The 43,505-nt window shown below is 75.3% G+C and carries 43 protein-coding genes and 2 pseudogenes (1 of these 45 only partly in view); 22 read left to right on the forward strand and 23 right to left on the reverse strand.

The genetic code is table 11. The annotated features are described in order from the left end of the window. Window positions 1-54 carry the start of an ADP-ribosylglycohydrolase family protein gene (locus QSK52_RS32865; RefSeq protein ID WP_352230341.1) on the reverse strand. The gene continues 1,188 nt to the left of window position 1, outside the view, so only the first 54 of its 1,242 coding nucleotides appear in the window; the start codon lies at window positions 52-54; its stop codon lies beyond the left edge, outside the window. A 104-nt stretch (window positions 55-158) separates the two neighbouring features. Here QSK52_RS32865 and QSK52_RS32870 point away from each other — a divergent pair, with 104 nt between their 5' ends. Beyond that, the gene (locus QSK52_RS32870) at window positions 159-359 is read left to right on the forward strand and encodes a hypothetical protein (RefSeq protein WP_285739886.1); all 201 of its coding nucleotides are present in this window, start codon (window positions 159-161) and stop codon (window positions 357-359) included. A 7-nt stretch (window positions 360-366) separates the two neighbouring features. Here the strand turns inward: QSK52_RS32870 and QSK52_RS32875 are convergent, their stop codons facing one another. Both QSK52_RS32875 and QSK52_RS32880 read right to left on the reverse strand, forming a co-directional pair. Beyond that, window positions 367-1,110 (reverse strand): SOS response-associated peptidase, encoded by a 744-nt coding sequence (locus tag QSK52_RS32875; protein ID WP_285739887.1) that lies wholly within the window; start codon window positions 1,108-1,110, stop codon window positions 367-369. A gap of 60 nt (window positions 1,111-1,170) precedes the next feature. Further along, the gene (locus tag QSK52_RS32880; protein ID WP_285739888.1) at window positions 1,171-2,142 is read right to left on the reverse strand and encodes an aldo/keto reductase; all 972 of its coding nucleotides are present in this window, start codon (window positions 2,140-2,142) and stop codon (window positions 1,171-1,173) included. Between the two features lie 184 nt (window positions 2,143-2,326). Between QSK52_RS32880 and QSK52_RS32885 the strand changes: the two genes are divergently transcribed. Further along, on the forward strand, window positions 2,327-3,004 hold the full coding sequence (locus QSK52_RS32885) for a (2Fe-2S)-binding protein (RefSeq protein ID WP_285739889.1): 678 nt from the start codon (window positions 2,327-2,329) through the stop codon (window positions 3,002-3,004). Here QSK52_RS32885 and QSK52_RS39565 read toward each other — a convergent pair. The 3 genes and pseudogenes from QSK52_RS39565 to QSK52_RS32895 all read right to left on the reverse strand — a co-directional run. After that, a pseudogene (locus tag QSK52_RS39565) lies at window positions 3,005-3,097 on the reverse strand (hypothetical protein); the annotation flags it as partial. A gap of 23 nt (window positions 3,098-3,120) precedes the next feature. Then, window positions 3,121-3,945: a helical backbone metal receptor gene (locus QSK52_RS32890; protein WP_285739890.1), complete on the reverse strand. Its 825-nt coding sequence runs from the start codon at window positions 3,943-3,945 to the stop codon at window positions 3,121-3,123. A gap of 45 nt (window positions 3,946-3,990) precedes the next feature. Then, window positions 3,991-4,548 carry a CGNR zinc finger domain-containing protein gene (locus tag QSK52_RS32895; protein WP_285739891.1) on the reverse strand — a complete coding sequence of 186 codons (558 nt, stop codon included), beginning with the start codon at window positions 4,546-4,548 and terminating at the stop codon, window positions 3,991-3,993. A 124-nt stretch (window positions 4,549-4,672) separates the two neighbouring features. On the opposite strand from QSK52_RS32895, the gene QSK52_RS32900 reads away from it, so the two are divergent. Both QSK52_RS32900 and QSK52_RS32905 read left to right on the forward strand, forming a co-directional pair. Continuing rightward, window positions 4,673-5,536, forward strand: coding sequence for an NAD(P)-dependent oxidoreductase (locus tag QSK52_RS32900; protein ID WP_285739892.1), 864 nt, complete (start codon window positions 4,673-4,675; stop codon window positions 5,534-5,536). Then, window positions 5,533-7,062: a DMT family transporter gene (locus QSK52_RS32905; RefSeq protein ID WP_285739893.1), complete on the forward strand. Its 1,530-nt coding sequence runs from the start codon at window positions 5,533-5,535 to the stop codon at window positions 7,060-7,062. The genes QSK52_RS32900 and QSK52_RS32905 overlap by 4 nt, the downstream gene beginning before the upstream one ends. A gap of 49 nt (window positions 7,063-7,111) precedes the next feature. On the opposite strand, the gene QSK52_RS32910 is transcribed toward QSK52_RS32905, so the two are convergent. The 3 genes and pseudogenes from QSK52_RS32910 to QSK52_RS39570 form a co-directional block, all read right to left on the reverse strand. Further along, complete coding sequence (locus QSK52_RS32910) at window positions 7,112-10,522, reverse strand: carbohydrate binding domain-containing protein (protein WP_285739894.1); 3,411 nt, start codon at window positions 10,520-10,522, stop codon at window positions 7,112-7,114. A gap of 276 nt (window positions 10,523-10,798) precedes the next feature. Further along, window positions 10,799-11,344, reverse strand: a complete 546-nt coding sequence (locus QSK52_RS32915) for a hypothetical protein (protein WP_285739895.1) — start codon at window positions 11,342-11,344, stop codon at window positions 10,799-10,801. Between the two features lie 118 nt (window positions 11,345-11,462). Next, window positions 11,463-12,014 (reverse strand): annotated as a pseudogene (locus QSK52_RS39570) (MFS transporter); the annotation flags it as partial. Window positions 12,015-12,131: 117 nt separating this feature from the next. Here QSK52_RS39570 and QSK52_RS32925 point away from each other — a divergent pair. Beyond that, a complete protein-coding gene (locus QSK52_RS32925; RefSeq protein ID WP_285739897.1) occupies window positions 12,132-12,605 on the forward strand; it encodes a hemerythrin domain-containing protein in 474 nt (157 codons plus the stop codon). Window positions 12,606-12,766: 161 nt separating this feature from the next. Then, a complete protein-coding gene (locus QSK52_RS32930; protein ID WP_285739898.1) occupies window positions 12,767-13,237 on the forward strand; it encodes a hypothetical protein in 471 nt (156 codons plus the stop codon). 16 nt (window positions 13,238-13,253) lie between these two features. Here QSK52_RS32930 and QSK52_RS32935 read toward each other — a convergent pair whose 3' ends face one another. Further along, a complete protein-coding gene (locus QSK52_RS32935) occupies window positions 13,254-14,474 on the reverse strand; it encodes a PucR family transcriptional regulator (RefSeq protein WP_285739899.1) in 1,221 nt (406 codons plus the stop codon). A 316-nt stretch (window positions 14,475-14,790) separates the two neighbouring features. Here QSK52_RS32935 and QSK52_RS32940 point away from each other — a divergent pair, with 316 nt between their 5' ends. Beyond that, window positions 14,791-15,231, forward strand: coding sequence for an SsgA family sporulation/cell division regulator (locus QSK52_RS32940; protein WP_285739927.1), 441 nt, complete (start codon window positions 14,791-14,793; stop codon window positions 15,229-15,231). Between the two features lie 45 nt (window positions 15,232-15,276). Here QSK52_RS32940 and QSK52_RS32945 read toward each other — a convergent pair whose 3' ends face one another. From QSK52_RS32945 to QSK52_RS32965, 5 genes are all read right to left on the reverse strand, one after another. Further along, window positions 15,277-16,140, reverse strand: a complete 864-nt coding sequence (locus QSK52_RS32945) for an ABC transporter permease (RefSeq protein ID WP_285739900.1) — start codon at window positions 16,138-16,140, stop codon at window positions 15,277-15,279. Continuing rightward, a complete protein-coding gene (locus QSK52_RS32950; protein WP_285739901.1) occupies window positions 16,100-16,957 on the reverse strand; it encodes an ATP-binding cassette domain-containing protein in 858 nt (285 codons plus the stop codon). Before QSK52_RS32950 ends, QSK52_RS32945 begins: the two co-directional genes overlap by 41 nt. Continuing rightward, window positions 16,954-17,463: a MarR family winged helix-turn-helix transcriptional regulator gene (locus QSK52_RS32955; RefSeq protein WP_285739902.1), complete on the reverse strand. Its 510-nt coding sequence runs from the start codon at window positions 17,461-17,463 to the stop codon at window positions 16,954-16,956. Before QSK52_RS32955 ends, QSK52_RS32950 begins: the two co-directional genes overlap by 4 nt. A gap of 136 nt (window positions 17,464-17,599) precedes the next feature. Next, window positions 17,600-18,379, reverse strand: coding sequence for a hypothetical protein (locus QSK52_RS32960; RefSeq protein WP_285739903.1), 780 nt, complete (start codon window positions 18,377-18,379; stop codon window positions 17,600-17,602). 137 nt (window positions 18,380-18,516) lie between these two features. Further along, complete coding sequence (locus QSK52_RS32965; protein ID WP_285739904.1) at window positions 18,517-19,527, reverse strand: transglycosylase SLT domain-containing protein; 1,011 nt, start codon at window positions 19,525-19,527, stop codon at window positions 18,517-18,519. 261 nt (window positions 19,528-19,788) lie between these two features. On the opposite strand from QSK52_RS32965, the gene QSK52_RS32970 reads away from it, so the two are divergent. Beyond that, the gene (locus QSK52_RS32970; RefSeq protein WP_285739905.1) at window positions 19,789-20,058 is read left to right on the forward strand and encodes a GlsB/YeaQ/YmgE family stress response membrane protein; all 270 of its coding nucleotides are present in this window, start codon (window positions 19,789-19,791) and stop codon (window positions 20,056-20,058) included. Between the two features lie 72 nt (window positions 20,059-20,130). Here the strand turns inward: QSK52_RS32970 and QSK52_RS32975 are convergent, their stop codons facing one another. Further along, window positions 20,131-21,465: a hypothetical protein gene (locus QSK52_RS32975; RefSeq protein ID WP_285739906.1), complete on the reverse strand. Its 1,335-nt coding sequence runs from the start codon at window positions 21,463-21,465 to the stop codon at window positions 20,131-20,133. 407 nt (window positions 21,466-21,872) lie between these two features. On the opposite strand from QSK52_RS32975, the gene QSK52_RS32980 reads away from it, so the two are divergent. Continuing rightward, window positions 21,873-22,541: a hypothetical protein gene (locus QSK52_RS32980; RefSeq protein WP_285739907.1), complete on the forward strand. Its 669-nt coding sequence runs from the start codon at window positions 21,873-21,875 to the stop codon at window positions 22,539-22,541. Window positions 22,542-22,592: 51 nt separating this feature from the next. On the opposite strand, the gene QSK52_RS32985 is transcribed toward QSK52_RS32980, so the two are convergent. Continuing rightward, the gene (locus QSK52_RS32985; RefSeq protein ID WP_435053421.1) at window positions 22,593-23,690 is read right to left on the reverse strand and encodes a protein kinase family protein; all 1,098 of its coding nucleotides are present in this window, start codon (window positions 23,688-23,690) and stop codon (window positions 22,593-22,595) included. Between the two features lie 225 nt (window positions 23,691-23,915). Between QSK52_RS32985 and QSK52_RS32990 the strand changes: the two genes are divergently transcribed. Both QSK52_RS32990 and QSK52_RS32995 read left to right on the forward strand, forming a co-directional pair. Beyond that, a complete protein-coding gene (locus QSK52_RS32990) occupies window positions 23,916-24,263 on the forward strand; it encodes a PadR family transcriptional regulator (protein WP_285739908.1) in 348 nt (115 codons plus the stop codon). Further along, on the forward strand, window positions 24,260-25,234 hold the full coding sequence (locus QSK52_RS32995) for a hypothetical protein (RefSeq protein ID WP_285739909.1): 975 nt from the start codon (window positions 24,260-24,262) through the stop codon (window positions 25,232-25,234). Before QSK52_RS32990 ends, QSK52_RS32995 begins: the two co-directional genes overlap by 4 nt. A gap of 237 nt (window positions 25,235-25,471) precedes the next feature. Here the strand turns inward: QSK52_RS32995 and QSK52_RS33000 are convergent, their stop codons facing one another. After that, entirely contained in the window at window positions 25,472-26,005 is a 534-nt protein-coding gene (locus tag QSK52_RS33000; protein ID WP_285739910.1) for an NADPH-dependent FMN reductase, read from the reverse strand. 109 nt (window positions 26,006-26,114) lie between these two features. Here QSK52_RS33000 and thpR point away from each other — a divergent pair, with 109 nt between their 5' ends. From thpR to QSK52_RS33020, 4 genes are all read left to right on the forward strand, one after another. After that, window positions 26,115-26,735 (forward strand): RNA 2',3'-cyclic phosphodiesterase, encoded by a 621-nt coding sequence (gene thpR / locus QSK52_RS33005; protein WP_285739911.1) that lies wholly within the window; start codon window positions 26,115-26,117, stop codon window positions 26,733-26,735. Between the two features lie 33 nt (window positions 26,736-26,768). Beyond that, window positions 26,769-28,745, forward strand: coding sequence for a hypothetical protein (locus QSK52_RS33010; protein ID WP_285739912.1), 1,977 nt, complete (start codon window positions 26,769-26,771; stop codon window positions 28,743-28,745). A gap of 100 nt (window positions 28,746-28,845) precedes the next feature. Then, window positions 28,846-30,036, forward strand: a complete 1,191-nt coding sequence (locus QSK52_RS33015) for an NAD(P)/FAD-dependent oxidoreductase (protein ID WP_285739913.1) — start codon at window positions 28,846-28,848, stop codon at window positions 30,034-30,036. Beyond that, window positions 30,033-30,950, forward strand: a complete 918-nt coding sequence (locus QSK52_RS33020; RefSeq protein WP_285739914.1) for an RNA polymerase sigma-70 factor — start codon at window positions 30,033-30,035, stop codon at window positions 30,948-30,950. Before QSK52_RS33015 ends, QSK52_RS33020 begins: the two co-directional genes overlap by 4 nt. A gap of 54 nt (window positions 30,951-31,004) precedes the next feature. Here QSK52_RS33020 and QSK52_RS33025 read toward each other — a convergent pair whose 3' ends face one another. Beyond that, window positions 31,005-31,421, reverse strand: coding sequence for an arsenate reductase ArsC (locus QSK52_RS33025; RefSeq protein WP_285739915.1), 417 nt, complete (start codon window positions 31,419-31,421; stop codon window positions 31,005-31,007). Window positions 31,422-31,498: 77 nt separating this feature from the next. Here QSK52_RS33025 and QSK52_RS33030 point away from each other — a divergent pair, with 77 nt between their 5' ends. Continuing rightward, on the forward strand, window positions 31,499-31,804 hold the full coding sequence (locus QSK52_RS33030; RefSeq protein WP_285739916.1) for an ArsR/SmtB family transcription factor: 306 nt from the start codon (window positions 31,499-31,501) through the stop codon (window positions 31,802-31,804). Then, complete coding sequence (gene arsB / locus QSK52_RS33035; protein ID WP_285739917.1) at window positions 31,804-32,904, forward strand: ACR3 family arsenite efflux transporter; 1,101 nt, start codon at window positions 31,804-31,806, stop codon at window positions 32,902-32,904. The genes QSK52_RS33030 and arsB overlap by 1 nt, the downstream gene beginning before the upstream one ends. Before the next feature lie 68 nt (window positions 32,905-32,972). Here arsB and QSK52_RS33040 read toward each other — a convergent pair whose 3' ends face one another. Further along, entirely contained in the window at window positions 32,973-33,332 is a 360-nt protein-coding gene (locus QSK52_RS33040; RefSeq protein WP_285739918.1) for an ArsR/SmtB family transcription factor, read from the reverse strand. A 125-nt stretch (window positions 33,333-33,457) separates the two neighbouring features. Between QSK52_RS33040 and QSK52_RS33045 the strand changes: the two genes are divergently transcribed. Continuing rightward, on the forward strand, window positions 33,458-34,834 hold the full coding sequence (locus QSK52_RS33045) for an NAD(P)-binding domain-containing protein (RefSeq protein WP_285739919.1): 1,377 nt from the start codon (window positions 33,458-33,460) through the stop codon (window positions 34,832-34,834). Window positions 34,835-35,190: 356 nt separating this feature from the next. Beyond that, the gene (locus tag QSK52_RS33050; RefSeq protein WP_285739920.1) at window positions 35,191-37,308 is read left to right on the forward strand and encodes a cellulose binding domain-containing protein; all 2,118 of its coding nucleotides are present in this window, start codon (window positions 35,191-35,193) and stop codon (window positions 37,306-37,308) included. A gap of 76 nt (window positions 37,309-37,384) precedes the next feature. Here the strand turns inward: QSK52_RS33050 and QSK52_RS33055 are convergent, their stop codons facing one another. Then, a complete protein-coding gene (locus QSK52_RS33055) occupies window positions 37,385-37,744 on the reverse strand; it encodes an ArsR/SmtB family transcription factor (RefSeq protein WP_285739921.1) in 360 nt (119 codons plus the stop codon). A gap of 132 nt (window positions 37,745-37,876) precedes the next feature. Here QSK52_RS33055 and QSK52_RS33060 point away from each other — a divergent pair, with 132 nt between their 5' ends. After that, entirely contained in the window at window positions 37,877-39,226 is a 1,350-nt protein-coding gene (locus tag QSK52_RS33060; protein WP_285739922.1) for an MFS transporter, read from the forward strand. Between the two features lie 35 nt (window positions 39,227-39,261). On the opposite strand, the gene QSK52_RS33065 is transcribed toward QSK52_RS33060, so the two are convergent. Further along, window positions 39,262-40,908 carry an acyl-CoA dehydrogenase family protein gene (locus tag QSK52_RS33065; RefSeq protein ID WP_285739923.1) on the reverse strand — a complete coding sequence of 549 codons (1,647 nt, stop codon included), beginning with the start codon at window positions 40,906-40,908 and terminating at the stop codon, window positions 39,262-39,264. Window positions 40,909-40,939: 31 nt separating this feature from the next. Further along, a complete protein-coding gene (locus QSK52_RS33070) occupies window positions 40,940-41,548 on the reverse strand; it encodes a TetR/AcrR family transcriptional regulator (protein ID WP_285739924.1) in 609 nt (202 codons plus the stop codon). Between the two features lie 268 nt (window positions 41,549-41,816). On the opposite strand from QSK52_RS33070, the gene QSK52_RS33075 reads away from it, so the two are divergent. Together QSK52_RS33075 and QSK52_RS33080 are read left to right on the forward strand one after the other, a co-directional pair. Further along, on the forward strand, window positions 41,817-42,167 hold the full coding sequence (locus QSK52_RS33075) for a hypothetical protein (RefSeq protein ID WP_285739925.1): 351 nt from the start codon (window positions 41,817-41,819) through the stop codon (window positions 42,165-42,167). A gap of 75 nt (window positions 42,168-42,242) precedes the next feature. Continuing rightward, the gene (locus QSK52_RS33080; protein ID WP_285739926.1) at window positions 42,243-43,382 is read left to right on the forward strand and encodes a PP2C family protein-serine/threonine phosphatase; all 1,140 of its coding nucleotides are present in this window, start codon (window positions 42,243-42,245) and stop codon (window positions 43,380-43,382) included. Window positions 43,383-43,505 lie beyond the last annotated feature (123 nt).

The raw sequence follows: 43,505 nt of genomic DNA on the forward strand, positions 1-43,505 counted from the left end.
CAGGCCCTGGAGGGCGTCGAACGCGGGGCCGCGGTGCGGGGAGGAGTCAGTCATACGCGCCCCACCGAACCGTGCGGGCGGGGCGGGTGTCAAGGCCGTCCGGGCGACCGGGGTCTGGGAGGATCGGGGACGCGTCCCTGAACGGAAGGCGGTGTCCGGTGGTCGGTGCGGTGCTGGTGGTCGTCCTGGTGCTGGTGCTGGGCGGCTGCGTCTGCGTGGTGTGGGCCGAGCGCGGCGGCCCCGGCTGGGTGCGCCTGGCCGCCCGGGCCACGCTCGGTGCGGGCGAGCTGGTGCGCCGGGCGGAGCGCAGGCGTCGGCGGCGCGGCATCTCCGACGGACCCGACGGCGGCGGGGATTGACGGTAGGTCAGTCGGACAGGCCCAGCGGGTCGGGGGCGTCGGTGAGCAGTTCGGGACCGTTGGCGGAGACCCGGTTGACGGCCGTCGGCACGGCCCGGACCCGCAGGTCGCCGTCGGCGGGGCGCTGCAGCAGGTCGTGCAGGTCCTCGCGGCCGCGGTTGGCGGGGTCGAGCCAGTCGTCGAGCTCCGCGCGGGGGACCAGCATCGGCATCCGGTCGTGCACCCGCCCGGCCCGGTCGGTGGCGTCGGTAGTCAGGATCGTCGTGGTGGCCAGCCAGGCCGCCGGGTCGTCCTCCGGCACGCTCGCGTCCCGCCAGAACTCGTACAGCCCGGCCATCAGCATGAGCCCGCCGGTGGAGAGGAAGTACGGCTGCTTGTAGGCCTTGCGGCCGTCGGCGGCGGGCACCTGGCGCCACTCGTAGTAGCCGTCGGCGGGGATGACGCAGCGGCGGGCCGCGAACGCCCGGCGGAAGGAGGGCTTCTGGTCGACGGTCTCCGAGCGGGCGTTGATCAGCCGGGCCGCGCCCGAGCGGTCCTTCGCCCAGGACGGCACCAATCCCCAGCGCAGCACCCGCAGTTGGCGCTGCACCTCGCCGGTGTCGGCGTCCACCCGCTCCAGCACCGCGGAGACCGGGTCGGTCGGGGCCACGTTCCAACTCGGGGCCAGGGCCTCGGACGGCTCCCAGCTCGTCACGTCGAGCAGGGAGGCCAGGTCGGCGGAGGGGGTGGTGGAGACGAAGCGGCCGCACATGCGTCCCAGCCTGCCACCGACCCCCGACAACCGCACGCGCCGACACCCGCGGACCGGGGTTCAGGAGTAGAAGTTGCGCTCCCAGCGGTGCCCGGCGAGGACCTTCAGCTGCTCCTCGGTCAGCGGCACCCCGTCGCCCACCGCCGCGTTGCGCTCGACGTTGCGCACCGAGCGCATGCCCGGGATGACGGTGGACACGGCGGGCGAGCTGAGCACGAACCGCAGGGCGGTCTCGGCGAGTTGCTCGTCGCCGATGCCCAGGTCCGCGGTGAGCGCGGCCACCCGGCGGGCGACCTGGGCGGGCCGGTCGCCGCGGAAGTAGCGGCGCCGGAAGTCGCCCTCGGGGAAGGTGGTGTCGGCGGTGATCCGGCCGGTCAGGCCGCCCTCGTCCAGGGCGACCCGGACGATCACCCCGACGCCGTGCTCCCGGCAGGCCGGGAACAGTTCGTCCAGCGGCGACTGGTCGAAGACGTTGAAGATCACCTGCACCGCGTCCACCGCACCGCTGCGCACCAACTCGACGGCGCTGTGCGGCTCGTGGTCGTTGACCGAGACGCCGAACAGGCCGATCAGGCCCTCCTGCTTCAGCTCCTGCACGGTCTCCAGCCAGTCGCCGCGGCCCAGCCACTCGTCGCTCCACACGTGGAACTGCACCAGGTCGAAGCGCTCCAGGCCGCTGGCGGCCAGCGAGGTGTGCAGGCTCTCCCGGATGTGCGCCCCGGGGAAGGTCTCGGCCGGGTCGACGCCGCGCCGGGCGGGCCACTGGCCGTTCAGCGGCGGCACCTTGGTCGCCACCAGCACCCGCTCGCCGTTCGCGGCCCGCTCCCGCACCACCCGGCCGACCAGCCGCTCGCTCTCCCCGTAGCCGCGGGCGGTGTCGACGAAGTTCACCCCCAGGTCGACCGCCCGGTGCAGCGCCGCCAGCGACTCCTCCTCCCGCGCGCCCACCCAGCTGGACGCCCCGATCCCCCACGCTCCGAAACCGACCTCCGACACCTCGACGCCGCTGCGCCCGAGTGCGCGGTACCGCATCCGTGGTCCTCCTGACCCGAGTCGACCGTTCCGGGAGGCGACCCTAGGCGGCGGGGCGGGGCGGGCGCCAGGGGGTTGCGGGTGCTGGGGCAGCCTGGCGGCTCGACCGGGACGGACGCGGGGGCCGCCGCACTACACTCCGCGCTGTGCTCCTCACCCGTGCTCCGCAAGCCCTCGCCCGCTCGTGACGGCCGCCGACCTGTCGGCCGCCCTCGGCCCGTACTTCGCCGTCCGCACCGACCCGGCCCCGCCGCCGGGGTTCCGGCCGTTGGCCGAACTGTACGGGGCGGGCGGCCCGTTGGCGGCGCGGGTCGCCGAGGTGGGGCGGCTGCTGGGGACGGTGGAGCCGCGGGTGGCGGCGTCGACGGCGCACCTGGGGCTGGCGGCGCGGCTGTGGTCGGTGGCCCTGGGGACGGCGGTGGTGACGGGGCGGGTGGCGGAGCTGGGCGGGGCCTGGTTCGCGCTGCCGCCGCAGGGGCCGTTCGACCTGTGGTTGCCCTCCTCGGAGGGGCCGGAGGCCGGCGTCGAGGCGCTGGAGGTCGCGGTGTGGGAGCGGCAGTTGGCGCCGTTGGCGGACGCGGTGCGGGTGGTGGCGCCGGTGGCGCCGGGGCTGTTGGCGGGCAATGCGGCGTCCGCGCTGGTGGGCGCGGCGCGGCAGGTGGGGTCGGTGCCGGCGCTGCGGGCTCCGGCGGCGGCGTTGGCGCGCGGGCTGCTGGCGCGTCCGGCGCTGGCGGGCACGGGTGCGGCGACGGCGCCCGGCGGGCCGTTGGGGTTCCGCCGGACGTCGTGCTGCCTGTACTACCGGACGCCGTCCGGCGGGTTGTGCGGTGACTGCGTGTTCACCCGGCCGCCGGGGCGGTGATCAGCTGCGGGCGGCCAGGTCGAGCGCGATGTCGATGATCATGTCCTCCTGGCCGCCGACCAGGCGGCGCCGCCCGCACTCCGTCGGGATGTCGCGGACGTCGACGGCGGGCCCGACTACTCGACGCCGGGCGGCGGGGCGGCCTCGGACAGCCCCGGGCCCTCCCGCCGGTGCCCGGCCAGGCGGACTCCGAGGACGGTCGGGGCCTCGGCCAGGGAGGGGCCGTACCAGGTGAGGTGGCGGCCGGGGAGGAGGGCATACGGGAGGGCGGGGAAGGCTTCGGGGCCGTCGGTGGCGGTGAAGCGGTAGGGCTCGTCCGGGAGGAGCACCAACTCCGCGCCCAGGGCGTGGAGTTCGGGGAGGGTGAGGCGCGGGTAGCGGTCGGGGTGGGTGGCGGGGAGCAGGTCGACGCCGAGGCGGCGGAGCAGGTCGGCGGCGAAGGTGTCTCGGCCGAGGACCATCCAGGGGCGGCGCCAGATCGGGGCGACGGCACGGAGGGGGCGGGGCGGAGGCGGGAAGTCCCATGCCTGACGGGCCGTCACCAGCCAGTCGGGGCAAGGGAGTCGGAGGGCGTCGACGAGCAGGCGGCGCAGTGAGTCGAGGGCCTGGTCGAGGTCGCGGATCCGGGTGGTCCAGACCGGGAGGCCCGCGGCGCGCAGGGCGGCCAGGTCGGGGGCGCGGTTCTCCTCCTCGTTGGTGACGACCAGGTCGGGGCGGAGTGCGCAGATCGCTTGCAGCGCAGGGTTCTTGGTGCCGCCGATCCGGGCCGCGTCGAGCCCGGCGGGGTGGGTGCACCAGTCGGTGGCGCCGACCAGCAGGCCGGGGGCGGTGGTGGCGACGGCCTCGGTGAGCGAGGGGACGAGCGAGACCACGCGGCGGACGGCGGACGCCAGGCGGACGGGGTTGCCCTCGTCGTCGGTCAGGTGTCGCGCGGCGTCCATGCGGGACACGCTAGCCGTTGCGGGGCACGCGGGGGCGCGGGCGGGCTACCGGTCGGCGAGCCGGGCCTTCTTGACCCGGTTGCCGCAGGTGTTCATGGAGCACCAACGGCGGTTCGTGCCACGGCTGGTGTCGAGGAAGAGGCCCGCGCAGCCGGGGCCCTCGCACGCCTTGACCCGGCTGCGGTCGGGGCCGCCGAGCCGGTGGACGGCGTCGGCGGCGAGCACGGCGAGCGCGTCCGCCACCGGGTTCTCCGGGTCGAGGCGCCAGACCGCGAGTCCGTCGCGGAGGGCGGGGCGGGGGCGCCCGGCGGCGGTGGCCGCGTTCAGGACCGCCGCGTCCGCGGGGTCGGGGTGCCGGGCGGCGGCGACGGCCAGCCCGGCGCGGTAGACCGCCTCCCGCAGGGCGAGCGCGTCCCGGAGTTCGGCGGGTGAGACGCCGGGGACGCCGGGGACGCCGAGCCCCGCGGCGTCCAGCCAGAGGGCGAGCCGGCCGGGGTCGGTGAGCCGTTCCCGGGGTGCCGCACCGGCCCGGTCGCTCACCGTGGCGGTGAAGCGGAACGCCAGCACCTCGTTGTCCAGCCGGAACAGTCGACGGGCCTCCACGGCCTCTCCCTTCCGCAGGTACCACCACGAACCCGCCTGAACCATCTTAGCCGGTTCGACAAAGGCGTCGGTGCACGCCATCATGTGAACCGTCTCAGACGGTTCACATGGCGGAGGTCGGGAAATGGGCGAGGTTGCGGTCATCGGTCTGGGCGGGATGGGCCGGGCGATGGCGCGGAATCTGGTGCGGGCGGGGCACCGGACCGTGGTGTGGAACCGTTCGGCGGGGCCCGCGGAGGAGCTCGTGCGGGACGGCGCCCTGCGCGCCGCGTCCGTCGCGGAGGCCCTGCAGTGCCCGGTGGTGTTCTCGGTCCTGTCCGACGACGCCGCCTTCGCGGAGACCTTCCTGGACTCCGGCGTCCTGGCCCGGGCCCGGCCCGGGACGGTCCACGTCAACGCGGCCACCGTGAGCGTCGAGCTGTGCCGCCGGGCCGCGCGGGCGCACGCCGAGCACGGGGTCGGCTACGTGGCGGCCCCGGTGTTCGGCCGGGTCGCCGTCGCGGAGGCCGGTGCGCTGAACGTCCTCGCGGCGGGAGCGCCCGAACTGCTCGACCGGGTCCAGCCGTTCTTCGACGCGATCGGCTCGCGCACCTGGCGCCTGGGCGAGCGGCCCGAACAGGCCAACACCGCCAAGGTGCTGGGCAACTACCTGATCGCCTGCGCGATCCAGTCGCTCGGCGAGGCGGTCAGCGTCGCCGACGCGGCCGGCGCCGACCCGGAGCAGTTCGTCGAGCTGCTGGCGTCGACGCTCTTCCCCGGCCCGGTCTACTCCGGCTACGGGTCGATGATCGCGCGACGCAGGTACCGGCCCGCCGGGTTCACCGCGGTGCTCGGCCGCAAGGACCTCCACCTGGCCCTGAACGCGGCGGCCGGCCAGGCCGTCCCGCTGCCGTTCGGCGAACTGCTCGCGGAGGTGTTCGACCGGACGCTCGCGGACGGCCGCGCGGCGGACGACTGGTCCGTGATCGCCGAGCAGCAGCCGCGGTGAGCACCGGCGTGGTGGGCACCGGCACGGCGGACAGCGGCCCGGCGCCGAGCCCGGCGAGCACCGGCGCGACGAACACCGGCGCGGCGGACAACAACGCAGCGGACACCGGCCCGGCGGACTCCGGCGCCCGCACCGACGCTGCCGCGCGGCACCCGGCGTTGCCGGGGCGGGCGGTGCGCGTGCTGTCCGTGCCGCTGATGGTGGTCGCCGGGGGGCTCCTCGCCGTGCAGTCCGAGGTCAACGGGCGCCTCGCCGCCGGGCTCGGCGCCGGGCCGCGGGCCGGGATCGCCGCGGGGGCCGTCAGCGTCGGCGTCGGTCTGCTGGCGCTGCTGGCCGCCACCCCTCTCGTTCCCGCGCTCCGGCGCGGGGCGGCGGGGTTCGCCGTGGCCCTCCGGGAGCGGCGGCTGCGGCCCCGGGACGCCGTCGGCGGAGTGCTGGGCGCGTGCTTCGTCGCGAGCCAGGGTCTCGCGGCCCCGGTGGTCGGGGTGGCGCTGTTCAGCGTCGCCGTGACGGCCGGGCAGGCGTGCAGCGCGCTGCTCGTCGACCACGTCGGCCTCGGCCCGGCGGGACGGCGGGCCGTGGACGGCTCGCGCGTCGCCGCGACCGCGCTGGCGGTGGCGGCCGCGGGCCTCGGCGCGGGTGAGCGGCTCGTGGCGGGCGTCGCCTGGACGACCGTCCTGGTGACCGCCGTCCCGTTGGCCGCGGGGGCGGGCCTGTCGGTGCAGCAGGCGCTCAACGGGCGCGTCGCCCGGGTGGTCGGGCCGTGGGCCGCGACGCTGGGCAACACGGCCGTCGGCCTGGTCACGCTCCTGCTGGCCCTCGCCGCCGGGATGTTCGTCACGGGCCGCCTGGACGGGGTGCCCGACGATCCCGTCCTCTACGTCGGCGGGCTGCTCGGCCTCGCCTTCGTCGCGCTGGTCTCCTGGCTGGCCCGGGTCCACGGCGTCCTGGTGCTGGGGCTCTGCGTCGTCGCGGGGCAGGTGCTCACCGCCGGGGCGGTCCAGGCGGCGCTGCCGCCCGGGCCCGCCGCGCCGACGGGTCCGGTGCCCGTCGCGCTCACGCTCACCGGCGTGCTCGTCGCCCTCCGCCGGGGTGCGCACCGCCGGGGCCCGGTGCCGGGCGGGCGGGGCGTGGCAGAACCGGCCGTCCGCCGACCGGCCGCAGGGGGCCTCGTGGAGGATTCGGATGCCCGTCGTCTCGCCCTGCGCATGCACGAGGCGTTCAACGCGCGGGACGTCGCGGCCGCGGACGGGATCTTCGCGCCCGACTTCCACAGCCACCCGCTGCGCGGCGGCGTCGACGCCGTGAAGGCGGCGTGGACGGCGATGTTCGCGGCGGACCCGGAGGTCCGGACCGTCGTCGAGGACGTGCTGGTGGACGGCGACCGGGTGGCGCTGCGCTCGACGGTCCACCGGGGCGGGGGAACCGCCGGGGCCGGGACGACCGTGCTGGAGGTGTTCCGGGTCGCCGGGGGCCGGATCGCCGAACTGTGGGGCGCCACCGCGGCCGACCGGTCGCCGCGCTGACCCGCGCGTGCGGGGGGCGGCGAGATGGCCGCCCCCCGCTGACGGTGCGTTACTTCAGGTACGGGCCGTCGGTGCCGACCTTGCCCGGGGCGGCGTTCCTGCCGCCCAGGTCGAGGACGTAGACCCGCAGGTTGCCCTTGCCGGGGGCGGCGACGGACAGCGTGCCGTTGGTGACGGTGCGGACGTCGCCGGAGACGGCGTCCTTGTAGGTGCCGTTGGGCACGCCGGTGAAGGTGGCGGCGTCCGTGACGGTGACCAGCGCGAAGGAGTCGACGCCGCCGGCGGCGTCGGTGTAGCGGCGCTTGAAGGACATGCCGCCGCTGACCCCCTCGGTGGAGTACTGGCCCATCTGCAGGGCGGGGACCGCCCGGCGGATCTGGTTGAGCCGCTGCACCTGCTTGACCAGCGGTTGCTGCAGGGTGGTGGCGACGGCGCCGTCGGCCGAGGAGACCACCGAGAAGTCACTGGCCGTCACGTTCCCGGCGATCTTGTCGCCGTAGTACGCCCGGCCGGTGGTGGCGAGCGGGCAGGACGGGCCGCAGTCGATCTGCTTCCCGGCCTGGAACTCGATCTCGGAGCCGTAGTACAGGGTGGGGATGCCGCGGAAGGTCCACATCAGGGCCATGTTCTCGGCCCAGGCGTCGGTGCCCCCGGTGTAGCGCACGGTGGACTTGTTGGGCCCGTAGTCGTGGCTGTCGACGTACACCACGTTGTAGGTGGCGTCGTTGGTGGAGTCGTCGGAGTCCTTGCCGTTGCCGAACGCGTTGTGCGCGTCACCGAAGTTCATGTGCATCCGCATGTCGATGATGTTCATGCCGGAGAACTTCGAGTGGTCGGGCGCGTGGTAGGTGTTGCCGTCCAGGAAGGCGTTGGTGGACGTCGGCTGGTTGCCGGTGCCGAGCTGCTCCTCGTAGGTGTACTGGTCGAGGGCGGCCTGCACGTCGTCCGCGGTGTAGTCCTTGCGCTCCTTCCAGGTGTAGAACTGCGCGGAGTGGTTGACCGAGCCGCGGTTCCACTTGTCGTTGACGAACGCGGCGACCTCGCCGAAGACGAAGAAGTTCTGCGCCTTGGCCGGACCCCAGTCCTGGGTGACCCGCTGCTGGATCGCGGGCAGGAAGCGCCGGTTCCAGGTGACCCGCGGGACGTGCACGGCGGTGTCGACCCGGAAGCCGTCCACGCCCATGTCGATGTACTTGTTGTACGCGCCGATCAGGTAGTTCTGGACGTCGGCGTTCTCGGTGTTGAAGTCGGCCAGGTCGTCGGCCAGCCAGCAGGAGCGCGAGTCCTCGCCCTCCCAGTTCCCGATCCAGCAGGTGTGGTAGTACTTCGACGGGAACATGCCCGAAGTCGGGCTCGGCCACTGGCAGTTGTAGATGGTGTAGCCCTCGGGGCTCTTGTACTGGGTCGGGGTGCCCCAGCCGACGCAGGTCTGGCCGCTGGGCTGGGTGGTCGACCACAGGTCGCCGTTGTAGTACGACTTGCCGCTCTTCGGCTCGACGGTCAGGCCGTCGTACTCGAAGCCGGCCTGCTTCTCGTCGTAGTACCAGGACCACTGGGCGTCCCGGACGCCGTACACGGTGGGCACGTACAGGCCCTTGGCGCCCCAGCGGGAGCTGTGGTTGTAGACCACGTCCTGGTAGATCTTGATGCCCTTGGCGTGGGCGGCGTTGATCAGGTCCTGGTAGGAGGCGCCGGCCGACTCCAGCCGCGGGTCGACCTTGTAGAAGTCGTAGCCGTGGTAGCCGTGGTAGTCGTAGTCGGAGCGGTTGAGGACCACCGGGGTGATCCAGATCGCCGAGAAGCCGAGGCCCTTGACGTAGTCGAGCTTCTGCACCAGGCCCTTGAAGTCGCCGCGGAACATCGGGTCGTTGTTGGCCGCGTTGCCGGACTTCACGTCCTGGTTGCCGCCCCGGTCGTTCGAGCTGTCGCCGTCGTAGAACCGGGCGGTGAGCACGAAGTAGATCGGGTCCTTGCGCGGGTCGGTGCCGATCATCTCGCCGGGCTTGGCGGCGGGCGGGGCGTCACCGGTGGTGGCGACCGCGGCGGCGGAGGCGGCGGAGACGTTCCCGGCCGCGTCCAGCGCCTTCACGGTGTAGGTGTAGACGGTGCGCGCCTCCAGGCCGGTGTCCGAGTACACCGTCGAGCCGACGTTGATCACCGAGGTGCCCCTGGTGCCGCCGCTGCGGGTGATCTGGTAGCCCGTCACGCCGGTGTCGTCGGTGGCCGGTTCCCAGGTCAGCACGATCGAGGTGTCGGTCGCGGAGGCGTTCACCGCGGTCGGGACGCTCGGCGCGGTGGTGTCGGGGACGACGGCCGCGCACGGGTCGGCGGCGCCCGCGGTGACCTTGCCGTTCTGCACGGTGCTGACGCCCGCCGGGACGACGTAGTTGACGCCGTTGTTGTTGTCCCAGGTGCCGTTGCCGTTGTTGAACGTCGCCGCCATGGTGGCCGCGGAGCCCAGGTCGACGGTGCGCTTGTACCAGCCGGGGCAGGCGAGGGTCATGCCGACGCCCGGCACCGCCGTCCACGCCCCGCCCGCCGGGGCGTAGTGCAGGTTGACGATGCTCCAGCCGACCACGGCGGTCGAGTAGAACACGGTGGCGCTCTTCCCCGCCGGGGTGCTGCCGCTCGCGGACGGGGACGCGCTCGGGCCGGCGGAGGCGGAGGCGGACGCGCTCGGGCCGGCGGAGGCGGACGCGCTCGGGCTCGGGGTGGTGGTCGCGGCGCACGGCGCGGTGCTGCCGACCACGCCGTCCTTGACCGTCACCGTGCCCGTCCCGAGGGCGTAGTTCTTGCCGCCGTTGTTGTCCCAGGTGCCGGAGCCGTTGTTGAAGGTCGCCTGCAGCCCGGTCGCGGTGCCCAGGTCGACGGTGCGCTTCACCCAGTCGGTGCAGGCCGCCTCCATCGCGACGCCCGGCACGGTGGTCCAACTGCCGCCGTCGGGGGCGTAGTGCAGGTCGTAGGCCGACCAGTTGCGGGTCTTGGTGTAGTAGTAGACGGTCGTGCTCGCGCCGGTCGACGACTGGCTCGGGGTGGGGGTCGAACTCGGCGTGGTGGTACCGCCGTTGTCGGTGCCGCACGGGTCGCTGTGGGCGATCACGCCGTCCTTGACCACCACGGTGCCGGTGCCCAGGGCGTAGTTCTTGCCGCCGTTGTTGTCCCAGGTGCCGGAGCCGTTGTTGAAGGTCGCCTGCAGCCCGGTGGCGGTGCCCAGGTCGACGGTGCGCTTCACCCAGTCGGTGCAGGCCGCCTCCATCGCGGTGCCCGGCACGGTGGTCCAACTGCCGCCGTCCGGGGCCCAGTGGAGGTTGTAGGCCGACCAGTTGCGGGTCTTGGTGTAGTAGAAGACGGTGGCCGTGTTGCTGCCGCTCGCCGTGGTGCCGGTCGCCGCGCTCGCGGTGACGCCGAGCGGGGCCGTGGACAGCAGGCCGGCGGTGAGTGCCGCCACTGCCGTGAGCACGACGGCGATGGGGCGCCGTCGGTGCCGTGCTCGTCTGGTCAAGGGGGTGCCCCTCGGTACTGGGGCCGCGGGCGGTGGGGAACTGCCTCGCGGCAGGGGGTGGGTGGGGGAACTTGCGCAAGAACATGCAAGAGCTTCCAGGAGGTTACTGAGGCATGACCTGGCTGTAAAGACTCCTTGACGCTGCGCATTCACGGACATTCCGGCGTCAACCCGCCCCACCCGCAGAAAGACCTTTCCGCAACAACCGGGACCGGTGCGGGAACTGTCGCCCCCTCAGCACCGCCGGGCCACCGCCGTCAGCAGCGCCGCGCCGCCCGCGGCGCCCGTCAGCAGCGCGCAGCCCAGCAGTGCCGCCGTGGCGCCGAACCCGGCGGCGAGGGCGCCCCAGGCCGGGTTGGCCAGGGCCAGGGCCGCGCTCTGCACGAACGTCAGCAGGGCCTGCAACCGGGCCAGGTGGGTCGCCGGGGCCCCGCCCAGGACGACCGGCCCCAGGTGGACGGCGAAGCCGCTCGAACCGGCCCCCACCACGGCGGCCGCGGCGGCGGCCGCGAGCGGGGTGCCCGCGGCCGCGAGCCCGGCCGTGCCGAGGGCGGCGGCCAGCAGGCCGAGACCGGCGCCCAGCGCCGGGCGGGCCAGGGTGCCGCGGCGGGCGGCGACCAGGGCGGCGGCCAGCATCCCGACCGCCTGCCCGGCCGCGGGCAGCCCGGCGGCCCCCGCGTCCCAGCCCCGCTCGCGCACCAGCAGCGGGCCGAGCAGCGCGACCACCGGCAGCACCCCCGCCGCCGCGACCGCGGCCAGCGCCAGTGCGGAGCGCAGCACCCTGCCCCGCCACGCCACCCGCAGCCCGTCGACCGTCCCCGCGAACAGCCCGCCGGCACCGGGGGCGGCGGGGGGGGCGCGGCGGCTCGACCGCGGTGCGGACGCGGAGCGTCACGGCCAGCACCGCGGCGAAGGTCACCGCGTCGGCCAGCGCGGTGACGGCCAGCCCGGCCGCCCCGACCAGCAGCGCCCCCAGCGGCGCCCCGAGCAGCACGGCCGCCTGGCCGCCCGCCTGCCGGAGCGCCAGCGCCCGCGGCACCTGCTCGGGCGCGACCAGCAGCCGCGGCAGGGCGCCGCTCGCGGGCAGCTGGAAGGCGTCGACGGTGCCGATCAGCAGGGCGAAGCCCAGCAGCGTCCACGGTGCGCTGCCCGCGGTGCGGTCGACCACGGCCAGCACCAGGACGACGGCCAGCATCGCCCCGTCCCCGGCCAGCGCCGTCCGCCGGGCCCCGAACCGGTCGGCCACCGCCCCGCCGAACAGCAGCAGCGCGGTGCGCGGCACGGTGACCGCGGTCAGCACCAGCCCGGCGGTCGCCCCGCCGTACCCGGCGGCCGTCCAGCCGAGGGCGGTGGCGAGCGCGGCGTCCCCGACGGCCGAGGCGCGCGTTCCCGCGAGCCACCACAGGTACGTCCGGGGCAGCGCGGCGGGGGCGGTGACGGTGGTTCCCATGGCCGCCGACCCTAGGAACCTCGACCAGGTCGAGGGCAAACCCGCCGCGCCCCGCCCGCCGCCGCCGACGGCGTGCCGCTCGGGGTCCGGGCGGGCCGGGGCGGTGAGACTGGCGGGATGTGCCACTACTGCGGGTGCCGCGAGATTCCGCTGATCAAGGACTTCGTCCGGGAGCACGAGGCCGCCACCGACCTGACCGGGGAGATCGCCCGGCTGCTGGCGGCGGGCGACCTCGCCGCCGCGGGGGCGCTGCTGCCGCCGCTGGTGGCCGAACTGGCCTCGCACTGGCGGGGCGAGGAGCGCGGGCTGTTCCGGGTGATGCGCGGGGACCCGGAGTTCGCCGGGTACGTCGACGCCCTGGAGGCCGAGCACCGCGGGCTGGCGGCGCTGCTCGCCGCCACCGACCTCGCGTCGCCGACCGACCGGGCGGCGCTGCTGGCGGCGTTCGAGGAGTTGCACGAGCACATCGCCAAGGAGGAGGACGGCCTGTTCCCGGCCTCGCTGATCGCCCTGACGGCCGCCGACTGGGACGCCTCGATGGCCGCCTGGCAGGAGGCCCATCCGGGTCGGCGGCCCGCCGACCCCGGCTGAGCGGCCCGGGCGCACCGGCCGAGCAGCACCGTCCGGCTCCGGCGGCACGTCCGTCCGGCTCCGGCGGCGCGGGCCCCCTGTTCGCCCCCTCCTCCCCGTGCGATCCTTTCCTGACAGTACGTCTCATGACGCGGCAGCAGGCCGCAGGACACGGGGGTCCCATGGGCAAGTCGTCCGAACGCGCGCGTCTCGCCGCGGCCACCGCCGCCCACCGGGTGCTGCACCACACGGTGGTCGAGGGCGGTCAGGCCCGTGACCTCCCGGCCGAGGTGGCGGCGGCCGGTCCGGCGTTGCAGGGGGTCCTGAACGCCTTCCTGCGCAACGTGATGGAGTTCGTGTTCGAGGGTTCCGAGCCGGTCGGGGAGATCAGCGCCTACCTGGCCGAGCTGCGGCGCGCCTACCCGGCCGAGCTGCGGGTGCTCCAGCCGGAGCCGATGGCGGTCTTCGTGCAGGAGCAGATCGGGCCGGGTGCGCCGCCGCCGGGCCGGTCGCGGTTCCCGGTCGACGACGCCGTGGTGTTCCAGTCCCGGCTGATCGCCGAGTACACCGTCCGGCACCAGGGCTTCTCCCGCGAGCAGGTGGAGCTCTACCTGCAGGGCGCGGTCGCCCGCTACGCGACCGGCAGCGGGTGAGGGGGCCCTCGCCGGGTCACTCCAGCGGGTCGCGGACCACCTCGGGCAGGTGCAGGACCGCCTGCAGGGCGATGTACAACTCGGCGGAGTCCAGGCGCCGTTCGAAGGAGCGGCCGGAGAGCTGTTCGATCCGGCGGAGCCGGTAGCGGATGGTGTTGGGGTGGCAGTACAGCAGCTTGGCGGCCTTGTCGGCGGAGCCGTCGACGGCGAACCAGGTCGACATGGTGGTGAGGAGCTGTTCGCGCTGGCCGTCGGGCAGTTCCATGACGGGGCCGAGCACCTGGTTGCCGATCCGGGAGGCGGTGGAGGGGGCGGAGGCGACCAGCATCGGCAGCGGGTTGGCGTCGAAGAGGGTGACCGTCTCCTCGGGGCGGGCGGAGCTGGCGAGGGCGACCTGGGCGAGGTGCAGGGCCTGCGGGGTCTGGTCGAGGCGGGTGTAGCAGGGGCTGACGCCGGCCCGGCGGACGGTCTGGCTGCGGAGGGTGTCGACCAGCAGGCCGATGGCGTCGGCGGCGCGCATCGAGACGATGCCGATGTGGGCGTCGGGGGTGAGCCGCCAGGCGGAGCCCATGTCGTGCTCGCGCAGGGTGGGTTCGATGTCGGGCAGCGCCTGCCGGGCGAGTCCGGGGGCGTGGGCGACGACGACGGCGAAGGTGCCGTCGTACGGGAGGGTGAGCATGTCGGCGGCTTCGAGGACGGAGCCGGGGTTGCCCATGCCGCCGCGCAGCACCACGTCGACGAGGGCGGAGCGCTCCTGGTCGCGGCGGACCATCAGCAGGGCGGTGGTCTCGTTGAAGGCGTTCATCATGGCGGTGGTGGACTCCTCGTTGAACCGCCAGACGTCGGTGGCCATCTGCACGAGTTCCTCGCTGGTGGCGAGGCCGTGGCGGAGGGACTCGGCGGCCATGGTCTCCCAGAGGTGGGCGAAGCCGATCCGGAAGGCGGACTGCACGGTGGCGGCGGGGACGCCCTGTTCGGCGCGGAGCCGTCCGGTGCGGCGGGGGGCGTCCAGGCAGAGGCCGTCCTCGTGGGCGAGGCGGCGCAGGGTGAACTCGAGGTTGCTGCGGACGGATTCGGCGAGGTCCCCGGCGGGCAGCGGTCCGGCACTGCGGTAGACGGTCATGGTGTCGCGGATGCGGCGGACCGTTTCCTCGGTGAGCACGGTGAGCCGGTCCAGCAGGTGGCCGGCCAGTCGCGCGGCCGAGTCGACCGGGGCGGCGGTGAGTCGGGTGCCCATGCGGCGAGCCTAGGGGGCGCGGGGCGGGGCGTCCGGTGGGTGCGGGGCGCGGGGCGGGGCGGGCGCGCCGTGGGGTGCCGGGACGGGCGGTCGGCGCACGGTTGTTCCACGGGTGAGGGCCGGGGCGGGTGTTGACGGTGCGTCGGGCCGTTGGGGGGAGCGTTTTGTCGCGGCCCACAGGCGGGGACGGGGCGGGGCTGTCCGTCCGGACAGCGTTGGTGCCCGGTGGGCCCGCGGGTGCGCCGGGCGGCTCTAGTCTCCTTGCTCAGACCAGCCCGGGCCCGCCGGGCCGGACCGAGTGGAGAAGGCACCCGTGATGGAGAGCCCCGCCGACCTGCACCTGGACCTGGTGATGGATCTGCTGCTGTCGCCGGAGGAGGCTTTTCCCGTCCCGGCGCGGCTGGCGTACTCCCCCGACGACCCGTACGCGGTGCACGTCGCCTTCCACGTCGACTCGACCCAGCCGATCGGCTGGTTCTTCGCCCGGGAGCTGCTGGTGCAGGGGCTGCTGCGGCCGACCGGGCTGGGGGACGTGCGGGTGTGGCCGGCGGTGGTGGACGGGCGGCGGACGGTGACGCTGATGCTGTGCTCGCCGGAGGGGGACGCCTTCCTTCAGGCCCCGGCGGCCCCGGTGGCGGCCTGGGTGCGGCGGACGCTGCACCTGGTGCCGCCGGGCGGGGCGGCGGAGCGGGCCCGGGTGGACCGGGCGCTGGAGGCGCTGTTCGCGGCGGGCGGGGCGGCGCAGCCGGGGTGCTGAACCGGGGCGGGGAGCCGGGCCGGGGGTCGGGCCGCCCCGGACGGCTCAGCGGGCCAGCCGCCCCAGCAGGCCGGAGGCGGCGGCGATGCCGAGCCCGGTGGCCAGGGCGAGCACGCCGAAGTCCAGGGCCAGGTGGGACGGGGTGCCGATGAGCAGCCCGCGCAGCGCGTCCACCTGGTAGCTGAGCGGGTTGGCCCGACTGACGGCCTGGAGCCAGCCGGGCATCAGGTCGACGGGGTACAGCGCGTTGGAGCCGAAGAACAGCGGCATGGTGATGGCCTGCCCGATGCCCATCAGCCGGTCCCTGGTCAGCACGATGCCCGCGATGGTCATCGACAGGCAGGAGAAGAACGCCGAGCCCAGCACCACCGCCACCGCGACGCCCAGCAGCCGCAGCGGGTTCGCGGTCATGCCGACGCCCAGCACCGCGGCCAGCACCACCACCACGGCGGCCTGGACCACCGCCTTCACGCCCGCGGCGAACGCCTTGCCGGTGACCAGGGCGGCCCGCGGGGTCGGGGTGACCAGCAGTTTGGTGAGCACCCCGGAGTCCCGCTCCCAGATGATCATGATGCCGTAGAAGATCGCGGTGAACATCGCGGACTGCGCGATGATGCCGGGCGCCAGGTAGTCCAGGTACGGGGTGCCGCCGGTCGGGATGGCCTTCAGCCGGGTGAAGGTCTCGCCGAAGATCAGCAGCCACAGCGCGGGCTGGACCGCCCGGGTGTACAGCTCGGTGCGGTCGTGCCGCAGCTTCTGCAGCTCGACGGCGCACATCGCGCCCACCCGGGCCGGGACCAGCCGCCAGCCCGTGCGGGCCTTCGGCGGCACCAGCAGCAGGCCCAGCTCGGGCCCGGGGTCCGGGTGTTCAGCCGACTCGGCTGGCAGTGCGGCGGGTGCGGCGGACATCCGAGAACTCCCCTTCCTTGGCGTCGTCGGTCAGCGCGCGGCCGGAGAAGTGCCGGAACACGTCGTCCAGGGTCGGCGCCTGCCGGGCCGGGTCCTCGGCGCGGACCCGCGCCTTGAGCTCCTCGGGGGTGCCGAGCGCCCGGATCCGGCCGCGGTCCATCAGGGCGATCCGGTCGCAGTGCCGGTCCGCCTCGTCCATGTAGTGGGTGGTGACCAGCACCGTCATGCCGGTGGCCCGGCGCACCGCCTCCACCCGCTCCCACACGCCCGCCCGGGCGATCGGGTCCAGCCCGATGGTGGGCTCGTCCAGCACCAGCAGCCGGGGCGCGCTGACCAGCGCCTGCGCCAGCTCCAGGCGGCGCACCATGCCGCCGGAGTACGTTCCGGCCATCCGGTCGGCGGCCTCGGTCAGGTCGACGGCGGCCAGCGCCTGGGCGACCCGGGCGGCGCGCTCGGCGCGGGGCACGTCGAAGACCCGGGCGAACAGGGCGACGTTCTCCCGCCCGGTCAGCCCGGCGTCCGCGGAGAGCGCCTGCGGGACGTAGCCGAGCAGCCGGCGCACCTCGGTGCGCTCGGCGACGCAGTCGTGGCCGAACACCTCGACCATGCCGCGCACCGTCGGCAGCAGGGTGGTGATCACCCGGATGGTGGTGGTCTTGCCCGCGCCGTTGGGCCCCAGCAGTCCGAACACCTCGCCGGGGCGCACCTCCAGGTCGACCCCGTCCACCGCCCGGACCACCGGACCCTTGCCCCGGCCGCGGTGGAAGCTGTACGCCAACTCCCGGCACCGGACCGCCGGTTGCTCCTGTTCGGTCATGCTCCCGCCTTCCCCTCGCCGCTCCCGGGGGCGCGCAGCCCCGCCGCGACCGCCCGCAGCGCGGGCAGGGCGGCGGCCAGCGCCGCCCGGTCCGCGCCGTCCAGTTCCGCCAGTACCTCGCCGAGCAGTTCGGTGCGCCGCTGCCGCCAGGCGGCCAGCCGTTCGACGGCCTCCTCGGTGGCGTGCAGCAGTGCTGCCCGCCGGTCCGCCGGGTCGGTCTCGCGGCGCAGCAGCCCCTGCCCGACCAGCTGGTTGACCAGGGTGGAGACCGAGTTCCCGGCCAGCGACAGCTCCTCGGCGGCCTTCGAGACCCGCAGGCCGGGGGCGTCCGCGACCAGGCGCAGCAGTTCGGCCTGGGCGCCGCGCAGCCGCGGCCGGTCCAGCCCGGCCCGCAGGCGGCGGCGGGTCAGCCGCTGGATGCCGACCAGCAGGTCGGCGAACTCCTCGGCGTCCGGCCCGCGTTCGCGGCCCCTTCGCTCCTGGTCCCGTTCCGGGTGCTCGCTCACGCCTCCGATTTTAGCTCTGAGTGAGAGGCATCCGTCGAGGGTCCGCGGGTCAAGAACTCCCCAACTGTCGGTCCGGGAACGGCCGCGGGCCGGTCCGCGGGTGCGCGGACCGGCCCGGTGGGCGGGGCGGGGCGGGTCAGCAGTCGCCGAGGGCGGTGCAGACCGTCTTGCCGAGGGTGTCCAGCAGCCCGGCGTCGGCGGGGGCGGACCAGGCGGTCTTCGGGTGGCTGCCCTTGGTCAGCTGGGCGCGCAGCGTCAGTTCGGCGACCGAGCCGCCCTGCACCGACAGGTACTCGTGCACCTCGGTGCTGCCGCCGTCCGCCGTCGGGACGGTCAGGGTGGCCGCGAGGAAGGTGCTGTCGTCGGTGCTGACCGCGACGGTGGCGCCCGGCGCGGTGGTGTCGCAGGACTTCAGCCCGTCCGCGACGGCGCCCAGCAGGCCGAACGCGCTCTGCGCCCGGCCGCTGCTCTTCGCCGCGGAGCCGAAGCTGGCGATCGTCTCGTCGGCCGCCCAGTCGCCGCTGGGGGCGCCCAGCGAGGCGGTCTCCACCATCGGGACCTCGGCGAAGGACGCGTCGCGGGGGATCTTGCAGAGCGCCTCGATCCGGAGCTGCCCCTTGCTGCCGAGCGGCTTGGCCGCGGAGGCGGGCGCCTTCCAGTGCAGCGCGGAGTTCATCGGGACGGCCTTGGGGTCGATCCACACCCCGGCGGGCAGCCGGTCGGCGGCCCCCGCCGCAGCGGCCGAACTCTTCGCCGGGGCGGGCGACTTGGCCCCGCCCGAGGTCGGCGCGGCCGGGCTGGAGGCCGCGGGGGCGGCGGAGTCGCCGTTGTCGGTGCCGTCGGGGTCGCAGGCCGACAGCAGGGCGACAGCGGACAGGCAGGCCACCGTGGCGGCGGCGAGACGGAGCGAACGCACGTGTATCCCTGGGGAGTTCGAGGACGGAGGAGATCGGCGGCCGCGCCCCGCCCCGCGCCGGTGGGACCGGGCGCGCGGGGCGGCAGCGGCTGCCGCGGAGCGCGGCGGCCCGTCCGCGGACGGGCGGCCGCGGACGGTCAGTAGCCCTGCGGCCTGTGGTGCGGGTTGGCCTGCGGCACCTTGCTCGCCAGGTCGTGCCCGTCCGGCGAGACGTGGTACCTGCTGCGGATGTACGTCATGGACGCCGCGACGTTGGCCACCGGGTCGTAGATGTCGGTGGAGGTGCCCTTCACGTGGTTGGCCGCGAAGGTGGACGGGATGCACTGCCAGCCGCCGCGCGAGCAGTTCGCGGGCTTGCCGTCGCCGACGATCGCGCCGTGGGCGTTGCTGTCCCAGGCGTTGATCTGCGAGCCGGGCGCGTTGTACGAGGACTCCCGGGAGGCGATGGTCAGCATGCCCTCCGTCCAGGCCGCGCGGGCCTTCGGGTCGGTGACGCCCATCGCGTCCAGCGCCTGGGCGATGTACTCGCGGCAGGCGGCCTCGCCGCTGCGGTACTTCCCCGCGCCGTCGTAGGTCACCTGGCTGACCTTGATCGCGCCCTCGTGCGACACGCTCGGCACCGGGTCGTGGCCGCCGTTGCCGCCGTGGCCGCCGCCGTGGCCCACGCCGCCGGGCTTCTTCGGGCCGGACGGGGTCGCCACGGGCTTCCGCGGGCCGCCGGGCGCGTGGCCGGGCTTGGTGCCGCCGGGCTTCTTCGGGGCGGCGGGCTGCCCGGGGTGGGCGCCCTGGCCGGGCTTGGCGAGGCCCTCGCGGGCGCGCCGCTCGGCCTCCGCGTACTGCTTGGCGATGGTGCCGAGCTTGGCGACGTCGCCGCCGAGGTTCTTGGTGAGCTCGTTCTTGGCGGCCTCCAGGGCCGCCATCCGCTGCTGGACCGCCTCGACCCGCTCGCGCACCTGGGCGACCACCACGCCGAAGCCGATGACGTTGCCGAGGGCGCCGGCCGCGAGGTCGGTGGCGACGGCCTTGGCCATCACGCCCTTGATCCGGCCGGTCCGCTCGGACAGTTCGCCCATCCGCTGCTGGATCGACTGGAAATCCTTCTGGATCTTCGCCAGCTCGCCGAGTTCGTAGCCGAAGCCCGCTGCCATGCCGTGTCCCCCCGTAGGACTTGACGTCGGTTCAGGTCGTTTATCCCACCACACCGCGCTGCGGCGCAATCGACCAGGGCCCCGGTTCGGGTCGCACCCTTACCCTTTACCGGGGCTTTGCAAACCCGCCGGTCGGGGGTTCGTCGAGATGCCGGGGCGCGCGGGGCGCGCGATCATGGCTGGTGCGGACCGTCCCGTCGGCGGCCGTGCCCGGTGCACCGTCGCAGACCGCCGGCGCCCGACCGGAAAGGCTGGGTTTCGATGTTCCAAATCCTCTGGATTCTCCTGATCGGCCTCGTGCTGGGCCTGATCGCCAAACTGATCCTGCGCGGGCCGCAGTCCATCCCCTGGTGGCTGACCATGCTGCTGGGTGCGGCCGGCGCCCTGGTCGGCAACCTGGTGTCCGGCTGGATCGGCGTCCGCCACACCGGCGGGATCGACTGGATCAGACACCTCCTGCAGATCGGGTTCGCCGTCCTGTTCGTCGGACTGGTGGCCCCGGCCTGGAGCAGGTCCCGCGCCAGCAGGTAACCCCGCACGGCGCGTCCGGTCCGGCCCCCGTCCGACGGGGGCCGGACCGGCGCGCGTGCGGTGCGCCCGCGGTCAGGCGAAGCGGGAGCTGCGGACCGGGCCGGCCGAGCGGATCCGGTCCCGCGGGCCGGTCGCCCAGGTCGCGGCGGCGCGGGCCGCGAACCGGGCCAGCTCCTCCGGCGGGTCGGCCGGCGTGGCGCCGTCGCCCTCGTCGGGCTCGGCGGAGGCGGCCAGGATCTCCCGGGCCAGCTCCTCGGCCGGGCGCCCGTCCGCGGGCGAACGGGTGACCCCACCCTCCCCGTCCACGACCGTCCGCGGCTCCCAGGGCGCGACGATCTGCTGCACCAGCAGGCCGCAGACGTCCGCCGACACCGCGGGGGTGTCCGTCCAGCAGGTGGCGTGCTCGTACAGCACCTCCCCCGGGGCCCGCTCGTGCAGCGCGGAGAGCACCTCCTCGTCCACCTCGTTCAGGTCGTACGCGAGGACCAGCACGTCGGGCGTGCCCGGACGGTACGGGGCGGCGGGCAGCCCGAGCAGTTCGGCGGCGGCCAGACCGAGCGCCCGGCTGCCGCGGTCGGGCAGCAGCGCGACGGCGGCGGGGCGGCGGCCGGTGGCCGCCAGGACGGTGCGCAGCCGCTCCAGGCCGAGCCGGCAGTCGTCCCAGCTGCCCTGCAGGTACGCCCAGCGGCCGGTCATCCCGGCGTCGTAGCCGTACGGGGAGAGGGTGGCGAGCAGGCCGCCGGTCAGGACGTGGTGCCAGCCGCGCAGGTCGGTCGGGCCGGTGGGCGGGACGGCGGCGGCGCGGGCCAGGGTGCGGCGGATCCGGTCGGCGGCGGGCTGCCAGGTGTCGTCGGGCGCGGAGAGCCGTTCGAAGACCTCACGGGCCAGGTCGAGCCGCCCGGCCATCAGCGCGTTGTGCACCAGCAGGTAGCGGTCGGGCCAGTCGCCGGTGATCCCCTGGTGCTCCCGGAGCAGCTCGACCGCCTCGGCGTGCCGCTCGCCGTCCTCCAGCGCGACGGCGAGCTCCAGCAGCACCTGCCGGGGGTTGACGGCCGGAGCGGCCGGGCGGCCCCGGCCGAACAGCCGCCGCTTGGCCTCGGGCGCGGTGCCCTCGCGCAGCGCGCCGTCCAGCGACTGCCGCAGCGCGGGGACGGCGAACTCGGACAGGCCGTGCTCGATGCAGGCGTACCCGTACGCGTAGAGCGCGCCGGGGGCGGACGGGTCGGCGGTCAGCGCGACGGCCGCGGCGGCCAGCTCGTCGATTCCCACCAGCTCGGCCAACTGCCTCACGGCGGGCGAGAGTTCACCGGCCGTCAGGCTGTCGGCGCGGGCCCGCAGCTCCCGGACGGCGCCCTGCGGGTCGCCCGCGTCGAGCAGTTCGCGGGCCTTGGTGAGATCGGGGTGCACGCAGTCTCCTCCTGGGTCGGTCGGGGTCTCGGGGCGCGGCGTTCCGGCGGCCGCCGGGGCACGCGCCCGCCCGATCATCGCCGCAGCGCGCCGCCGGGCCAAGCGGTTTTCGGCACCGCCGGACCGCCCGTGCCGCCGTGCCGCCGTGCCGCCGTGCCGCCGTGCCGCCGTGCTACCGAATTGTCGACGTGTCACCGTCCGGTAGCGGTGCGGTCCGGAATCGGCGTCTTCGCCGCTCCCCCGCTCCCGGTGCCCGTAGCGTCCTGGTCGTGGCGCCGCCCGGGTCCAGCAGCCCGTCCGCGCCGACTCGACCACGCACGTCGCACGCACGTCACCACCACGCACGTCACCACCACGCACATCGTCACCACGCACATCGTCACCACGCACTCGGGAGAACCACCGCCATGACCGGACGTCAGCCGCTCGCCGCCCGCGCCCTGTTCGCCTCCGCGGCCCTGGCCGCGACCCTCGCCCTGGCCGCCTGCGACCCGGAGGGGACGGACGGCGACGCCGCCGCCCCCGCCGCGACGACCGCGCCCGTCTCCGCCCCGGCGACGCCCGGCTCCCCGTCCGCGGCGCCGAAGTCCCCGCCCGCCGCGACGAAGTCCGCCGCCGCCGGCAAGCGCACCCTGACCGAGGCGGCCACGGCGGGCGGCCTGGCCCGGGCGACCGGGGACGCGCAGCTGAGCGACGTGCCGGTGGACCCGGGCGAGATGCGCGAGGGGATGACCCTGGTGGAGGCCAACTACGTCCGGAAGGCGGGCGGTTCGAACCGCCCGGTGCTGTTCGCCGGGGTCGCCGACGTGCCGGAGGACCCGAGCAAGCGCCGCGAGCACCTGTGGCGCGGCCTGATCGACTACGCCACGGGCAACGGTTCCACCGGCAGCCCCGGCGCGTCCACCGCGTACCCGGCGGGCCCGCTCGGCGGCAACCTGGAGTGCTTCCCGCTGGGCGCCGACGCGCTGTGCGGCTGGGTCGACTCCTCCACCGCCGCGGTCGCCCTGTTCCCCGCCAGCTCCCCGGCGGACGCGGCGAAGCAGTTCGCCCTGATGCGCGCCGACCTGGAGCATTGACGCCCGGGCCCGGCCGGTCCGTCGGCCGACCGGCCGGTGCCGCCCGGTCCGTCAGCCGCCGGGCAGGCCGGCCGGGCCGCACACCCGGCGGAGCGCCTCCAGGGGGTACGGGGTCCGCCTGCTCACGAAGCGGAACTCGCGGTAGTAGTCCGTCATCACTGCGGCGATCGGCGCGTGCCGGGCGAGGATCGCCGCGATCCGCGGCGGGATTCCCGTCGCGGGCTCCCCCCGGGCGCAGGCGCGCACGAACGCGCTGCGCTCGTCCCCCACGTACCCGTACAGGGCGGTGGTGAGCCACTGCACCAGGTGGGTGACGGTGTAGCAGCGGTCGTAGGTCCGGTGTCCGGCGAGGAAGTCGGCCTCCTCCTCGGACAGGTCGAACCGGGAGGAGAGCGCGAGGCCGTAGTCCGCGAAGAACAGGCGCTCGCCGTCGGTGAGGACGTTCTCGAAGTGGCCGTCGAGGTACAGGAGCCCGCGGGCGTTCATGAAGGCGGTTCCGGCCTCGAGTTCCTCCTCGACCATGGTGCACGCCCGCTCGGCCGTCTCCTCGTCGGCCCTGACCTGGACGTCCAGCCAGTCGTGCAGGTTCTGCGGGACGTACTCCAGGAACAGGGCGAGGCTCGCCGAGGAGTCGCGCAGCGCCTCCAGCCGGTGGCGCACCTGCGGGCTGCCGTGCCAGTAGGCGACGGTCCGGTCGATGTCGGCCAGTTCCGCGGGCAGCCCCGACCCGGAGGCCGGTAGCACCCGCCAGTGGTACATCAGCGGGAAGCCCTCGTGGTCCTGTGCGAGCACCCAGTTGGTCGTCATGGTGTGCACGGCCAGCTCCCGCCAGGCCCCCCAGCCCGGGCCGCCGGGCACCCCGAGGCCGGGGTGGCAGAAGGCGGGCAGGTCGAAGAGGTTCGCCGTGGACCGGACGTGCTCCGGCCGCTGCTCCAGATCGGTCAGCGGCAGCCGCTTGACGAAGACCGGGATCCCGTCGACCTCCAGCAAGGCCGAGGTCCCGCCGATGCCGGCCCCCATCGGTGCGGCCGTGTCCACCAGGTCGCGCAGCTGGCGGTCGCTGCGCAGCGCCAGCGACGTGGAGACGGCGCCGTAGGCCGCCAACCGCGCACCGCGCGACGCGTCGAAGCTCCCCCCGGCCACCTCCACCGGCGCACCGTCCTCTCCGGAGACCCGGGCCCGTCCACGGGGCGCACCCGCGCGGCGCACGGCCCTTCCGGACCCCCTTCGGCCGCACTGTACGTGACGGTCGGCGACGGGGCCGGGCGAACGCGGCACCCCGGCGGACCCGGCGGCGCCTCCGATCAGGGAACGGCTCTCGATCGCCATAGGTAAATGATCGACATATGGCGACAGTAGCCCTATGCTCGCTCCATGACCGACCGTCAACTCCGTGAGCCGACCAGGCTCGTGCTCACCGCGCTGGCCGACGCCCCCCGGCACGGTTACGCGATCATCCAGGAGGTGCTGGCCATCTCCGGCGGCCGCACCAGGCTCAGTACCGGCACCCTCTACACCGCGCTCGACCGGCTGCTGCACGAAGGCGCGGTCCGGATCGAGCGCGAGGAGGTGGTCGACAGCCGCCTGCGCCGCACCTTCGCCCTCACCGAGCAGGGCCAGGCCGTGCTGGCCGAAGAAGCCCGACGCCTCCGCCTGGCCGCCGCCGAGGCCGAGCGCCGACTGACCGTCGCCCGCCTGCGCCCGAACGGAGCCACCGCATGAGCACTCACGACGCACCACCGGCCGCACGCCTGCTGATGGGGCTCTACCCCCGTCGCTACCGGGCCGCCCACGGCCAGGACATCGCCGCCGTCCTCGCCGAGACCACCGAGGGCCTGAACCGGCGCGAGGTGCTCCGGGAGCACGTCGACCTCGCCGCGCACGCCCTGCGGCTGCGGCTGCGCATCGGCCCCACCGATCCGGCCGGCCGACTGCTGGCGGGCGCGGCGCCCCTCGCCCTCGCCGTCGCCGCCGGCCGCGCCCTGGCCTTCCTCCCGGCGCAGTCGTACGAAGCGGTCCACCGGATCCGCTACCCGTTCCCCGGTCTCGGCCTCGGCCACGCCGTCCTGGCGGCGGTCCTGCTGCTGGCCGACAGCCTGCCCTGGCTCCTGGCCCTCGCGTTCGCCCTCGCGGGCCGCTGGAGGGCGGCCCGCACCACCGGGGTGCTCGCCGCGCTCACCGGCGTCGGCCTCCAACTCCTGGAGCCGATGGACACCCTGTGGCGGGTCTACTGCACAGCCGTCCCGGCGATCGTCGGCGCGCTGCTCCTCCTCGCACCGACCGGCCTGGTGGACACCACGGCGCGGGGAAGGCGGGAGAGCGCCGCCCTCGCCCTGGGCATCGCGGTCCCGATGATCGCGGTGCTCCACTACGGGATCCCGCTCCTCGGCCCCCTGCTCCTGTCGGACGCCAGCACGCTCACGCTCTGGCAGTGCACGGTGGCCGCCGTGCTCCTGCTGCTGCGCCTGTCCGGGCGCCGCCCCGACGGCCTCCGGGCCGCGGGGGTGCTCCTCGCGATCCTGCCCTGGCTGACGAACCTCGCGCTCGCGGCCGCCGACAGCTCGCAGCGACTGTCCGTGGTGGCCCTGTACGGGGGAGCCTGCCTCGCCCCGTCGGCCGTCGCCGCCACCCTGGCCGCCGCGGTCCACGTCGGTCGCCGGGCCAGGACGAACGCACCGTCCCGCCCCGCCTGAGCCGACGGTGCGTGGTGGTCAGTGTGCGGGCTCCGGCTCCGTGGCTGCGCTTGACCCGCTGGGTCATGTCGCGTGACGCGCATACAACTGACCGACGCCGAGCGGGAGTTCATCGAGCCGTGCCTGCCGCCCGGCGAGCACGGCCCGTACCCGGAACGGTTGCGCAGGCAGTCGGCGCCACGACCTGGATCAAGGACCCCACCGGGAGCACACCTCGATCACGACCGAGTACGCTCCCTAGCGCCGCGCCAGCGCCGCGGCCTCCATCGCCGCCAGCACGCCGCGCAGTTGCTCGCGCAGCGTCTCGTCGTCGACCCGGCCGTCCTTGAGCCTGGTGCCCGCCTTCGGGACGGACATCGACTCCGGCAGGACGTCCGCGCCCATCATCCGCAGCGTCTCGGTGGTCCAGGCCCGGGCCCGCTCGCCGCCGGTGACGGCCGGGGAGGCGGTGACCACGGCGACCGGCTTGTCGACGAGTTCGCCCCCGCCGACCACCCACTCCAGGGCGTTCTTCAGCACGCCCGACATGCCCGCCGCGTACTCGGGGCAGGTGATCAGGACGGCGTCGGCCGCCGCCAGCCGGGCCCGGAGGTCCAGGACGGACTCCGGCGGCCCGGCCAGCTCGACGTCGTGCTCGAAGTAGGGCAGCCGGGCCAGCCCCTCGTACAGGGTGAGGGACGTCCCCGGCCCGCACAGGTCGGCGGCGGTCAGCGCCACCTGCCGGTTGAGCGATCCCGCGCGCAGGCTGCCGACGATCCCCACGAACTCCATCTGCCTCTCCCCGTTCCTCGGCGTTCCTCGGCCGTGCGTACCGGAGCACATTGTCGACCGGCCGGGCTCCGCGGATCGGCGGGGGTCCGGCGGGTGCTAGAAATCCCTGGTGGACGAGCACCCCCCGCCGGACGGACCCCCCGCTCCCCCGACCCTGCGCGTCTTCGTGGCGCTGGCCCCGCCCGACGAGGCGAAGGACGAACTCGCCCGCGCCCTGCGGCCCGCGTACGACGCGCACCCGCGGCTGCGCTGGAACCGGATCGAGGACTGGCACATCACCCTCGCTTTCCTCGGCGAACTCCCCGCCACCGCCGTGCCGCCGCTGCACGCGGCGCTGGCCGACCGCGCCGCCGGGCAGCCCGCCCTGCGGCTGGGCCTGCGCGGCGGCGGGCACTTCGACGAACGGCTGCTGTGGAGCGGCGTCGGCGGCGACCTCGACGGGCTGCACCGCCTCGCCGCCGACGTCCGCGCCCTGGTCCGCGCCCACGGCCTCGCCTTCCGCGACCGCCCCCTGCACCCCCACCTGACCCTGGCCCGCGCCCGCCGCGACGACCCCGTCGGCATCCCCGCGAGCGCCGCCGCCCTGGCCGGCTTCACCGGCCGCCCCTGGTGGACTCCCCGCCTCCACCTGGTCGGCAGCACCCCCCTCCGCGACCCCGCCCCGCTGCGCTACCGCGACCTCGACTCCTGGCCGCTGACCGTCCCGGCGGAACCGGCGAATTCCGGGTGACGGGGCGGGCCGCCCGACCGGAGAATGGCGGCCGTGACGGACCTGGACGAGAACCGGCTCCCCCGGACGACGGCGTTCCTGGCAGCACTGGACGCGGTGGCCTGGGAGGGGCTCGGCACCGCCCACCCCGGGCGGCCGGTCCGGGACGTGCCGCAGGCCCTGCGCCGGATCGCCTGCGCCGGGCCCGGTTCGACGGAGGCCGACTGCGCGGCGCTCTTCGAGCACCTGCAACCGCCCCCCGGTCGGCCCGCACCTCCCGTGGCAGCCGCCGCCCTGCCGTTCGTCGTCGCCCTCGCCGCCGATCCGCGGATCGGCGCCCGGGCCGAACTCGCCTCCCTGCTGGCCTCGTCGGACCTCTCCACCCTGAACGGGACGGACCTGGCCCGCGCCCGCGCCCTGCGCACCGACCCGGACCCGGCGGTACGGCGCGCCACCCTCCCGCCGGGGGCCTCCCCCGCCGAACTGCTGGACCGCCTGCGCACCGAACCCGACCCGGCGGTACGACTGCCAACCCTGTTCGCACTCGCTGACGCCGCGACCGCGACCGCCCCGAACGCCCGCCTCGCCGCCCTGCTGGCACCGCTGCTGGGCGGCGACGACCCGGTGCTGTGGGCCGCGGCCGTGTACGTCGCCGCCGCCCTGGACCGCGACCTGGCGGTGCGCCAACTCGACCGGCTGGTCGCGGTGTTCGCCGATCCCGCGCTCCGCGACCGGTTCGCCGAGGTCTGGTACCGGCCGCACCACGCGCTCCCCGCCGACCGCGAGGCCGCGTTCCGGTGGATCCACCGCCGCCTGGCGCACGACCCCGCCGCCCGCCTCGCCCTCCCCCTGCGGCTGCTCGCGGCGACCGACCCGTTCCAGGACGCCCCGCTGCGCCGGGAGGCCCTCGACGTGCTGTGGCGCGAGCTCCTCCAACGGCGCTCCACCGCAAGCACGTTGCTCCCGGTCGCGGGCACCCTGCTGGACGACCCGGACGGGCCGGTCCGGCTGCGGGCCGCCCACCTCCTCGCCGCCCTCGGCCCGGCCGCCGCCCCGTACACCGACCGGCTCGCCGCCCTGCTCGACGACACCGCCGACGATCCCGAACTGGGCGGCACCGTCGGCGGCTTCGCCCGCTGGGCGCTGGTCCGCACCGGCGACCCGCGCGCCCTGCCCGGCCTGGTCGAACAGCTCCGCGCCCAGGAGGAGGACGGGAGGCGCTCCTCCTTCCGCCCGAGCATCCCCCACGTCCTGGTGCCGCTCCGGGCGCAGGCGCCCGCGCTGCTCCCCGCGATCCGCGCGGCCCTGCGCGACGGCGGGCCCGACGGCGGCGCGACCCGCCCGCTCCTCACCGTGCTGCGCTGCTGGGGCGAGGACGCCCTGCCCGCCCTGCCCGAACTCCTCCCCCTGCTCGCCGACCCGCGCACCGGCTCCGACGCCCTCGCCGTCCTGAAGGCGATCGGCCCGGCCGCCGCCCCCGCCCTCCCCGCCCTCGCCACCTGCCGGGCCCACCACCCCCTCCTCGTCAGCCGGGCCGCCGCCCGCATCGGTCCGGACCGTGACGCCGAACTGCGCTCGGTCGTCGACGAGATCCGGGCCGCGCCCCCGTCCTCCCCCGGCCCGTTCGCCGAACTCACCCGCTTCGGCCGCGCCGCCGCCCCGTACGCCGACCTGGTCCGCCCCTTCTGCGGGAGCGGGACCGAGCCCTGGACCAGGCTCACCGCCACCATCACCCTCGGGTTGATCACCGGCGAGGACGCCCCGGCCGTCCGGGCCCTCGAAGGCTTCGTGCTGTCGGCCGCGGACTCCCCCGGCTTCGGCACCCTCACCCGGGCCCTGGGCGGCCTGGTCGCGATCGGCGCAATCACCCCCGCGATCCGGTCGGCCCTGTGCTCCCTGCAGCGGTCCGAGCAGCGCCTCTCCCCGCACGAGGACCACCGGGCCGTCCTCCAGGACGAGGACCTGCGCGCCCTGATCGACCGGGCCCTCGCCTGCCCGGACCACCATGCGGCGCCCCTCCCCGCGGGGTGACGGGCGTCACACCGGCCCCGTGTCACGAACGGAGCGGCAGCTTGCGTCCGGTGGTCGTCCGCGCGGCGGGCAGCCACCGACACGAGAGAGGCAGCGAACGATGGACGCGACGAGGCAGCAGCACGAGGTCCTGGTCCTGGGCGCCGGTTACGCCGGGCTCTCCGCGGCGATCCAGCTCGCGGCCCGCGCCGGGAAGCGCGGGGACCTGCGGGTGACGCTGGTGAACCCCCACGACACCTTCACCGAGCGGCTCCGGCTGCACCTGACCGCCACCGGCCAGGAGACGGCCGAGCTGAGCATCCCGGAGCTGCTGGACGGCACCGGCGCCGTCCTCGTCCGCGGCTGGGTCACCGCCCTGGACGCCGCCGCGAGGACCGTCCGGGTCGACGACGAGCGGGTCCTGCGCTACGACACCCTGGTCTACGGCCTGGGCGGCGTCGCGGACACCGCCGCCGTGCCCGGCGCGGCCGACCACGCGTACACCCTCGACGGACCGGAGGACGCCGCGCTGCTCGCCGACCGGTTGGCCCGGCTCGACGGCGGGACGGTCGTGGTCGGCGGCAGGGGCCTCACCGGCGTCGAGGCCGCCGCGGAGATCGCCGAGCAGTACCCGGCGCTCCGGGTGGTGCTGCTGGGCCGCGGGGAGCCGGGCGCGGACCTGCACCCGAGGGCCCGCGCCCACCTGGACGCGGCGCTGGCCCGGCTGGGCGTGCGGGTGCGCAGCGGCGTCGAGGTGGTGAGGGTGCTGCCGGACGGCGTCGAACTCGCGGACGGGGCCGTCGTCCCGGCGGACGCGGTGCTGTGGACCAGCGGCACCCGGGCCGCGCCGCTGGCCGCCGCCGCGGGCCTGACCGTCGACGGGCGCGGCCGGGTGGTCACCGACGGTGCGCTGCGCTCGGTCTCGCACCCTGAGGTCTACGCGGTGGGCGACGCGGCGGCGGTCCGGCAGGGCTACGGCGTGATGCACGGGACCTGCCAGGGCGGCATGCCCACCGGCGTGCACGCGGCCCGGTCGATCCTGCGGGTGCTGGCCGGCAAGGAGCCCCGGCGCTTCCGGTTCGGCTACTACCACACCCCCGTCAGCCTGGGCCGGAACGACGCCGTCGTGCAGTTCACCCATCCCGACGGCAGCCCGCGCCGGATCGTGCTGACCGGCCGGCGGGCCGCGACGTACAAGGAGGCGGTCACGGCCGCGCCGTGGCCGACCTTCGCCCGCATGAAGAAACTGCCCGCCTCGGGCGCTCTCTGGCCGCACGGCGGCCGCTACACCCGTACCAGGAGTGCCAAGTGACCCGGCCGCAGCCGACCGACCCCGACCAGCTCGCCTTCCAGCAGTACCGCACCCTGCTCTTCTCCGTCGCCTACCGCCTGCTCGGCTCCGCCGCCGACGCCGAGGACGTGGTCCAGGACGCCTGGCTCAAGTGGTCGGCGGCCGACCGGTCCGGGGTCGCCGACCCCAGGGCGTACCTGACCAGGATCGTCTCCAACCTGGCGATGGAGCAGCTCCGTTCGACCCGCCACCGGCGCGAGAGCTACGTCGGACCGTGGCTGCCGGAGCCGGTCCTCACCGGCCCGGACGCCGCCGACGGCGCCGTCGCGGCGGACTCGGTCTCCACGGCCCTGCTGCTGGTGCTGGAGACGCTGAGCCCCCTGGAGCGGGCGGTCTTCGTGCTGAAGGAGGTCTTCGCGTTCAGCCACGCGGAGATCGCGCAGGCGGTGGACCGCTCCGAGGCGGCGGTCCGGCAGACCGCGCACCGCGCCCGCGAGCACGTCCGGGCCCGGCGGCCCCGCTTCCCCGCGGACCGCGCCCGCCGGCGCGACGTCACCGAGCGCTTCCTGGCGGCGGCGACGGGCGGCGACCTCAACACCCTCATGGAGCTGCTCTCCCCGGAGGTGACGCTGTGGACCGACGGCGGCGGCAAGGTCCGCCAGGCCCTCAAGCCGGTCGTCGGCCAGGAGACCGTGGCCCGCTGGTTCGCCGCGCTCGGCTCCGCGACCTACCAGGGCGTCGGACCGGACCGGATGCGGACGGAACTCACCTCGGTCAACGGCGGCCCGGGCCTGGTCTTCCACGGCCCGGACCGGGTGATCGCCACGATGACCTTCGACTTCGACCCGGCGGGCCGCATCTGCGCCATCCACAACGTGGCCAACCCGGACAAGCTCCGCGCCGTCGCCGACGGCACCCGGCACCGGCTCTCCTGAGCCCGCCCGGCCACGGTCGGCGCCTCCGCCGCCGTGTGCGCCCGCGCGACCGCGTCAGGGAGCCGAGTCGATCTCGGCGACGAGCTCCTCGACGCGGGCGCGGACGGCGTCGCGGATGGGGCGGACGGCTTCGAGGCCCTGTCCGGCCGGGTCGTCGAGGGGCCAGTCCCGGTAGTGCTTGCCCGGGAAGAAGGGGCAGGCGTCGCCGCAGCCCATGGTGATGACGTAGTCGGAGGAGCGGACGGCCTCGGTGGTGAGGACCTTCGGCTGCTGGGCGGAGATGTCGATGCCGACCTCGGCCATCGCCGCCACGGCGGACGGGTTGACCCGGTGGCCGGGGGCCGAGCCGGCGGAGCGGACCTCCACCCGGTCACCGGCGAGGTGGGTGAGGAAGGCCGCGGCCATCTGGGAGCGGCCGGCGTTGTGGACGCAGACGAACAGCACGGAGGCGCGCGGCGCGGCGGCGGTCATGGCGGGGCGGGTCCTTCGGTGGGGGTTCGGGAAGCCGTGGAACGCATCAGCTGTGGATGATGTGAAAGTATCAGCCCATGGTGATGTCAGTCGACACTGAACTGTTGCGCGTGCTGTCCGACCCGCTCAGGCTGCGGATCGTGACCCTGCTGGCCCGCGAAACCCTGTGCACCACGCACCTGGTCGCGGAGACCGGCGCCCGCCAGACCAACCTCTCCAACCACCTCAGGGTGCTGCGGGACGCGGGCGTGGTGGACACCGAGCCGTGCGGCCGCTTCACGTACTACCGGCTGCGCCCGGAGGTGCTGGAGTCGCTGTCCGCGCAGTTCGCCGACCTCGCCGCCACCGCCCGCGCCCACGCCGACACCAAGAGGTCCTGCTGATGCCCCGCACCGCACCCGCTCCGGAGACCAGACCCGCCGAGGCCGCGGCGTCGGTCGCCGGGAAGCTCTCCTTCGTCGACCGCTACCTGGCGGTGTGGATCCTGGCCGCGATGGCCGTCGGCCTCGGACTCGGCCGCCTGGTCCCGGGGTTGAACGACGCCCTCGCCGAGGTGGAGGTGGGCGGGATCTCGCTGCCGATCGCGCTCGGCCTGCTGGTCATGATGTACCCGGTACTGGCGAAGGTCCGCTACGACCGCCTCGACGCCGTCACCGGCGACCGCAGGCTCATGGCCTCCTCGCTGGTGGTCAACTGGATCCTCGGGCCCGCGGTGATGTTCGCCCTCGCCTGGATCTTCCTGGCCGACCTGCCCGCGTACCGCACCGGTCTGATCGTCGTCGGCCTGGCCCGCTGCATCGCCATGGTGATCATCTGGAACGACCTCGCCTGCGGCGACCGCGAGGCCGCCGCCGTCCTGGTCGCGCTCAACAGCGTCTTCCAGGTCGTCATGTTCGGCGTTCTGGGCTGGTTCTACCTCGACCTGCTGCCCGGCTGGCTGGGCCTGGGTGAGGGTGAGCACCTGAATGTGTCGATGTGGAAGATCGCCCTCAACGTCGTCGTCTTCCTCGGCATCCCGCTGGTCGCCGGGTTCCTCACCCGCCGCCTCGGCGAGAAGAGGCTCGGCCGCGCCCGCTACGAGAACAACCTGCTCCCGAAGATCGGCCCTTGGGCGCTGTACGGCCTGCTGTTCACCATCGTCGTCCTCTTCGCCCTCCAGGGGAGGACGATCACCTCGCAGCCGCTGGACGTCGCCCGGATCGCCCTGCCGCTGCTCGCCTACTTCGCGCTCATGTGGTTCGGCACCTTCGCCCTCGGCAAGGGCCTGGGCCTGACCTACGACCGCACCGCCACGTTGGCCTTCACCGCCGCGGGCAACAACTTCGAACTCGCCATCGCCGTGGCCATCGGCACCTTCGGCGTCACCTCCGGCCAGGCCCTGGCGGGCGTCGTCGGCCCGCTGATCGAGGTGCCGGTGCTGATCGCCCTGGTCTACGTCTCCCTCGCCCGGCGCAGGAAGTTCCGCTCCACCACGGCGCACTGACCACCCCGGGCAGCGCCGGGACGGGCAGGGGAGGGCGGGCGGTCGCGGGAAGTCCTCCGGGGGACGGATCAGCGGTTCAGGTCGAGGAGCCGGGCCAGGGCCGCGAGGACGGACGGCTCGACGCGGTAGTACACCCAGGTGCCGCGGCGTTCGGAGGCGAGCAGTCCGGCCTCGCGGAGCTTCTTGAGGTGGTGGGAGACGGTCGGCTGGGAGACGCCGACGTCCTGGACGTCACAGACGCACGCCTCGCCGCCCGGGTGCGAGGCGACCTTCGAGAAGAGGCGCAGCCGCACCGGGTCGCCGAGCGCCTTGAACATCGCGGCCGTCTTCACCGCGTCCGCCTCGGAGAGTTCCGCCGAGGTCAGCGGCGGGCAGCAGGGCACGACCTCCGGCGCGAGGACCGGCAACTCCACCCGTGAATTCGACATATGTCTATATTGACACCCGTCAATTCCCGGTGGCAAGGTCGGAGACGACAACACATCGACGCCTGTCGAACCAGGCGGGCCGCGGCCGTCGCCGCACCGCTCGGCGCGAAGAGGAGCCCACCGCCATGACCTCCGCCCCCACCGGCCTGCCCGTTCTGGTGATCGGCGCCGGACCGATCGGCCTGGCCGCCGCCGCCCACCTGCTGGAGCGCGGCCTCGAACCGCTCGTCCTGGAGGCCGGACCGTCGGCCGCCACCGCCGTCCGCGCGTGGTCGCACGTCCGGTTGTTCTCACCGTGGGCCGAGGTCGTCGACCCGGCCGCCGAGCGGCTGCTGGTCCCCACCGGCTGGGTCCGCCCCGACGGTGCCGGGTACCCCACCGGCGGCGAGTGGGTCGCGCAGTACCTCCAGCCGCTGGCCGACGTCCTCGGCGGGCGCGTCCGCTACGACGCCCGGGTCACCGGCGTCGCCCGCGCCGGGCGGGACCGCGTCGTCGACGCCGACCGCGAGCAGCAGCCCTTCACCGTCCACGTCACCCGCGCCGACGGCCGCGAGGAGCGCCTGCCGGTGCGCGCCGTGGTCGACGCCTCCGGCACCTGGTCCACCCCGAACCCGTTGGGCGCCGACGGCCTGCCCGCCCTCGGCGAGCGCGCCGCCGCCGACCGCATCTCCTACCGCGTCCCCGACCTGAAGGACCCGGCCGTACGGGCCCGCTACGCCGGGAGGCGCACCGCCGTCGTCGGCAGCGGCGCCTCCGCGTTCACCGCCCTCGCCGCCCTCGCCGACCTGGCGAAGGCCGCGCCCGGCACCCACGCGGTGTGGGTGCTGCGCCGCGGCCTCACCGGCTCCACCTACGGCGGCGGCAGCGCCGACCGGCTCCCCGCCCGCGGGGCGCTCGGCCTCGCCGCCGAGGCCGCCGTGGACGACGGCCACGCCACCGCCCTCACCGGGTTCCGCACCGCCGCCGTCGACCGGACCGCCGACGGCAGGCTGGCGCTCGTCTCCGAGGACGGCACCCGCACCGAGGAGTTGGACGAGGTCGTCGTCCTCACCGGCCTGCGCCCCGACCTGTCCTTCCTCACCGAACTGCGCCTCGGCCTCGACGACCGCCTCCAGGCCCCGACCGCGCTCGCCCCGCTGATCGACCCCAACCAGCACTCCTGCGGCACCGTCCACCCCCACGGCGCGAACGAGCTCTCCCACCCCGAGCAGGACGTCCACCTGGTCGGCATGAAGTCCTACGGCCGCGCCCCGACCTTCCTCGCCCTGACCGGATACGAGCAGGTCCGCTCGGTGGCCGCCGCCCTCGCCGGGGACCACGAGGCCGCCGCCCGCGTCGAACTCACCCTCCCCGAAACGGGCGTCTGCGGCGGCGCCCGCCTGTACGACGAGCCCGCCGGGGAGCAGGGCGACGGCTGCTGCGGCGTTCCCGCGGCCCCGCAGCTGATCACCCTCAACGTCCCCTCGACCGGCGGATCCTGCACGCCCGGCGGCGGCTGCTGACCGCCACCGCGGACGGAGGGCTGCGTTCGGAGCCGACGCACCGGACGACTCGTCGGGGGCGTGCCGGAACATGGTGGGCGCCCCGCCCGGCGGGGGTGGCGGGGCGCGAACGTTTCAGCGGGGCGGTGGGGCCGGAACTGGGCGGACCGGGGCGGGCGGGGAGGAGTGATTGACACGTCCGAGGCCCCTTTCCACCATGGGAGCGCTCCCAAAGCGTGTCCGCACCCCCACCTGCCCGCCCGGCACCGCACGGCCGCGCGGTCGCAGGCCGCACAGTCCGGTACCCCGTCCACCCGCTCGGCTCCGCGGCGCACCCGGCCGCGGGACCGGCGCCCCACCCGGGAGGAACGACCCCCATGCTGTTCCGCAGGAGACCAGCCGGAGACCGCCGCCGTCCGCTCGGCGCGACGGCCTCGGCGGTGCTGGCCGTCGCGGCCGCGGCGCTGCCGCTGTCCGCCCCCGTCACCGCTGCCGCCGCCGACACCGCCCCCGCGGGCGACACCACGGTGACGGTGAACGCGGCCGCGGGCCTGGGCACCGTCAGCCCCAGCGCGCTCGGCGTCAACGCCGCGATCTGGGACTCGCACATGAACGACCCGGAGGTGGTGTCGCTGTACCGGGCCGCGGGGGTCGGCGCGCTGCGCTACCCCGGCGGCTCGTACGCGGACATCTACCACTGGGTCGACCACACCGCGCCGGGCGGCTACGTCGCCCCGGGCACCGGGTTCGACGCGTTCATGGGCACGGTGAAGGCGACCGGCGCGCAGCCGATCCTGATCGCCAACTACGGTTCCGGCACGGCCCAGGAGGCCGCGGACTGGGTCCGGTACGCCAACGTCACCAAGGGGTACGGGGCGAAGTACTGGGAGATCGGCAACGAGATCTACGGCAACGGCGTCTACGGCAGCGGCTGGGAGAACGACACCCACGCCGACAAGACACCGGACCAGTACGCCCGGGAGGTCAAGGCGTACGCCGCGGCGATGAAGGCCGTCGACCCGAGCGTGAAGATCGGCGCGGTGCTGACCATGCCCGGCAACTGGCCGGACGGGATCGTCGCCTCCGGTGACAGCGGCGACTGGAACCACACCGTGCTGGCGGCCGTCGCGCACGACGTCGACTTCGTCAGCGTGCACTGGTACCCGAACGCGGGCGGCGGCGGCCAGTCGCTGGCCGCGGTGCAGCAACTGCCCGGTGAGCTGCGGGAGGTGCGCAACCTGCTGGACCGGTACGCGGGCGCCGACTCGGCGAAGATCGGCATCGCGATGACCGAGGTGAACTCCGACTCCGGCAACGGCGCGCTGACCAGCCGTCCGAACGGCCTGTTCGCGGCCGAGGCGATGAGCACCGCGCTGGAGAACGGCGTCTTCAGCGTCGACTGGTGGGACACCCACAACGGCGTCGGCCCGATCACCACCGTCAACGGCGAGACCGACTACGGCGACATGGGCCTGCTCTCCAGCGGCGGCTGCAACGGCAGCGTCTGCGAGCCGGCCGTGAACACCCCGTTCGCGCCGTACCACGGCATCAAGGCGCTGGGCGCGCTCAGCGACCCGGGCGACACCATGCTGGCCTCCGCGGCCTCCGGCTCCGAGGTCTCCTCGCACGCGGTGCTGCGGGCCGACGGCGACCTCAGCGTGCTGCTGCTGAACAAGAGTTCCAGCACCGCGCACACCGTGGACCTGCGCTACCAGGGCTTCACCGCGGACGGCTCGGCCCCCGTCGTGCAGCGCTGGGCGCCCGGCGACGACGGCTTGGTCGACGCGACCGGCACCGCCACCGCCGCGTCCGCGACCCTCGCCCCGTACTCGATCACCGTGCTGACCGTGCACCCGAAGCCCGGCACCGGCCCGTCCTCGGCGACCGTCGGCGCGCCCGGCACGCCGAGCACCACCTCGGTCGGCGCCAACACCGTCGCGCTGAGCTGGCCGGCCGCCACCGGTGCGGTGGACCGCTACGAGGTGTACGAGCAGCTCGGCGCCACCGTCCAGCTGCTGGGCTCCTCCACCGGCACCTCCGCCACCCTCTACAACCTGCCGCCCGGCTCCCGGCACACCGTCAACGTGCTGGCCCGCGACCAGGCCGGGCACCTCTCCCGCCCGTCCGTCCCGCTGACCTTCACCACCGGCACCCCCGGCGACAGCACCTGCACCGTCACGTACCAGGTCACCGCGGGCTGGGGCAACGGCTTCGTCGCCAGCGTCGTGGTGAGCAACCTCGGCCCGGCCGACCTCAACGGCTGGACGCTGGACTTCGACTGGCCCTCCACCGGGCAGTCCGTCGGCTCCTGGTGGAACGCGAACGTCACCGGCACCGGCCAGCACGTCCGGGTCACCAACGGCGACCACAACGGCCACCTGGTGCCGAACGGCGGCAACTCGGCGGACTTCGGCTTCGTCGGCAACAACAACGGCGCCAACCCGTCCCCGACGGTCTTCCGCCTGAACGGGACGGTCTGCCGCACCGTCAGCTGACCGCAGCACCGCACGACCGGGCGCGGGCCCGGCGAGGAGGCGCCCTGCTCCTCGCCGGGCCCGCGCCCGCGCGCGTTCAGGGCTGCGGGGTCCAGGCGGCGACGAGGTCGAGCAGGCCGGGGAAGCGCGCGTTCAGGTCGTCGACCCGGACCTGGCTGCGGCGTTCGAGGCCGTACTGCCGCTGGCGGGTGACGCCGGCCTCGCGCAGCGCCTTGAAGTGGTGGGTGAGCGAGGACTTGGGGCGGTCGAGGCCGAACCAGTGGCAGGAGTGGTCGAACTCCTCGGACTCCAGCAGGAGCTTGCGGACGATGGTCAGCCGCAGCGAGGAGCTCAGCGCGCCCATCACCTCCTCCAGCCGCAGGTCCGCGACGGACGGCTCGGGGAGCGGCTCGGGCAGGTCGGGCGGCTCCGGGAGGGTCTTGAAGGCGGCTGGCATGGGCGGTTCCTCGTCTCTCCGTGCTGCTCCGGGCGTCCGGATCCCGTTCAGTACGACTCCAATCGTACTGGATGCTAAGTTCGACTCGACTCGTACTGACGGGAGCCGACAGGCAGATCAGGGGGTACTCCCATGTCCGGAACCGGGCTCAGCACCGGGAAGACGGTCACCAGGCGCGCGGGGGCGGGGGCGGAGGTGCCGCTGCGGTGGGTGTGGCTGGCGGCCTGGCCGATCACCGCCGTCTTCGTGCTGTCGAACGCGGCGACCCCGCTGTACGCGCTGTGGCAGCGCGACCTCGGGTTCTCCAGGGGCACCCTGACCGTGGTGTTCGCCTGCTACGTCGTCGGGCTGCTCGGCTCGCTGCTGGTCTCCGGCGTGCTCTCCGACCGGATCGGGCGCCGACCGGTGCTGCTCCCGGCGCTGGGCCTGGCCCTCGCCGCCTGCCTGGTCTTCGCGACGGCCGGGAGCGTGGCCGCGCTGGTCGTGGCGCGCCTGTTCACCGGGGTCGCGGTGGGCGCGGTGGTCTCGGCGGGCATGGCCGCGGTCACCGACGTCGCGGGGCCGGGGCGCCGGCGGACGGCCGCGCTGCTGGCCTCCTGCGCGATGGTCCTCGGCGCCGGGCTCGGACCACTGCTGGCGGGGGCGCTCTCGGAGCTGGCGCCGGGGCCGACGGTCACCGTGTTCGCGGTCGAGGCCGTGCTGTTGGCGAGCGCCGTCGCGGTGGTGCTGCGGATGCCCCTGCACCGCCCGGCGCCCGACGACGCGACCCGGAGCGCGAACGGCGGTACGGCCGACGGTACGGGCCGGGGCCCGGGCAGCGGTACGGGCAGCGGTGCGGGCGGCTGGATCCGGGTGCCGCGGGTGCCGCGCGGTCGCGGGCGCCAACTCGCCCTGGGCGTCGCGGTGTTCGCCCCGGGCCTCACCGCCACCTCGTTCGTGCTCTCACTCGGCCCGTCCCTGCTCTCCGGCCTGCTGGGCACCACCAGCCGGATCGTCGCGGGCGCGACCGCCTTCGCGATGTTCCTCACCGCCACCGGCGTGCAGTTCGCCGTCCGGCGGCTGGGTCGCCGCGCGATCCTGACGGCCGGGGCCGCGGGCACCGCCCTGGGCATGCTGGCCCTGGCCGTCGCGGTGCGCTCCGGATCGGCCCCGGCGCTGGTCGCCGCCGCCCTGCTGGCCGGGGCCGGGCAGGGGCTGGGGCAGCTGGGCGGCCTGTCCCTGCTCAACTCCGCCGTCCCGCCGCGCCGCCTCGCCGAGGCCAACGCCGCCCTGAACGTGGGCGGTTACCTCCCGGCCGGCCTGCTCCCCGTCTCGGCGGGCTACCTCAGCGACGCGGTCGGTCTGACCACGGGCACCACCGCCTTCGCCGCCGCCCTCGCCGCCCTGGCGCTCCTCGGCGCCGCCCTGGTCCTGGCCGCCCCGCGCAACGCCACCGACCCGCGCAGCGCCACCGACCCGCGCAGCACCACCGCCCCGTCCTGACGCGCCGTCAGCCCGTCCGCCTCCCGGGCCCGGCCTCAGGCTCCCGGGAGGCGGTCGAGCAGGGCGGTGAAGTCGGTGGCCGGGGCGAGGGTGCCGAAGGCCAGGCCGTGGTCGCCCGCCAGCCGGGAGGCGCAGAAGGCGTCGGCGACGGCGGCGGGGGCGTGGCGGACCAGCAGGGCGCCCTGGAGCACCAGTGCGGCGCGTTCGATGACCCGGCGGGCGCCGGGTTGGGCGTCCGCGGTGGGGCGGAGTCCGGCGCGCAGGTCGCGCCAGGCGGCGTCGAGGCGGGGGTCGGCGCCCGCGGCGAGGTCGATCTCGGCGGCGAAGGCGTCGAGCGTCTCGGGTTCGCGGGCCAGGGCGCGCTGGAGGTCGAGGGCGGTGACGTTGCCGGAGCCCTCCCAGATGCTGTTGAGCGGGGCCTCGCGGTAGAGCCGGGGCAGGCCGGAGGCTTCGTCGTAGCCGTTGCCGCCGAGGCACTCCAACGCTTCGGCGACGGCGGCGGGTTGGCGCTTGCACACCCAGTACTTGGCGACGGCGGTGGCGATCCGCAGGAAGGCGCGTTCGGCGGCGTCGCCGCGCTGGGCGCGGTCGGCGGCTCCGGCCAGGCGCAGGGCGAGGGTGGTGGCGGCCTCGGATTCGAGCGACAGGTCGGCGAGGACGTTGCGCATCAGCGGCTGGTCGATCAGCAGGGCGCCGAAGGCGGCCCGGTGGCGGGCGTGGTGGGCGGCCTGGGCGAGGGCGGCGCGGGTGCCCGCGGCGGAGCCGAGGACGCAGTCGAGCCGGGTCATGGTGACCATCTCGATGATGGTGCGCACGCCCTTGCCCTCGGTGCCGACCAGCCAGGCCACGGTGTCGTCGAACTCGGGTTCGCTGCTGGCGTTGGCGCGGTTGCCGAGCTTGTCCTTGAGGCGCTGGATGCGGAAGGTGTTGCGTTCGCCGTCGGGCAGCACCCGCGGCACCAGGAAGCAGGACAGGCCGCCGGGCGCCTGGGCGAGGACCAGGAACAGGTCGTTCATCGGCGCGCTGGTGAACCACTTGTGGCCGCGCAGCCGCCAGCTGCCGTCGGGCTGCGGGGTGGCGGTGGTGGTGTTGGCGCGGACGTCGCTGCCGCCCTGCTTCTCGGTCATCCCCATCCCGGCGAGCAGTCCGCGCTTGCCCGCGGGGGCGCGCAGGCCGGGGTCGTACGTCCGGCTGGTGAGCAACGGCTCGTAGACGGCGGCGAGTTCGGGGGCGTGGCGGAGCGCGGGGACGACGGCGTACGTCATGGAGACGGGGCAGAGGTGGCCGGGTTCGAGGGTGGTGGCGACCATGAAGCCGGCGGCGCGGGCGACGTGGGCGCCGGGGCGGGGGTCGGCCCAGGCGGCTCCGGCCAGTCCGGCGCCGACCGAGAGGTCCATCAGGTGGTGGTAGGCGGGGTGGAACTCGACCTCGTCGACGCGGTGGCCGTAGCGGTCGTGGGTGCGCAGTTCGGGTTCGTGGCGGTTGGCCTGGTCGGCCCAGTGCTGGGCCCGTTCGCTGCCGGCCAGGCGGCCGAGGCGGTGCAGTTCCTCGCGGTGCCAGCCGGCGCCCTCGCGGTCGAGGCCCTCCAGCAGGACGGCGTCCCGGGCGACGTCGTGGCCGGTCAGCGGCGGTGCCTGGTTGGTGACCTGGTGGGTGACGGCGGTGGGGTGGCTGGCGGGCACGGGGGCCTCCGGAGGGGGTGGGGGTGGGGTGTCAGCTGCGGGGGGCACCGGCGCAGCGCAGGGCCAGCGCGGTGAGGTCGGCGAGCAGGGCGTCGGTGTCGGCGTCCCCGGGCCCGCCCAGCGGGTCGACCAGGACCTCGCCGATGGCGCCGGTGAGCGCGGCGGCGGTGATCTCGCCGTTCTGGGCGGGCAGGGCGCCGGTGGCGACGCCCTCGTGGACCACCTCGGCGAACAGGGCGCGGTAGCGGCGGCGGAAGGCGAGGCGTTCGGCGCCGACGGCGGGTTCGGCGGGGGCGGCGAGCAGGGCGTGGGCGAGGCCGCGGTTCTCCAGGGCGCGGCGGGCGAACACCTCGACACCGCGGGCGAGCCGTTCGACCGGGTCGCCGGGGCCGTGCAGGACCTCGCCGAGCACCTCGACCTCGCGTCCGGCGGCGCGCCGGAACACCTCGACGGCGAGCGCCGCCTTGGACGGGAAGTGCTGGTACACCGATCCGGCGGCGATCCCCGCGGCGTCGGCGACGGCGGTCACGGACGCCTGCGACCAGCCGACCTCGGCGACGACCCGGGTGGCGCAGCCGACCAGGTGCTCCCTGGCGGCGGTGAGCCGGTGGATCTCGGCGGGGGTCTTCCGGTAGGCCATGAAAGAAGTGAACCACCGTTCATAGCTTCCGCCAAGGGGCCCCACCGGCCCGGCACGTCGGGAGGACGCGGCGCGCCCCGGCGCCGGACGGACGGCGGTTCGCCGCGGCGCCGGACGGACGGCGGTTCGCCGCGGTGGTCACCCGGTCGTTACAGCGTCACAGTCTGGGAACGGGCCCTCGCGGACCCCTGTCCTGAGGGGTGCGGGGGCTGTCACAGTGGGCCGGTCGCAGGGCCGCGGGGGCCTGGCGGGAATGGGGTCGGGGCTGATGAGGGGACGTCTGGCGGGCGTGCTGTTGGCGCTGGTGCTGGTGGGGGGCGGGGGTGTGGCGGCCGCGGGGACGGCGGAGGCGGCGGTGCCCCGGGCGGCTGCGGCTTCGACCCAGGTGGTGGCGGGCGGGCCGCAGGGGGACGTGGCGGGGACGGTCGGCGGCGGGGCCCGGGCCGCGGACGGGCAGCGGGTGCGGGAGGCCGTGCCGTTGGCGAAGAGCTCGGCGAAGAAGAAAAAGAAGAAGAAGTCCAAGGGCGCCCTGATCGGCTTCCTGCTGGTGTCGGTGCTGGTCGTGGTGGTCGTGGCGGTGCTGGTGTGGCTGGTGGTCCGGCGGATGCGCCGGTCCTGAGGCCGGGTGCGCCGGTGCGGGGCGACTCCGTGTCGGAGCGGCCCGCCGGGGGCGTTCCCTGATGGACTGTCGGGCGTGTCCGCTCGTGGCGGCAGGGCCGCAGGAGAAGCAGGGCGTGCGCCCGTCGACAGCCTCCCCGGGGAGTGCGACGGGGGCGCGACGCCGCTGACGCGCGCGGTGGCGCTGGCGGGTGCGGTGCTGCTGTACGGGCTCGTCGTGGGCCTGCAGTACGGGACGGCCACCTGGCACCTGCCGTCCGTGCTGGTGGCGGTGCCGGCGGTGGTCGCGCTGGCCTTCGGGCCGCCGGTGATCGTCGGGGCGGCGGCCGTCGCGGTGGGCACCCGCTGGGTGTTCACCGGCTCCGAGCCGGGCCGCACCGGGGCGGCGGTGGGGACCACCGCGGTGATCCTCGGCATCGCGGTGCTCGGCTGTTTCGTGGTGCGCCGCCGGGAGCGGGCGGCGGCCCGGCTGGTGAGCGTCGCGACGGTCGCCGAGACGGCGCAGCGGGCGGTGCTGCGGCCGCTGCCCGCCGCGGTCGGGCCGTACGCGGTCGCCGCGGCGTACCGGGCGGCCGCCCGGTACGCCCGGATCGGCGGGGACCTGTACGCGGTGGCGGACACCCCGTCCGGGCTGCGCACGCTGATCGGTGACGTGCGCGGGAAGGGCCTGGACGCGGTGGCCACCGCCGCGGTGGTGCTGGGCGCCTTCCACGAGGCCGTGCTGGACGCGCCGTCGCTGGGCGCCCTCGCCGGGCGGCTCGACACCAGCCTGCGCCGCTACCTGACCGATCCGGAGTCCTTCGTCACGGCGTTCCTGCTGGAGGCCGCCTCCGACGGCACCGTGCGCGGGCTGTCCTGCGGGCACCCGGCGCCGCTGCTGCTGCACGGTGCGGCCGTCCGCGAGCTGCCGGTGCGGCCGGGCCTGCCGCTGGGGCTGCGCGACGGGGAGGCGCCCCCGGGCGCGTCCGCGGAGGCGCCCGTCACGCACCTGGCGCCGGGCGACACCCTGCTGCTGTACACCGACGGCCTCGCCGAGGCCCGCGACCGCAGCGGTGCGTTCTACCCGCTGCCCGCCCGGCTGGCCGCCTGCGCGGGCCTGCCGCCGCAGGAGCTGGTCGACCGGCTGCAGCAGGACGCCCACGCGTTCGCGGGCGGCACCGAGGACGACGCGGCCCTGCTCGCCCTGACCTGGCACCTGCGTCCCCCCGCCGACTGAGAAAGTGTGGGGTAATTGGCTAGCTACTGATCGTTGAGGTCGTCGGCGAGGCGGCGGGCTGCTTCGGTCTCGATGGGGCCGCGTGGTTCGATCTCCTCGCCGGCGAGGCGGGCGGCCATGAGG

It is taken from the genome of Kitasatospora phosalacinea (assembly GCF_030268885.1).
GTDB lineage: Bacteria > Actinomycetota > Actinomycetes > Streptomycetales > Streptomycetaceae > Kitasatospora > Kitasatospora phosalacinea_C.

What these genes read in the sequence shown, in the direction of transcription:
- QSK52_RS32875 (WP_285739887.1), bottom strand. Translation starts at nt 1,110, where the DNA reads ATGTGCGGCCGCTTCGTCTCCACCACCCCCTCCGCCGACCTGGCCTCC.
- QSK52_RS32880 (WP_285739888.1), bottom strand. Translation starts at nt 2,142, where the DNA reads ATGCGGTACCGCGCACTCGGGCGCAGCGGCGTCGAGGTGTCGGAGGTC.
- QSK52_RS32890 (WP_285739890.1), bottom strand. Translation starts at nt 3,945, where the DNA reads ATGGACGCCGCGCGACACCTGACCGACGACGAGGGCAACCCCGTCCGC.
- QSK52_RS32900 (WP_285739892.1), top strand. Translation starts at nt 4,673, where the DNA reads ATGGGCGAGGTTGCGGTCATCGGTCTGGGCGGGATGGGCCGGGCGATG.
- QSK52_RS32925 (WP_285739897.1), top strand. Translation starts at nt 12,132, where the DNA reads ATGTGCCACTACTGCGGGTGCCGCGAGATTCCGCTGATCAAGGACTTC.
- QSK52_RS32930 (WP_285739898.1), top strand. Translation starts at nt 12,767, where the DNA reads ATGGGCAAGTCGTCCGAACGCGCGCGTCTCGCCGCGGCCACCGCCGCC.
- QSK52_RS32935 (WP_285739899.1), bottom strand. Translation starts at nt 14,474, where the DNA reads ATGGGCACCCGACTCACCGCCGCCCCGGTCGACTCGGCCGCGCGACTG.
- QSK52_RS32940 (WP_285739927.1), top strand. Translation starts at nt 14,791, where the DNA reads ATGGAGAGCCCCGCCGACCTGCACCTGGACCTGGTGATGGATCTGCTG.
- QSK52_RS32945 (WP_285739900.1), bottom strand. Translation starts at nt 16,140, where the DNA reads ATGTCCGCCGCACCCGCCGCACTGCCAGCCGAGTCGGCTGAACACCCG.
- QSK52_RS32950 (WP_285739901.1), bottom strand. Translation starts at nt 16,957, where the DNA reads ATGACCGAACAGGAGCAACCGGCGGTCCGGTGCCGGGAGTTGGCGTAC.
- QSK52_RS32965 (WP_285739904.1), bottom strand. Translation starts at nt 19,527, where the DNA reads ATGGCAGCGGGCTTCGGCTACGAACTCGGCGAGCTGGCGAAGATCCAG.
- QSK52_RS32970 (WP_285739905.1), top strand. Translation starts at nt 19,789, where the DNA reads ATGTTCCAAATCCTCTGGATTCTCCTGATCGGCCTCGTGCTGGGCCTG.
- QSK52_RS32980 (WP_285739907.1), top strand. Translation starts at nt 21,873, where the DNA reads ATGACCGGACGTCAGCCGCTCGCCGCCCGCGCCCTGTTCGCCTCCGCG.
- QSK52_RS32990 (WP_285739908.1), top strand. Translation starts at nt 23,916, where the DNA reads ATGACCGACCGTCAACTCCGTGAGCCGACCAGGCTCGTGCTCACCGCG.
- QSK52_RS32995 (WP_285739909.1), top strand. Translation starts at nt 24,260, where the DNA reads ATGAGCACTCACGACGCACCACCGGCCGCACGCCTGCTGATGGGGCTC.
- QSK52_RS33000 (WP_285739910.1), bottom strand. Translation starts at nt 26,005, where the DNA reads ATGGAGTTCGTGGGGATCGTCGGCAGCCTGCGCGCGGGATCGCTCAAC.
- QSK52_RS33015 (WP_285739913.1), top strand. Translation starts at nt 28,846, where the DNA reads ATGGACGCGACGAGGCAGCAGCACGAGGTCCTGGTCCTGGGCGCCGGT.
- QSK52_RS33025 (WP_285739915.1), bottom strand. Translation starts at nt 31,421, where the DNA reads ATGACCGCCGCCGCGCCGCGCGCCTCCGTGCTGTTCGTCTGCGTCCAC.
- QSK52_RS33030 (WP_285739916.1), top strand. Translation starts at nt 31,499, where the DNA reads ATGGTGATGTCAGTCGACACTGAACTGTTGCGCGTGCTGTCCGACCCG.
- arsB (WP_285739917.1), top strand. Translation starts at nt 31,804, where the DNA reads ATGCCCCGCACCGCACCCGCTCCGGAGACCAGACCCGCCGAGGCCGCG.
- QSK52_RS33040 (WP_285739918.1), bottom strand. Translation starts at nt 33,332, where the DNA reads ATGTCGAATTCACGGGTGGAGTTGCCGGTCCTCGCGCCGGAGGTCGTG.
- QSK52_RS33045 (WP_285739919.1), top strand. Translation starts at nt 33,458, where the DNA reads ATGACCTCCGCCCCCACCGGCCTGCCCGTTCTGGTGATCGGCGCCGGA.
- QSK52_RS33050 (WP_285739920.1), top strand. Translation starts at nt 35,191, where the DNA reads ATGCTGTTCCGCAGGAGACCAGCCGGAGACCGCCGCCGTCCGCTCGGC.
- QSK52_RS33055 (WP_285739921.1), bottom strand. Translation starts at nt 37,744, where the DNA reads ATGCCAGCCGCCTTCAAGACCCTCCCGGAGCCGCCCGACCTGCCCGAG.
- QSK52_RS33060 (WP_285739922.1), top strand. Translation starts at nt 37,877, where the DNA reads ATGTCCGGAACCGGGCTCAGCACCGGGAAGACGGTCACCAGGCGCGCG.
- QSK52_RS33070 (WP_285739924.1), bottom strand. Translation starts at nt 41,548, where the DNA reads ATGGCCTACCGGAAGACCCCCGCCGAGATCCACCGGCTCACCGCCGCC.
- QSK52_RS33075 (WP_285739925.1), top strand. Translation starts at nt 41,817, where the DNA reads ATGAGGGGACGTCTGGCGGGCGTGCTGTTGGCGCTGGTGCTGGTGGGG.